The following is a 57,671-nucleotide window of genomic DNA, read 5'->3' on the forward strand; positions in this document are numbered from 1 at the left end:
AAGAGTTTTTAATTGTGCAGAAGTATTTTGATCTAACATTGCTAACGTCTCCAAAGGAGTAAATGTATATTTGATGGGATAAGAATAAGATAAATATAAAAATAGATAAAACAGTTTGTTTTTATAAAAACAATCGGTTTTATAAATAATTGGTTAATTTCATTTGAAATTTCAACTTAATAGATAAGGTTGATTCTCTGGATTTCAAGTGAAAGTTGCATTTACGAATTAAAAATTCGTTATGATGCGATTATTTAGCGCGGAGACGAGAATATGGAATTGCAACGCGGGATTTATCAGCATTATAAAGGACCACTTTATCAAGTATTTTCAGTCGCTACACATAGTGAAACGGCAGAAAAATTGGTGGTATACCAATGCTTGTACGGTGAGTATTCGATGTGGGTTCGTCCATTAAGCATGTTTTTAGAAACAGTTGAATACAACGGGGACGTATTGCCACGCTTTAAGTTTATTCAGGCAGTTTAAGGTAGATGTGGCAGGGCTGAACAATGTAGCCCTGCATCATAAAATAACAATGCCATCAAGATTGATGGCATGAAAGCTAGAGAAATTCACTGAATGCTGAGCCGAGTAAAGTGCAAATCGTATTCTAAATATTTATGCACAAAAGCGGTTTTATCATTACATCGCATTAAATTGTCGTATACAAAAGCGGGGACAGGGTGGTAAAGATCACCTGAGCCATTATTATAAAAAATTGTTAAATAGCGTGATGATGCACTATATTTCCAGGACGTTACAGCAATCGGTGTTCCCATAAGCTACTCCCTTTGTTGATTTAATCTGAATCAATCTTTTTCATTACAGAACTTCTTCTGTCTCTTGAACTTAAGTTAAATTAAGAGATGCTAATAGCATAGATTTGTAACAAAAAATAATCAGTTTTCAAGCCAAGGTCATGAGCAATATGATGTGAATATGCTCACCATAGCGATTTGCGCGGTTAAAATAATAAATATTTGAAATTTATGATAATGAGGAGTGTATGGTCAAAAGTGCATTGTCTGTGATAAGAATTATATATCAGAACAAAGCATAAGCCGTGAAAGTTCCGCATACTGTTTGTAGGTTCACGTGTGGAGATGCAAAGTAGATTTACTCAGCACATTACAATTTAAAAAAAATATTGCGATTAAAAGATTCATCTAGAGGGTAAGCGTATGAAAAAAACGGTATGTAGTATGATGGTCATATCAGGCCTGCTATTAAGTTCTTGGGCAGATGCATGTACTCGTGTGGTATTTCAAGGGGAGCGGTAAAATGTAATGACGGTCCGCTACATGGATTGGAAAAGTGATGTGGGTACTAACCTTTGGATATTACCTTAAGGGGTGAAACGAAGTGGTAATGCAGGCAAGAACTCGACACAATGGACCTCAAAATATGGCAATGTGATTGCTACAGGCTATGATATTGCGACCACAGATGGTTTAAATGAAAAGGGTTTGAATGCCAATTTACTCTGGTTGGTAGAAGCTGAATACCCACAACTGGAGCAAACTAAAAAGCCAACACTGAGTATTTCACTTTGGGCGCAATACATGTTGGATAATTTTGCCACTGTGGCAGAAGCTGTTCAATTTTTACAAAAAGATCCCTTTGCTGTGATTTCTGATTAAGTCCCCGGCGAACAATGCTTAGCAACTTTGCATTTATCGTTATCGGATGCGACTGGGGATAGCGCGATTATTGAATATCTTGCTGGAAAGCAAGTGATTCATCATGATGCAAGTTATCAAGTGATGACCAACTCCCCAATATTTGATCAGCAATTGGCGTTAAACCAATATTGGAAGCAAATTGGTGGAACGACTTTTTTTACCGGGCACCAATCGCGCCGCTGATCGATTTGCACGTGCTTCGTTTTATATTCATGCCATTCCTAAAAATGCAGAGACTCAGTTTAGCTTAGCCAGTGTATTTAGTGTGATTCGCAATGTGCCTGTGCCTTTTGGTTTAAATACAGAAGAAGAACCAAATATTTCTTCTACGCGCTGGCGTACTGTGGCGGACCATAAAAACTTGAAATATTACTTTGAGTCTGCTGTGTCACCGAATGTATTTTGGGTGGACTAAAACAAATTAACTTCAAGCAGTCTCAAACACGTAAGTTGAATTTAGGCAAAGATCAGGCAATTGCATACGCAGGTGATGCTACGGCTAAATTTGTAGAGACAGCCCCTTTTAGCTTTTTAGGTGTAAATCCCTAAAATGGTTATGAATGTACCAGATTTAATCTTTTAGATTATCTTTCGTAAAATAAAAAAACCGCGCTAAAAGCGCGGTTTTTTAATCAGTTTAATCTAATTAGAAATTAGATTTTACCAACTAGGTCGATTGAAGGAGCAAGAGTTGCGTCGCCTTCTTTCCATTTAGCTGGGCAAACTTCGCCTGGGTGAGCGTGTACGTATTGAGCTGCTTTAACTTTACGAAGAAGTTCAGAAGCATCACGGCCAATACCACCAGCGTTGATTTCAACGATTTGGATTTTGCCTTCAGGATCAATAACGAAAGTACCACGGTCAGCAAGGCCGTCAGCTTCGATTAATACGTCAAAGTTTTTAGCAAGAGTCCAGTTCGCATCACCAACCATTACGTATTGGATTTTTTTGATTTCTTCTGAAGAATCGTGCCAAGCTTTGTGAGTGAAGTGAGTGTCAGTAGAAACTGAGTAGATTTCAACGCCTAATTTTTTGAATTCTTCGTAGTTGTCAGCAAGGTCACCAAGTTCAGTTGGGCAAACGAAAGTGAAGTCAGCTGGGTAGAAGAATACTACAGACCATTTGCCTTTAAGATCAGCTTCAGTTACTTCGATGAACTGACCGTTTTGGAATGCAGTAGTTTTGAATGGTTTAACTTCAGTATTAATTAAGCTCATCATTGTCTCCATGATTGAGGTTTGTATTTGATTTCCAATAGAGTATCGAACTTTAAGTCATTGCTGAAATAGTATTTTTACATTACAAATATCGGAAAAACCGAATTAGAAAAATATCCACAGACTTAAAGTCAGATGATTCTGTTCATTTAGCATGAAAAATATGATGTCTAAATGACAAAATGATCGACCCAAATACTCGCTTAAGAACATGATGCCAGTGAGTTGAAAATTCAAGGGTAGATTTTAAAAAAGTCATCTTTATTTTTTATTGGACTCAAATTTGGGCATGACATTTTGTTAAAGCAGGCACAAGCAAATTTTTAAATCGTATGCACTAAAAAGTAGAGCTGAGCGGTATAGAACGGTTTGAATTGTGATGTTTGACGCTAAAGTCTATTTGAATGTTTGAAACGGGACATCAGGAGATTGGGAATCTATTTGAAAACGAGTAGAATAGGGCGTTTTCAGATAGTTGTAGGGCGTTCACTTGGTTGCAAAAGGTTTAAATGTAGAAAATATGGTGATGGCACGTGATCTTCACCGTTTAAATCGATTGCGCAAAGGCAAAGACGCCAATGAAAAGCAATATCAAGAATTATTTGAGAAATCACATCTCAAAGTACTTGAGCGTGTGGAAAGCATTCCAAACATCAAGTTGAATCAAGATTTGCCTGTAACTCAATATGCAGACAAATTGATTGATGCAATTCAAAGCAATCAAGTGATTATTGTTGCTGGTGAAACAGGTTCGGGTAAAACCACACAGTTACCTCAAATTGCAATGCTTGCAGGCCGTGGTTTGACGGGGATGATTAGCCATACGCAACCACGCCGATTGGCTGCACGTAGTGTCTCACAACGTATTGCAGAAGAAGTTGGGCAAAAACTGGGTGAGGCAATTTCTTTTAAAGTTCGTTTTAATGAACAAGGTTCGCAAGATTCTCTTGTACGCTTAATGACGGATGGTATTTTATTGGCAGAGTTGGCCAATGACCGCTTTCTCACCAAATACGATACGATTATCATTGATGAAGCACATGAGCGTTCGCTCAATATTGACTTCATCATGGGTTATCTCAAGCAATTATTGCCACGTCGTAAAGACTTAAAAGTGATTATTACGTCTGCAACATTAGATGTGAACCGCTTTAGTCAGTATTTTAACAATGCGCCTATTTTTGAAGTCGAAGGCCGTAGTTTTCCTGTAGAACTGCGCTATCGCCCTATTTCAGAACTGAGTATTGTGGGCAGTGATGACGACGAATTTGATGATTTTGAAGAAAATCTGCCCCGTGCTGTGGTGTCAGCAGTAGAAGAATGTTTTCAGGATGCGCAAACGAAAGGCCATCCAGAGCATGCTGATATTTTGATTTTTGCCAGCACTGAACAAGAAATTCGTGAATTACAAGAAACGTTAATAAAACATGGCCCACGTCATACGGAGGTTTTACCACTGTATGCACGTTTGGCTTTAGCCGAGCAACAAAAAATCTTTAACCCTACTGGGGGTGGTCGACGCATTATTATTGCCACCAACGTTGCAGAAACAGCGTTAACTGTTCCGAATATTCGTTATGTGATTGACAGTGGTTTTGCTCGTATTTCACGTTATAACTATCGCTCACGCATTCAACGTCTACCAATTGAAGCGGTATCACAAGCAGCGGCCAATCAGCGTAAAGGTCGCTGTGGTCGTATTGCACCGGGTGTGTGTATTCGTTTGTATTCGGAAGAAGATTTTCAGAGCCGTCCAGAATTTACAGAACCTGAAATTAAACGTACAAATTTGGCTTCTGTAATTTTGCAAATGCAAAGTTTAGGCTTGGGTTCATTAGAAGATTTTGATTTTATTGAGCCGCCAGATCACCGTTTAGTCAATGATGGTCGTAAGCTTTTAATTGAGCTTGGCGCAATGGCAGATAAGTCTAATGCTCAGCAAGGCAATCATGCTCATGCCAAGGGTGACTCATTAACCAAAATTGGTCAGCAAATGGCAAAAATGCCGATAGACCCACGTTTGGCACGTATGATTTTAGGTGGTACTCATTTTGGTGTGTTAAATGAAGTGTTGGTGATTGTGGCTGCTTTAGCTGTGCAAGATCCACGTGAACGTCCTGCCGATAAGCAAATGCAAGCAGACCAAAAACATGCTTTGTTCCGCGAGGCCGATTCCGACTTTTTGTTTTATACCAAATTATGGGACACGCTAAACGATAACCGCGAAAGCATGAGTGAAAATAAACGACGCTCATTTGCCCGTACTCACTTTTTAAGTTGGTTGCGTTTACGTGAATGGAAAAAGACGCATGAGCAGTTGGTTGACTTAGCTAAAGGTTTAAAGCTGTCATTTAACGAAAAGAAAGCCAGCTATGAAAATTTACATCGTGCTTTATTAACGGGTTTGCTGTCGTTTATTGCCAACAAAACAGATGAACGAAATGTATTCATGGCGGTACGTCAGCAAAAAGCGCGTGTATTTCCAGCCTCTACCTTACATAAAACCAATACACCTTGGGTGATGGCTTTTGAAATGGTTGAAACCTCTCAGGTGTATTTGCGTACTTTGGCCAAAATTGAACCCGAGTGGATTTTGTTGGCTGCGCGTGATTTGTTAAAGCATCATTATTTTGAACCACACTGGTCGAAAAAAGCAGGTGTGGTAAATGCTTATGATCAAATTTCGTTATTTGGTTTGATTATTGAGCCGAAGCGACAAATTAATTATGAAAAAGTCGATCAACCTGCGGCACATGAAATCTTCCTGCGTGATGCATTAACCACAGGGAATTTAGGTGTAATCCCACCATTCTTAAAGCACAATTTACTTAAACTTGAAGAAGTAGAGCGTGTAGAAGATAAATTGCGTCGTCGTGATTTGGTGGTGGATGAAGAAACGATTTATCAATTTTATGCATCTAAAGTGTCAGCTGAAGTTGCAAGCCGACGTAGTTTTGAGGATTGGCGTGCTACTGTTGAACAACAGCAACCGCGTTATTTATTTATTGAAGATGATGCACTTTGGCTGAATGACCGCCCAACAACGCAACAATTCCCAGATTATTTGCGTAATGGTGAGCTGAGATTGGCGGCTACCTATCATTTTGACCCAAGTCATGATGAAGATGGTGCAACGGTTAAAATTCCACTACAGGCCTTGCCACAAGTAGACGAAGGAATTTGGTCTTGGGGAATTCCAGGTTGGCGTGAGGACCTGATCGAAGCGTTATTAAAGTCTTTACCTAAAGATAAACGCCGTGGCTTGGTACCCATCCCAGACACCGCGAAAAAGTTGATGGCAAGACTTGATGCTGTACATTTGAATCAGCATATTTTTAGCTTTTTGGCTTATCAACTGCGTGGGGATCAAATCACAGAAAAAGATTTTTCATTTGATCGTATTGAGCAATATTTACAACCACTGATTAAAGTCATTGATGAAAAAGGCCGAATGGTTGAACAAGGTCGTGATTTAAGTGAGTTAAAAGCACGTTGCCGCACAGAAACCCATAGCCCAGTCAAACAATTAAAAGGTGAATTCAAAAGCTTCCCAGAGTCTTTTGTATTTGAAGCTTCACAAAAAGTGACAGGGGTGGTGGTTAAGCAATATCAGGCCTTGGTTTCTGTAAAACCTTTTGCGAGCCTAGAGCAAAAAGATGAATCGGGTGTTGTGATACAAACCTTTAATGACCAAGCAGAAGCCGTGCGAAAGCATCGTGAAGGTGTGATTCGTTTGGTGTATATGCAATTGGGTGATGTAGTTCGTCAGTTAAAAAAACAGATTTCAAAACCTTTAGCTTTGGCATATTCGCCATTGGGTGATAAAGCAAAATTAGAGCAAATGTTAGTTTATGCCACACTACAAGTTGCAATAAATGAGCTTCCTGTCAATGAGCAGGAGTATCAAAACTTGGTTTTAAATGTAAAGAAATCTTTCTTAACTCATGGTCAGCAGGTCTTGGCCACATTAAGTGAAATTTTTATTCAATGGCAGGATATCCGTCGCAAACTGCTGGTTTTAGATGATTCTATCTTTGGAAAAAATATTGATGATATTGAAGATCAGCTAGATTTGATGAATTTATCAGATTTTGTTTATGTGAAACCAACCGATGTTTGGCAAGAATTTCCGCGTTATTTAAAGGCCTTGGTGTTGCGTTTAGATCGCTTAGCAAATAATCTGCAAAGGGACAATTCTGCCATTGATCAAGTTGACCCATGGATGGAAAAATTATTTAAGTTTAAAAACGATGCTCGACTAAAAGAATTGTATTTCATGGTCGAGGAATTACGCATTTCTTTATTTTCACAACCAATGAAAACAAAGATGCCAATTTCTCCAACCCGGTTGCAAAAACTATGGGAAAAACTTGGAATCAGTTAAGATAGTGGCAATTTCAAAAAGGAGTTTTACATGGGCATCCGCATTACAGGTACGGGTTTATATCATCCAGAAGACATTATTACCAATGAAGAGCTGGTAGAAGGTCTCAATGCTTATGTGGAACAGTATAACCAAGACAATGCTGAAAAAATTGCAGCAGGTGAGCTAGAGGCTCGTCGTGGTTCGAGCGCAGAATTTATTGAAAAAGCGTCAGGCGTAAAGCGTCGTTATGTTGCAGAGAAAACAGGTATTTTAGATCCAAAGCGTTTACGTCCATTGTTGCGTGAACGTTCAAATGATGAATTATCTATTCAAGCAGAATGGGGCGTGACTGCTGCTAAACAAGCGATGGAAAATGCAGGTGTTACTGCAGAAGACATCGATGTGGTGATTTTATCTTGCTCTAATTTGCAACGTGCATATCCAGCAGTAGCGATTGAAATTCAAACTGCGCTGGGTATTCAAGGCTATGCATACGACATGAATGTGGCTTGCTCAGCAGCGACTTTCGGTATTAAGCAAGCTTATGATGCGATTAAAGCTGGTGCTCGTCGCGTATTGTTGGTTAACGTTGAAATTACGTCGGGTCATACAGATTTCCGTTCGCGTGATTGTCACTTTATCTTTGGTGATGTTGCAACTGCATCAATTATTGAAGAAACAACAAGCAAAACTGGTTTTGAAGTGCTCGACATTAATTTGTTTACCCAGTTCTCAAACAATATTCGCAATAACTTTGGTTTCTTAAATCCAAGTGAAACGACGGATACTGATGATAAGCGTTTCCGCCAAGACGGACGTAAAGTGTTTAAAGAAGTTTGTCCTTTAGTTGCGAAAATGATTTCAAAGCAATTAGAGAAAAATGAAATTGAACCCGCAAATGTGAAGCGTTTTTGGTTACATCAAGCCAATGCCAGTATGAATGAATTAATTCTGAAATTGGTGGTAGGTAAAGAAAATGCAAAAGCAGATTTAGTACCAATTATTTTGGATGAGTTTGCAAATACGTCATCAGCAGGTGTCATTATTGCTTTACACCGTACTGCAGACCAAGTGGATGACGGTGAATATGGCGTATTGTGTTCGTTTGGTGCGGGTTATTCAGTAGGTTCAATCCTCGTACAAAAACACGTTGCATAAATCCTGATTTTAGGTCTTTATAGACTGAACAGTAAATATGTAAAAGGTACATAGGTGCAGGTACAACATGATGCAAAATGGATTGGGCGAATTAGTTCGATCTCCAAGCAATATTTTCAGCCAACTTTTTTAGGCGCAGAATATATTGATGCATCTATACCTGCAATGTATGTGGGTAATCATACGATGTATGGTGTGCTTGATGCACCGATGATTATCGACTACCTGTACAATGAACATAAAGTGGCTGTGGTTAGTATTGCTGACCATAGCCATTTTTATTTGCCTGTTTGGCGTGAGATTGTCAAAAAGTTTGGTGCGGTGGACGGTGTACAAGAATACGTCCGTAGCGTGATGCAACAAGGCTATTCCATCTTAGTTTTCCCAGGTGGTGGGCGTGAGGTGCTGAAACGTAAAGGCGAAGCTTATCAGCTGATTTGGAAAGAGCGTTACGGCTTTCTAAAACTGGCGCAAGAGTTTAGTTATGATATTGTACCTTTTGCTGCCTTAGGTGGTGATGAAGCTTATGAAATTGGTGTAGATGCTTCAACAGTAGTGAATACTAAATTTTTTCAAACCTTGCTCAAAGTCCCAAGATTAGCGAAATTGTTAAGGCATGGAGAGGTCATTCCATCTTTACCTAAAAGTTTAATTCCAAAGCGATTACCATTTTATTTTCAATTTATGCCCCGTCAAAGTCTGATGCAGATTCAAGATGTGGAGGAGTTGAAAGCATTTCGTGAGCACATACAGCAACAGATTTATCAGGGAATATCTGATTTAAAACAATATCGTGAGCAACAACACGATCTTTTTGCGCATTAAATTATACTGTAAAAACGCTTGAGTTTGACTATGCTGTATAAAGGTAGCGTAGCGCTAAAGTGTATTTCACATAAGCCATAAATTCGCTCAGGCTATAGAAAAGACTGGAGCAAAGAGCGAATATTTCCTATATTGAAGAAATAAATAAAATGTATGAATCAATAAGGAGTGGGGGATGGATCAAAAAGACGTTACCACTTCTTTGGTGGCGATTGCGAAACAGTTACTACGTATTTCACAGGGTTTAAATCGCCTGTATATTGATCAAATTGAATTGGCCGGAAACATTACTTCGCAAAACATGTTCAAAATTGAACCTGCAAAGCAACGTATTGTTTTGGCGAATCAATTGTTTTCCATTCATTTTCATACGCCAGAACGTTATACAAGTTTGAGCTGTCTAAGCTCACCAACTTTATTTGACATGCATTTTGTTGCTGGGCAACCACATGCCGAAGCGTTGGAGGAGTTCTTTTTACATGAAATTTACTTTTTAACGGGTGATCGTAAGCCACAGCATTCGCTTTTGCTCAGAAGCAAGGCGCAAAAACTTAAACAGTTACTACTTGAATATATTTATCAGTGCTGTGGGGTTGAACAGCGGGCAGAAGCTTTTTTACAGCAAATTACGCAAGTACAAGCTGAAATCACTGATCATTTAATGATAAAAGCCAAGTATTACAAAACGCCCATTTTGCAAAATTTTCGCCGTAAAGGTGTCGCTATTCCAAAAGCAGTGATCGAACAATTTAAAACGATGTTTTGCTTTGATCTATTAATGGAGACAGAATTCTTGCCTGTGCAGAATTTGATGGGAAGCTTTTATGAGTTTGGCTATACCGCGACGCAGTTTTTAGATGCACCTTTGTATCGAATTATGTCTTTAAACTTTGTAGAACGCTTTAATTTAAATGATTTACAGGAACATCGAGCGGATATTGAACTGCTATATCGGCATGCGCTTGAGCAACCTAAAATGTTGGTTTTTTTACGCCTGATGCACCGTGAAGTATGGCAACAGCCAGATATTTTATCTAAGCAACATTTTGTACAGGCTAATACATGAATTTGGCAAAAAAAAAAGCGGCGAAGCTACCACTCTTCGATGGTATGCGCACTGTCAATTGGTTGTACCGTCAATCAAGTGAAGTGATCGATTGGGTTAGTGAAAATATCCAGCATAGCAGTGTACGTGTAGCCATGACGGCCATAAGCTTTATTGATTGTAGTCAGCAACATCCTCAAATTATTTTAGCGACGTTGCAGTACTTTCAATATGCTGCCGCTCGCATGTTTATTAGTCGGTGTTATGAGTTTGCAAATCAGGAACAGTGGTTTGAGCATCCAAACAATACCCATGCCGTTTTACAAGGGACGCAACAGGCGATGGATGATCATCGTATTGCAATAAGCCATTCTATTTTGTATTTAGATGAGTGGATGGCTTTGGTTCGTTGTATTGCACGTGAAGACCAAACACTTGAAAAACGAGTTTATGCCTCACTCAGTCGAGTGATGCAGGCGTATTTACAGCATTTGGCCAAGATTACCCAGCCTTTGGCAACCGAGTTGATTGCGTTTATACGCCCAGAAACTCAGCAAAATAGAAATTTTCACAGTACCTTAAGACGTCACCGTATTCAATTGGATGATTTTCGTCAGCGTTTCTATTTAGTTCATGAGCAATCCCGGGAGTCGTTATTTGATGCTTATGTCCGTGATTACCTCACAGCATATTTTGCAGAAAATAAAGTCATTGCCAAGAATGTGACATGGTTTGGCTTATATCAGCAGGCGATTGTTTGGCATGATGAAATTCAAAAAGAAGAAATTATGACCAAGCTCAAAAAAGACTGCTTAAAAGCATCATGGAGTGCGTGGAGTCATTCGCCGCAAATACAGTTTGAACAATGGTTGATTGAAGAGTTGACATCTATAGACCGCATTATTCAAGAGTCTAAAGTATTTCGGCATTGTTTGGCCGCCAGTTATGCACATCGGATTATAGAAGGTGAATATGTGGCTTTTCATGTGATGCCACTCGATTCAACGCTCGCACCGATGACTTTAGGTTGCGTATTACAAAATGAAGTCTTGATTTTTGATCAGTTGGAACATGCTCATAATAAAAAAGCTCAAGTAACAGCAACAATGATTGCCTGTCGTTTTATTGAGTTTCTGAATCTACGAAATCAACAATCCATTTGATTCAAGCAAAGTACGATTCAATACGCGACAGACTCTGGCGGATGAAGCTTAACTTTTGAGGTAAAAGTCGGTAGGCTATAGCGGTTCTTTAATGGTATAGGTCTTATGAATCAGGAAACCGCACTCAAGTTATTAAAAGCTGGTGAAAACGTATTTTTAACAGGCTCGGCAGGTGCGGGTAAAACATATACCTTAAATCAATATATTAATTATCTAAAAGCGCGCAAGGTGACGGTTGCGATTACAGCATCTACAGGTATTGCAGCCACACACATGAATGGCATGACGATTCATACTTGGGCGGGCATAGGCATTAAAGATGCGATTTCTGAAGATGAACTCAAACGCTTAAAAGAACGTAAATATTTAAAAGAGCATTTAGAAAATGCCCAAGTATTGATTATTGATGAAATCTCGATGCTACATGCCAAGCAACTCAACTTGGTGAATAAAGTCCTGAAGTTTTTTAAAGAAAGTGATGAAGCCTTTGGTGGGATTCAAGTCATTGCGGCTGGTGACTTTTTCCAGTTGCCACCTGTAGGCCGTAATGAAGAACGCAATCGCGATAAGTTTTGCTTTATGTCTGAGGCTTGGGTCGAAGCCAAATTTCGCGTGTGTTATTTGACTGAGCAACACCGTCAAGGCAATGACTATTTAAATGATATTTTAAATGCAATTCGTGCGCAAACGATTGGTCCTGCACACTTAGAAGCATTAAAACAAACACGCACACAAGATATTGGCGATACCTTTACACGTTTATATACCCACAATATGGATGTGGACAGTATTAACTTCAAACATTTAAATGAAATTGAGCAGGAAGCAAAGCAGTTTGATGCGCAGTGTGATGGCAATGAAAAGCTCATCGAAACGCTAAAATCATCTGTACGTGCGCCAGAAACACTCAATTTAAAGAAAAATGCCAAAGTCATGTTTGTAAAAAACAATTTTGATGTGGGCTATATCAATGGCAGTTTGGGTGAAGTAATTGGCTTTGAAGAAGACGATGAATACGGTGTATTGCCTAAAGTTAAACTTACAGATGGTACGACTTTAATTGTGGAGCCTGAAACATGGTCAGTTGACAATGACGAAGGCAAAACCATTGCCAGTTTTCAGCAAATTCCGCTGCGTTTGGCATGGGCAATTACCATTCATAAATCACAAGGTATGACTTTAGAAGCTGCTGAGATTAATCTCAGTCATACTTTTGAAAAAGGCCAAGGCTATGTTGCCTTGTCGCGTTTAAAAACCTTACAAGGCTTAAGATTATTAGGTTTTAATGAGCAAGCACTTGAGTTAGATAGTTTGGCTATTAAAGCAGATCGACGTTTTCAAGAGCTTTCTGCAGAAGCAGAAAATCAATTTGCTGATATTGATTTAACCCCGCAACATAAAGCATTTATTCGTCACTGTGGTGGCACATTAAATGAATATGAAATTGAGCGTAATGAAAAGAAAATCGCCAAAAATGGTGCGAAACAAAGTTATGGTTCAGCTACTTTGGATGAAACACGAGCATTGTTTGAAGATGGCTATGACATAGCAGATATTGCACAAGAGCGTGGTTTAACTCCAGCGACAATTATTAATCACTTGGCTCGCTTGCAAAAAGAACAGGCGCTCGATATTTCTGTTGCTCATCCGGGTGAAGAAGCAGTGGAACAAGTCCGTAAAATTTATAAACGCTTAATGAAGCGTAAAGATGCCGAACATTTTAATGATGACGGTAGCATTAAATTACGTCCGATTGTGGAACAGACCAGCCCGCGTATGGGTTATGACCAAGTGCGTTTGGCCTTGTTATTTGTTGAATAGTTAATCTAAATATAGATTGAATTAATATTTTGATTCATAAATAAAGCCATTTATTTCCTCCGCTTTGGGTTGAAATAAGTGGCTTTTAAATTTGAACGTTAAAGTACAGAGACAATGAAATTGGAAATACACAATATGCAAAGTTTATTTGTATACGGCACTTTACGCCTCGGTGAGCCGAATGCACATGTGATGGAGCGAATTGGTGGCACATGGTTTAAAGGCTATATATTGGGGAACTTAGAAAATAGCGGTTGGGGTGCGGCTTTAGGTAGTCCTGGAATTCGTTTGAAAGATGATGGAAATCCTGTTCAGGGCTATGTATTTATATCTGAGCATTTAGAGGATCACTGGGAATATTTGGATGAGTTTGAAGGCGTGGAATATCATCGCCAAGCTGTGACCGTATATTTGGAAGATGGAAAAGTGATGCAAAGTCAGGTGTATGCTTTGATCTAATTGAATAAGTTTGAATGATACAAAATGAGAGTAATTAATAAATTATTTACTAAAATCTAATTTTTTTTGGCTTAAATTATCGTAAATAGATATTAATTTATATTTTTCGACGATATTAATTAAATCTTATATTTGTTATGTTACTGCCTTATTCAAGTAAAAGATTTTATTAAATGTCAGCAAAAGTACAATGGTTTGCAAAGGATTTACTCATCATTGGTGCTGGTTTTGCCGCTGCGATGCATATTGGTAAATTACCCGCTGCTATCCCTATTTTACAGGCTGAGCTAGGCTTAAGTTTGGTGCAGTCGGGTTTACTATTGTCCTGTATACAATGTGCAGGGATGTGCTTTGCGCTGCTGATTGGTAGTTATGTATCAAAGTTAGGTTTAAAGCGTTGTGTGTTGTTGGGGCTCAGTTTACTCACTTTAGCCAGTATCTGTGCCGGACTCACGCAGTCGGTACTGTCTTTATTTAGCATGCGAATTATAGAAGGTTTTGGCTTTTTACTGGTTACCTTGAGTGGGCCAGCGCTTATTCGCGAGTTGGCACCTATACAGAGTTTACCGGCCAAAATGGGCTTATGGGCGGCTTATATGGGCGGAGGAGTAGGCATTGCTTTAATTACTGCACCTATGTTGATTCAAAGTTGGTCATGGTCTGTGGTTTGGTTTAGTTATGCATTCATTACATTGAGCTTTTTAATTGGTATTGCATGGTTTATTCCAAATACAACGCCTTCTTCACAAGCTGTACCGCTAAAATCTTTAATTAAACTTACATTGCAGCATCAGCCAGCATGGTTACTCGCGTTGATATTTGGAACTTATGCAGGGCAATGGTTTGCTTTGGTGGGCTTTTTACCGACGATTTATGAGCAAAATCATATTGCACCTACTTTGGCTGGATTGCTTACGGCAAGTGTATCTATCGCAAATGCCGTAGGTACTTTTATCTGTGGGTTACTGTTACAACGAGGCTTGCAGGCGAAGCTGCTGGTCATTTTGGGATTTGTTGTATTAATTGCTTGTGCACTACTTTTTTATACAGCAAAAGACAGTTTGCCTTTTATGCTGCAATACGTACTGGTTTTTGGCTTTTCATTATTTGGTGGCTTGGTAGCGGGAAGTATCTTTGCACAAGCCCTACATTTTTCCCCAAGTCCTATGGCTATTAGCACTACTGTGGGGATGATTTTACAATGTTCTGCACTGTCTCAATTTTTATTACCGCCAAGTATCGCATTATTGGTGTCTAGCACTGGAACTTGGTTGTGGGTCGGTGTGCTCATGAGTGTTCTGTCTATTCTGGGTATTGTGCTTACACAGCGCTTATTTGCAATTCAGCCCAAAACTTCTGCTTAAGTTTTTGGGGGGAGCTTTGGTTGGGAGGCATTCAAAGCCAACACATTAACTCTGTTGGCTTTTGCTATAACTAAGATGTGTGAAAGTACATACAACTTTTAATTATAGAAGAATAACTTTTTTGCCATTTGATCTTTTTAGGGCGAAGCTGATCAAGCTGTGTTATTGGCCAAGCCCAATAATGAGTGACAAAATACCTGCAGCAATTAATGGTCCTACAGGTACACCTCTTAATAAAGCAACCCCAGCAACTGTACCAATCAGTAATCCAGCAACAATATTAGGTTGATTACTCATCAGTTGTACACCACGACCACCTAACCAAGCCACAAATACACCAATAGCGATGGCAAATAAGGATTTCCAATTGAAAAAGGATTTCAAAATTTCATCGCCAGGTATTTTGCCACTGGCGATTGGTGTGAGTACACCAATGGTCAGGATGATGATGCCAATATTTAAACCATGCTGTTGCAGCAAAGGAAAGTATTCACTTAAAGGCGTAATACGAAACACAATGAGCACAGCTGCTGCAATGGTTACAGCAGTGTTATGACTAAAGACACCACACGCCAATAAAACAATTAGGACAATAAGGTTTAAATCAAGGTTGGAAAGGGTCATCACGGGAGATATAAGATTTGCATTGACAAGTAGAGTATAAAGCATATTTATACTGATCGTGGCTCAGGTCGATTTTCCGCTGCATTGTTTTGAGTTGGGTTTCAGATCATGATCCTTTAGAATATCAGGCGATTTATTTGAGATGTGCTTTTATGTTGTTGGAAAAAATGTTGCAGTCACAGGGCTTTGGTTCACGTAAATATTGCCAACAGTTAATTAAAAGCGGTGCTGTTCAAATTCATGGTGAGTTGATTGATAATCTCAAATATAAAGTAAATTTGGATCAGTTAGCGTTTCAAGTTTATGGTCAAAACTATGTTTATCGAGAAAAAGTTTATATCGCCCTACATAAGCCTAAAGGCTATGAATGTTCACATCAGGCGACCCATCATTTTAGTGTGTTTGAGTTTTTTGATGATGCGCTAATGAATCGAGGTTTACAGTGTGTGGGTCGTTTAGATCAAGACACAACAGGCTTGTTATTGTTAACGGACGACGGTCAGTTTTTGCAGGCTTTAACGCATCCTAAAAAGCATGTGCCAAAAGTTTATGAAATGTATACGGCCGATGATGTAACAGACGCGCAGCTACAACAGCTTGAGCTGGGTGTAGAGCTACGCAATGAAAGCGGTATATTTGCTGCTACAGAAGCTATACGCTTAGCAGAGAAGCAACTACGTTTTACTGTGCATCAAGGTGTGTATCATCAAGTGAAACGCATGGTTGCGGCTGTAGGGAATAAGGTAGAGCAATTACATCGGGCGCAGATTGGACAATTGGGCTTGGAACAGTTAAATCACTTAGCAGAAGGTGAGTGGGTTTATTTAACTGAGGCGCAAATTGAATTAGCAAAGCAACGCGCTGAATAGCTTTTTAAAGTTAAATTGACTGATATGTTGTGCATGCGTGGATTGGAACTACGCATGCGATTGATAGATGCTGTTGTTGCATGATTTTGTTTAAATACAAAGATCGCTGAATTTACAAAGATAACTATTTGGGGCTTATTTTAAAAAACAATGGTAGGTTTGAAATTCTTCATCTTTTACAAAACCCATAGACTCATATAATGCATGCGATTGAAAATTATTCTTTTGTGTTTCTAAGCTAATACGCTGCGCATTTTCATGGCGTGCAAATAAGATTGCAGTATCAATCAGTTGTTTGGCAGAGCCTTGACGCCTAAAGGCAGGTCGGACATAAACATCATCTAAGAGATAATAACGAGAACAAGCAACAGAAGAAAAACCTAAATACAGTAAGACAAAGCCCGTAAATAGATCATCTTTAATATGAATGAAGATCACACTTTCTTGATTAGCAAAGCGTTGTTTTAAAAACTGAAAAGAAAGGTCTAAATTGGAAGAAGCACCATAAAACTGGCGATATTCATCAAATAATATTGCAAGTTGCTTTAAATCTGATTCTACAGCGCGTCTTACAATCATGCTTTACTCCATGCTTAAAATTAGAGGGTTGCATGAAGCATAACGAATAATTAAAAAACTGTGATTTTTAAATTGTTTAAAAATACGACAGTGTTAAGTTTTGTCACCTTCGCCCAAAATGGCATTGAGTTCCTCAAAGATATCTAAATGCTCATCATCTAAATCTATATCGCTTGAAGTCATCATATTGTCTGCATCTGTTGCTGCCACAGATGATTTCACATCTTGTTGCTTCAGTTTGCGTAAACGAATTAATTGTTCAAGATTGATGTTTTGATTTTCAATCGAAAAGGGGATAGATTTTGTAAGTACAACTTGCTTGAAAAACAGACGCACAGCTTGAGCTGGTGTAATCCCCAGTTGTTTAAATACCGCAAATGCTTGCTTCTTTTCTTGGGAATCCAAGCGGATTTGGTAGACTTCAGTTTTTCTCATAATTTTAGAAAGCTTTTAAATACTTAACTTTTCGCATTTATTTTAATCTATTACACGCCAAATTCAATCCTTCAACTCATAAAAATATGAATTATTTGTAATGACATTAAGATGACAGTGTGAGGTCAAATGTGGAGCTTAAAGAGATCTGCTGTTTAGATAAAGGGTCGATAAACTTAATATGCTTGGCAAGTAATTGTAGTGGTGCGCTAAAGTCATGATCAGCTTTGTGCTTGACTTGCGGATAAAATGGGTCATTTTGAATCGGAATACCCAAGTGGCTAAGGTGTAAACGGAGTTGATGTTGTTTACCAGTATGCGGTTTGAGTAGGTATTTTGCCCACTGCTGATTATGCTCTAAGAGTTGAATTTCTGTTTCACTATTGGCTACGCCTTCTATTTGACGCATGGTATAAAATGGCTCACCTTTTTCCATTCTTAAACGAAGCGTAAGTGGCAGTTTTAAAGTGGGTAGATAGGGTGCAATCGCATGATAGGTTTTTTGCACTTTACGATCGGCAAATAACTGCTGATAGATACCGCGACTTTCAATGCACTTTGAAAATAAAACAATCCCTGCAGTTTCACGGTCAAGACGATGAATTGGCGTGAGATGCTCAATGCTAGTTTGTTTCTTTAAGCGAACCAAAAGCGTTTCTTGTACATATTGTCCTGTGGGACTAATAGTGAGAAAGTGGGGTTTGTCTACGGCAATAAAGTGTTCATTTTCAAAAATAATATGGTGTTTAAAAGGCACATGAATTTCATGTGTTAAAAACCGATAGTAAAACACGTGGCTATTTGGCTGAAAGGGACTATTTGCATTGAGTTTTTGCCCTTGCGCATCAAAGATCAGCCCATCTTGAAAACGTTGTAACCATTCTTGCGCCTCAATATGTGGAAATTCAAGGCACAAGTATTGGTAAATGCTCTGTGGTTGTGGCTGTAAAGCTTTTAAAAACACTTTACTGGCACTTACGCCATTAATCATAGGTGGTATGAAATTAGAAAGAAGCATGGGCATATTCAATAGGAGATGATGAGAGCGTTAAGCCGTGAAAAAATACACAAACTGATAGGCGAAAATAGGCTTTTAAAGCCATGCAATGCTATCATAATCAATCTTTATATTGGTGTCGTGAGTATTATGCAGTATTCATTTAATTTGGTTTTAAACAATGAAGAAGATACACAGAACTTAGCACAAGTTTTGGCACAGCATTTTAACTCAGGTGTTATACATTTAATTGGTGACCTCGGTGCAGGAAAAACAACCTTAACACGTTATTTTATGCAAGCTTTGGGACATCAAGGTGCGGTAAAAAGCCCAACTTATACCTTGGTTGAACCCTATAATATCCAAGGGCAAGATATTTTTCATTTTGACTTGTATCGTTTAAATGATCCTTATGAATTAGAACTGATGGGTATTCGCGATTATCTCGAAACCCCAAATGCGTTATTTTTGTTTGAATGGCCATCGAAAGGTGGTGATGAAATTCCTGCGCCAGAATTGTTGATTAATATTGAAAAGTCTGAAGATGAGCTAACGCGCTATGCGACTTTAAGCTTTGCTTCAGACAGTTTAAAAACAGCTTTAGAGAACCGTTTTTCATGAGTGAATTGAGTGTACGCCGTATTCGCACACTTGAGCCTGCATTAGCTAACCAAATTGCAGCAGGTGAAGTGATTGAACGCCCTTCATCTGTGGTCAAAGAATTACTGGAAAATGCCATTGATGCAGGAACCACAGAACTGATTGTTCGGGTTGAGCAGGGTGGCAGTACACTCATTGAAATTATAGACAACGGCCGTGGCATTCACCCTGAAGATTTACCTTTAGCTGTGATGCGTCATGCAACCAGTAAAATTCAGTCAGCTGAAGATTTGCAGGCAATTGTCAGTCTTGGCTTTCGTGGAGAAGCCTTAGCTTCGATTGCAGCTGTATCTCGCTTAACCTTAACCAGTAGTCAGACGGATGAAGGGGTCGGTTATCAGGTAGAGGTAAATGGTACGGCATTTGATCACCAACAAATTCAAGCAGTAGCAGCGCCACGGGGCACACACATTCGGGTACAAGATTTATTTTTTAATGTTCCTGCACGACGTAAATTTTTAAAGAAACCCGGTACTGAATTTGGTCATATTGAAGAAATCGTGCGTCGTCTAGCACTGACCCATTTTGATATTCGTTTTGTACTTGAACATAACAACAGCATTAAGCTGAATTTACCGATAGCTGATAGTGGTGAACTACGGTTTCAGCGAGTTCAACAGCTCTTAGGGCGTCAGTTTACTGAAAATGCATATTGGATGGATGCGGACAGCATCAGTATGCGTTTGAGTGGTTGGTTAGGCCATCCATCTGATGCGCGAGCGCAGGCAGATTTACAATATGTCTATGTGAATGGCCGTATTGTGAAAGATAAGACAATTTCTCATGCTTTGCGTATGGCTTATGAGGGAATTTTGCATGGGCATCAACATGCGGCCTATTTGCTCTTTTTAGAAGTTGACCCTGAAAATATTGATGTCAATGTTCATCCAACCAAACATGAAATTCGTTTTTTAAACCAACGCGAAGTGCATGAGTTTGTGCGACATTCTGCAAAAAAAACCTTGGCTCAATTTCAAACGGCTTCAGCAGAATTATCCTCTGCAATGAAGCAAGATATTGAACAGTCAATTGTACAGCATGCGCCTCAACCACGTTATCAAGAGCAGTTTGACTTGCATAAGCAGGCCACTACGCAAGCTCAGACTTTGACGCCGACAATGCCGCAACATGATGGAAACTTTCAGTTTGATCGGACTGTACCAGAAATGCGCCGTGATGGTACACAAGCGACAGCGACTGCTTATCAGTACAATGCACAATTAGGTGGCTCTGTACGGCTAAATAACGCTTTGCAAAGTTATTTGGCACCACTTCGAGCAACTGAAGATACATCAAGTGCTACAGCGCAAGAGATGAGTTTAGAGGCACATATTGCGTCTAAAGTAGATGAGCATCCATTGGGTATTGCGATTGCACAGCTACATGGTATTTATATTTTGGCGCAAAATACTGAAGGTTTGATTATTGTTGATATGCATGCTGCGCATGAGCGTATTGTGTTGCAACAAATGAAAGCTGCTTGGGATAAGCCTGAATTTTGGATGTCACAGCAGCTATTAATTCCTAAAGTTGTTCATATTAGTCGCATGCAAGCGATGCGAGTTGATGATCTAAGAGATCAATTGGCTCGTTTTGGCTTGGAAATCGACCAATATGGTGATGAGCAAGTGATTGTACGTGGTGTGCCTGCGATTTTACATAAAGCAAATCTGGAAGCCTTAGTACCTGAATTGCTAAATGATTTAGATCCGACTGATCAAGCGCAAGGTTTATTGCAACGTCGCGATGAAATTTTAGCGGGTATGGCTTGTCATGGGGCAGTACGCGCACATCGAATACTCAGCCTTTCTGAAATGAATGCTTTGCTTCGCCAAATGGAGCAAACCGAATTTGCCAGCCAATGTAATCATGGCCGTCCTACATGGCGTGCCTTTCCATTGGCTCAACTTGATAAACTTTTTGCTCGAGGAGAGTAGTTTTACATGTCAAATCAATTGCCGGTCATCAATTTAATGGGACCAACTGCAAGCGGGAAAACTGCTTTGGCATGCGAATTATACGAGCAAGGTGATTTTGAGTTGATTTCCGTCGATTCTGCGCTGGTTTACCAAGATATGGATATTGGTACGGCAAAGCCGACAAAAGATGAATTGGCTCAATTCCCGCATCATTTGATTGATATTATTTCACCACTTGAAGTGTATTCAGCGGCAAGCTTTGTTGAAGATGCATCTGCACTGATTGATGATATGCACACACGTGGAAAAACCCCAATATTAGTGGGTGGAACCATGTTGTATTTCAAAGCATTGCTTGAAGGCTTATCGAGTAATTTACCAAGTGCAGATTATGCAGTTCGTGCAGAAATTGAAGCGATGGGTGAGCGAGATGGCTGGGATGCTGTATATGCGCATTTGTGTCAGGTTGACCCATTGGCAGGTCAGAGATTTAAGGTGAGTGATAAGCAACGCATTATTCGCGCACTCGAAGTATTTAAGCTGACAGGTAAACCAATTACACAGCTTCAAGCTGAACAACCGAAGAACTTACCATATCGATACACTTTTCATAATTACGCTTTGCTACCTGATCGTATAGAGTTGCATAAAAGAATAGAAAAACGTCTCGAGATTATGTGGGATATCGGATTTTTAAATGAGGTTGAAGAACTCATGAAAAAATACGATTTAAACGAGGATTTACCTTCGATGCGCTCAGTCGGGTATCGACAAGCCATGGAATTTTTAAAAAATAGTGATAAAAGTATCGTAAATCGTAAAGAAATGGAGGATAGAGCTCTATTTGCAACACGACAACTTGCAAAACGTCAATACACATGGTTAAGATCTTTGCAAGAAACGCATAAATTTACAACATATTTAACGATTAAGCAGGCTCAAGAAGACTTGCGAAACTGTTACGGATAAAGCAAAATTTGGGTACTACCTTTTTTATAATTTTTAATTGAAAAATCAAAGGTAGTTTTTGCGCTGATTTTTAAATTTTTTGGAGTTATAACATGTCTAAAGGTCAAACTTTACAAGATCCGTTCTTGAATTCTCTCCGTAAGGAACGTATTCCTGTTTCTATTTTCCTTGTGAACGGTATTAAGTTACAAGGTCATATTGAATCTTTTGACCAATATGTAGTTTTATTAAAAAATACTGTAAGCCAAATGGTTTACAAACATGCGATTTCTACAGTAGTTCCTGCACGTAATCCACGTCCTGCTGGTGCTCCTGCTGGTGCTCAAGGCGCGGCTGGCTTTGGCGGTCAACAAGGTGGCTTCGGTGGCGGTCAACAAGGCGGCTTCGGTGGCGGTCAACAAGGTGGCTTCGGTGGTCAAGGTAGCTTCGGTGGTCAAGGTGGCTTCGGTGGTCAAGGTGGCTTCGGCGGTCAAGGTGGCTTCGGCGGTCAAGGTGGCTTCGGTGGTCAAGGTGGCTTCGGTGGTCAAGGTGGCTTCGGTGGTCAATCTGCTGGCTTTGATGGCGAATCAAAATTTGAAGATTCTCAAGAAGACGAAAATAATCGTTAATTGATACTTCATAAAAAAGCCTCTCAATTGAGAGGATTTTTTATGACTTAATTTTAAAAATTAAGAAAAAAACCAGCATCGAGTGCTGGTTTTTTTTGCTCTAATATTAAGAGCGATTATTTTTACGATCTAAAGAAGGATCTTTGATGTCTACAAAAGCATTGTTACGCGTTTCACGTAACCAGCTGTCTAATTCAGCATCAAATTGACGTTCTCCAAGAATCTGGCGGGCCATGCGTTCTTGGTATTCTTTCGTCATGTCTTGTTGGCGAGTGTCTGTCACTTGCAGAATATGCCAACCAAATTGAGTTTGGAAAGGTTCAGTAATTTGGCCTTTTGGCGTAGATTGCATTTTTGCATCAAATTCTGGAACCATCATACCAGGCGTTACCCAGCCCAAGCTACCGCCATCACGTGCAGAACCAGGGTCATTGGAGAAAGTTCCTGCCAAAACTGCAAAGTCTTCCCCATTTTTTAAACGTGTATAAATACTATCAATTTGCTGTTTAGCATCTTCAGGGCTAACCACTTCAGAAGGTTGGATCAGAATGTGGCGAGTTTGAAATTGTGAAACAATCGCTTTTTGGTCTGCGCCTTTGCGTTCAATAAGCTTTAAGACATGAGTACCATCACGTACAGGAATCAGTTCTGTGGTTTGGCCTTCTTGGAGTGTACTCACACGTGCAGCTAATTCAGCAGGGATGTCTGATAAGCTACGGAAACCCATATCTGCGCCTTCAACTTTAACACCATTGGTACTAAATTTTTGATTAATGGCTTTAACATCATTGGAGTTATTGAGTTCGGCTTTCACTAGATTTGCTGTTTTTTCTACAGCGGCTTGGTCTGTTCCAGAAATACGAACATGTAACACATGCGCTTGACTGCCAATGGCAGCTTGGCCTTGCGGTGAGTTTAAGAAGTTTTTTACGTCCGAATCAGAAATGTGAATACGTGAAGTCACAATTTGTTGGCGTAAGCGATTAATCGCTAAATCTTCTGCAATACGATTGCGTAGACCTGCATAAGTATTCGGTGATAGGGCATCTAATTTTTGTTGGAAAGCTTCAAGACTAGTAGAACCTGAATCTTTAGCAACCTTTAATACAGCTTCATTAAGGCTTTTTTCATCTGGTTTAATGTTATAGCGCTTTACCTGTTCTAATTGTGCTTGGCGCGCAATCAGCTGTTCAAGTGCTTGTTGTTGTAAATATTGTTCTGGTGGAACAGTTTTTTTCTGTGCCTGTAATTGGTGTGTGAGTTCTGAAATGCTTTGCTCTAAGTCACTGCGTAAAATCACACCATTATCGACAACAGCAACAACTTCATCTTTAGGTTGGCCAGCAGCAAAAACAGGTACTGCAGCACTCAAACAAAGTGCGAGCGTTGTTGCTTTAAAAATGCGTTTTAATTGTGTTGTCTTCATTAACGTTCAGTCCAATTTTGATTGATATTGTTAAAACCTAAAATACGGTTTTCAAGCAATGATGAAAGTTTGTTATTAAAGCCACCTAAGCCTTTTAAGGTGAACTCAGCCATAATGGCACGTTTTGGGTTAACACCGTCATCTTTCACGTTATCTAAGTCGTTGTAGTATGAACGACCATAGACAGAAACACCCCAACAGCATGATTCATAGTTCACGCCAAGCAGATATTCACGGGCAACACTGTTGTCTAAGTCATATTGTGCATGACCAATAATACGCCAGTTATTGTGTACAGGTTGAATAAATGACGCTACTACTTGATCGTAGTGATCTTGGCGGTTTGGAATAGCACGACGGTTAAAATAGCCTAGGTTGTATAGGCTACCCTTATCACTTGTGTAATAGGCTTGAATATCACGTTCGGCATTATCACCGTTTGCCATCCATGCACTATTGGCATTGATGGTAAAGCGCTCTGATAATTGGCTAGTTAAGCTAACAACAGGGCCAGTGTGTCGTTCACGATCAAAATCATCGCTGGTGTTGTTGAGTGTGACACGACGATCTTCAAAGTAGAAGCTTTGACCAACACTTGCTTTTAAGCGTTCTAAGCCAACATCATCAAACAAGCTATAACTTAAGCCTAATGATGTGAAGTTGTTGTCTTCTAAGCGGTCATGACCATAGAAGCGGTATGGGCTAAATAATTGGTCATAGCTTACAGAGGCTGTAGCAGAGTCAAAGTTTGGGTGTGAGTCCTGATTGCGATATGGTGAATATGCGTAGAACACACGCGGTGTCAAAGTCTGTAAGAACTTACCTTGCTTTTCAAAGATTAAGCCAGCATCTAAAGTAAATTGTGGTACGGTAATAGATTTGGTTTCATTTGAAGAGTTGGTTTGTACAGCGTTGTTACCATTGCTTTGTAAGTAGTCAATCGTGTTCTTATCAAAGAAGGTGTTGACGTTACGTACAGTTGCTTCAGGAATCACAAATGCAAAAGGGGTGCGATAGTTGTAACGAACAGAGAAGTCGTTATAAATACGCGTACCGCTTGGCTCAAACGAATTTAAATTATTGTTATAAATGCTGTAGTCATTAATGTCTTTTTTGAAGTAAGCCGTGTCGTGGTTAAACTCATATTGTAAACCGAGTGGATTACCCGTTTTATAGTTAACCAAGAATTGCGGTAAACGCGCGTAAGGGCGATCTTCGTCTTTTACGGTTTTATCTAATGTTTGGAAGTCTTCGACTTTAAGCTGAGCCTTTAAACCAGGAATACCGTGTTTGTAGTTCAGTTCCCAAGCACGACGTAAGTTTAGGTCGGTTCTAGAGTTTGGGTTGTTATTTAAATCTGCAAAATAGTCTTTATCAGAGGCGTAGTTATAATCGAGGTTCGTACTAAATTGGTCGTTAATTTGCCAATTGTGTTCAGCGTGTAAGAATTTTCGATCTTTATCGTTGTAGCCACTATCTGATGGTAATGCACCCCCAGAAATTAAGCCTTGTCCAAAGTTTTGGGTAAGGTAACGGAATTCAGCTTCAAGCATTGCACCGCGGTCTGCCAAGAAACGAGGTGTAATAGTGGCATCGTAATTGGGTGCTAAATTTAAATAAACAGGTACACCAAGCTCTAAACCACCATCATTGGTAAAACCAAAGCTTGGAGTCAAAATACCCGTGGTACGACGCTCATCAATTGGGAAGTTGAAATATGGAACGGCCATCACTGGCACGTCTTTTACATAAAGTTTAGTGCCTTTGGTTTCACCACGACCCGTTTCTTGATTCAGCTTAATATGGTCTGCTTGAATTTTCCAAGTGGGCTTTTCATCTGGTGGACATGTGGTGTAGGTTGCGTTATCCAATTCCAGTGTAGATGTTGATGTACGTGAAATTTTATCTGCACGACCGTGAGCATGTTGCTGCTCAGCAATATAAAGGCTGTTATTTAAATCGCCTTGTTGGGTTTTGAGGTTGTAATCGACATTGTCACTTTGTGACAGTAGCCCAGATTGGGCCATTTGCACATTGCCTGAAGCATTTGCATAGGTTTTAGTTTTATCAATTTTGATTTGATCAGCACGAATTTGACGGCCTTCTTGATCAATAACGACATTGCCTTCAAGAGTTGAGTCGCCGTTTGGATCAAAATGACCATAATCTGCAGTAATTGTAGACGTTGCAGTTTCAGGAGAAGCTGCTTTTGTGTCTGAAGCAATTGGAGTTACCCAAGCACCTTGGCAATAAGCTGAACTCAGTTGATGGCCTTGGCGTTGCTGCGCTTCAGGCGCAGATTTATCTATATAGTATTGTTCAAAAAACTTTTGGCCAGGGTAGGTTTCAGTAATGCTTTTTTTAAGCTCTGCATTAGTGACAGTCGAAGCAGTCTGGTCAGCGGCATAGCCCGTGATGGAACTACCGCAAAGTAGAGTTAAGATCGCAGTCGCTAAAGGATTAAATTTAAACTGATGCTTCATTTGTCTCATTAACCAAGTATGCTTAATTGCAATTAATTATTGTCGCATCATAGAGAAAAAGTTGATAAGTGGCTACACTTAGCACTTTAAAAACTCAGCCTGTTTTAGAAATAATCGCAAATGAATACACAACGTGAACAATTGATACAATCATGGATGACATCTGTACTCGGTTCAGATCAATTTGAAACTCATTTTTTAGCAGGCGATGCTAGCTTTCGTCGTTATGCACGAATCAAATTGAATAATAAAACATTTATGCTCATGGATGCACCTCCAGAAAAAGAAGATTGTGTGCCTTTTGTGACGATTGATGAATTTTTCGATGCACATGGTGTACGTGTACCACATATTGTGGCGAAAGACTTTGATTTAGGTCTTTTATTGTTGGAAGATTTTGGTGATGTATTGCTGTCTACAAAATTAAATGATGAAACAGTAGATGCGCATTATGCACAAAGTTTCAAACAGTTAATTCAATTACAATCGATTGCGGGTCAAGGTCATTTCCCTGAGTATGCTTACGAAAAACTCATTTCAGAAATGGAATTACTTACAGATTGGCTACTTCCTTCACTTAAGATCCAACCAACTGAAGCTGAAAGTGCTTTAATTAAGCGAACTTTTGCTATTTTAGCCAATGCTGCTTTAGCACAGCCTCAAGTTATTGTGCATCGTGATTTTCATAGTCGTAATCTGATGTTATTGGAAGGTGAGTCAGAGCAAGGTGTCATTGATTTTCAAGATGCCGTAATTGGTGCAGATACTTACGATCTGATTTCGATTACACGAGATGCTTATGTGCAATGGAATCCTGAGCGTGTCTATACGTGGTTTAAAGTATTTTATGATCTACTTCCTGTGTCTGCAAAAGAAGGTCGTGACTTTGAGCAATTTAAAAAAGACGCAGATTTAATGGCAATTCAGCGCCATATTAAAATTTTGGGTATTTTTGTTCGCTTGTTTGAGCGTGATGGTAAGTCTGGTTATTTAAAAGATTTACCGCGTGTGATGTGGTATTTGCTCGAAGAAAGTAAGCCGTATGCAGAATTACAACCATTTATGCAGTTTATTCAGGCTAAAGTGTTGCCAAAATTTGAAGAGAAATATGGCAAATACGAGGTTGAAGCATAATGAAAGCCATGATTTTAGCTGCTGGGTTGGGCAACCGCATGCGACCTTTAACGCTATATAAACCGAAACCATTGTTGGAAGTGGGGGGTAAGCCTTTAATTGTTTGGCATATCGAGAAACTTAAATCTATTGGTGTGACTGAAATTGTAATTAACTCGGCATGGTTGGCGGATGTATTGATAGGCGCTCTCGGCGATGGTTCACAATTTGGTGTCGATATACGTTGGACACGTGAATTGGAAGGTTTAGAAACAGCGGGCGGTATTATTAATGCCTTAGCACTTCTAGGGACAGAGCCATTTATTTTGGTCAATGGCGATGTGTGGACGACATTTGATTTTGCATCACTCTTAGATGTGCAACTAAATGATGATTTAGCACATTTAGTGTTTGTAGAAAATCCTGAGCAACATCCAAAGGGTGATTTTACATTGGATGCTGGCCGTGCTTACACCTTTGAGCAGGCACATGCGGGAGAGGCACTCACTTATAGTGGAGTTGCTGTGATTGATCCTAAGATGTTCGATGGCCTAGAGGCGGGTAAACGTCCATTGGCGCCACTCTTAAAACAGGCCATGCACGACGGAAAAATTGCTGCAGAAAAAATGCAGGCGGTTTGGGTAGATGTAGGCACTCCTGAGCGTTTAAGTGCACTAAATCTCCAGATTCGTGAAGGGATGTACGTTTAAGTGCATATTCGCTAGACACATCCTGCTGTGACAGGCAGGATAAATCGTTATACTTCCATCTAAATTTTCGAGACGTAAATTGGTTATGCATACTTTTTTTCAAGAACTCAAGCAAGGTAGTCAGGCTTTAGGTTTAAGCTTAAGCGATGAAGCTTTAAATTTATTACTCAAATACCAAGATGCTTTGGTGTTATGGAATAAAGCATATAACTTGACTGCGATTCGTGATCCAAAAGAAATGTTGGTTAAGCATTTACTAGATAGCCTTAGTATTTTAAAAGATTTACCTGCAGGTCGTCTTTTAGATATTGGTACAGGTGGGGGTATGCCGGGTATGATTATTGCCTTGTGTCAGCCTGAACGCCAATGTGTATTACTTGACTCAAATGGCAAGAAAATTCGCTTCTTAAAGCAATTTATTGCAGATTTAAAATTGAGTAATGTAGTCGCAGTACAAACACGTGTCGAAAATGAAGACAGCATTCAAGAGCTTGGTAAATTTGATGTCATTACCAGCCGTGCTTTTGCCTCATTAACAGATTTTATTCATGCGTCACTTCCATTTATGCATGACAACAGCATTATTGCTTCTATGAAAGGGCTGATTCCAAGCGAAGAAGTCGAAGCTTTTAAAGATCAATTTAGCTGTAAAATTATTGAGTTAAAAGTTCCACGTTTGGATGAACAGCGTCACTTGTTGCTGTTAAAACGTATTTAATTTTTTCAAAGGATTTGGGGTTACCATGGCACAGATTATTGCGATTGCGAACCAGAAAGGTGGTGTCGGTAAAACTACAACCGCAGTAAATTTGGCTGCATCATTGGCCGTACTTAAAAAACGCGTATTACTTGTGGATATGGATTCACAAGGCAATGCGACGATGGGTTCTGGCATTCAAAAAAATGATCTGCTGTATTCGGTAACTGATGTATTGCTGGGCGAAATGCCGATTGAAACAGCAATTAGTAAAGCTGAAGTTGGTTATAAGGTATTGGGTGCAAACCGTGATTTAGCAGGTGTTGAGCTTGCAATTGCGGAGCAGCCTGGCCGTGAATTTATCTTACGTGAAGCCTTAAAAGAGGTTGAAGATAAATTTGATTATATTATTGTCGATTGCGCGCCAAGTTTAAGCTTGATTACGGTGAATGCTTTGGCTGCAGTGGATGGCGTGATTATTCCAATGCAATGTGAATACTACGCTTTGGAAGGTTTGGCTGATTTAACGCAAACGATTGATCGTATTCAGCAAGCATTAAACCCAGACTTACAAATTGTAGGTGTTTTACGCACCATGTATGATGCGCGAAATGCTTTGACACGTGATGTTTCAGCAGAACTAGAACAATATTTTGGCAAGAAGCTATATGAGACGGTTATTCCACGTAATATTCGTTTAGCAGAAGCACCTGCGCATGGTTTGCCAGTCATTTATTTTGAGAAAAGCTCGAAGGGTGCAGTGGCATATTTAAACCTTGCTGCTGAAATGTTAAAGAAAAGCAAAGTAAAAAAAGGAATTAAAGCATGACAGTAAAAAAACGCGGATTAGCGAAAGGTCGTGGTCTAGACGCGTTGCTTGGTTCCATTCAAAAAGAAAAGTTGCAACTCGAAGCACAATCTTTGGACCATGGTCAGCTCAAACAAATTGATGTTCATTTACTCAAACGTGGCGAATATCAGCCACGTCGTTATATTAATGAGCAAGACTTACAAGAATTAGCGGCATCAATCGAAAAACACGGTGTGATGCAGCCAATTGTGATTCGTCCAATTGAAGATGAAAAGTACCTGTATGAAATTATTGCAGGTGAGCGTCGTTGGCGTGCCGCACAGTTGGCCGGTTTAACGGAAGTGCCTGCAATTGTTCGCGATTTAACGGACCAAGTTGCAATTGCTTTGGCTTTAATTGAAAACATTCAACGTCAAGACTTAAATCCAATTGATCAGGCGATGGCATTACAACGATTCCATGATGAGTTTGGTTTAAGCCATCAAGAAATTGCCGATACAGTGGGTAAAGCACGTACGACAGTAAGTAATTTACTACGCTTATTAACTTTAGCTGAGCCTGTAAAAGACTTTATGCAACAAAGCCTTTTAGACATGGGTCATGCACGTGCAATTTTGACGCTAAAAGCCAAAGATCAGCTTAAAGTGGCTGAACATGTGATTGAAAAGAGCTTGTCTGTGCGTCAAACCGAACAATTGGTGCGAGACATGAATGCGCCAAAACAAGTCAAAGAAAAACAAGCAGCATCTTCAGATATTCAGCAATTAACACAACGTTTATCTGATCGTTTTGGTGCCGATGTTAAAATCGACCATAACAAACAAGGCAAAGGCAAGTTGGTGATTAATTATCATTCACTCGAAGAGTTGGATGGTATTTTAAATATTTGCTTCGCAGATTAATTTTGTATTTCGATTTATTGGGGAAAATCAAATGTGGGAATTAGTCAAAGCAGGTGGGTGGCTGATGCTACCCTTGGTACTTTGTTCGATTTTTACCGTAGCTATTACGATTGAGCGATTTATTCGCTTGAAAAAATCGACAGTATTACCCACTGCATTGTTAATGAAAAAAAATCAAAGTGCAGATCAAGTTGTAAAGGTTATGCGCCAAAGCCAAGCGCTACAAGACAGTACGCTTGGCCGTATTTTTTTAGCTGGCTATGAAAGCAAAGACCAAGCACAGCAATATGCCAGTGCTCAAATGGAAGCTGTGGCTTCTCAAGAAATTGGTTTTTTAGAAAAAAATGTAAATTTCTTGGGTACACTAAGTGCAGTAGCGCCATTACTAGGTTTGTTGGGTACAGTGCTGGGTATTATTGAATCATTTTTAATGATTGATGTAGGTACGAATAGTGATCCAGTACTGATGATGCCGGGTATTTCAAAGGCTTTGATTACGACAGCGGCGGGTATGCTAATTGCAATTCCAGCATTATTCGCACATCGTTATTTTCAGCGTTTGGTGCAAGAATTTACAGCCGAACTTGAACAACAATCGACCTTATTTCATGCTGCATTATTTTATAAAGCAACACCTGTAGCTGAACGACAAGATCAAGACATGCCAAAAGCAAGCTGAGGTCTAAAATGAAGTTCAGACGCCGTCAAGTTGAAGATATTCATATCAACCTAACACCAATGATTGACTGTTTATTGTTTATCTTGGTGTTTTTGCTGTTGTCGACGTCATTTAACCAAATGAGTCGAATGAATTTAACCCTGCCAGATGCGCAGGGTGTGCCACCTAAGCACTATGATCAAAAAATTGAAGTGACGGTAGACGCTACTGGACACTATGCTGTGAATGGGCAGTCCTTAGAGGGGAAGGATACTGTAGATTTAAATACGGCAATTAAACAGATTTCTCATGATCGCCGTGATTTAATGTTTATTATTGCTGCGGATGCCAAAGCTGTACACCAAGATGTCATTCGTGTCATGGATGTCGCTGGTCAGTTAGGTTTCGTGAACGTTAATATTAGTACCAAAGTACCAACTCGAGGTTATTAGTGAAGCAAGATGTTAAGGTCTATCTGCGCCTGTTAAGCTATTTAAAGCAATTTTGGGGCGTAGCATTATTGGTTGTACTTGGTTTTGCGATCAATGCTGCAACAGAAGTTTCTGTGGCAAAATTGCTAGAGAAAATCATTAATGCGATTCAGAATAAAGACCAAAGCTTTACAACACTGTTTCCACTGCTAGTTGTGGTGCTGATGTTCTTCCGCGGTTTGGGTTTATTTATGGGTGGGTATTTCACGGCAGTGATTTCCCGTAATTTAATCTTTAATATCCGCCAAGAAGTATTTGCTAAGCTTATGCGATTGCCATCGCAGTATTATTTAGATAATTCGAGTGGCCATATTACTGCCAAAATTATGTATAACGTCGAGCAATTAACCGCTGCATCGACCGAATCATTAAAAACGTTATTACAACAAGGTTTAATTACACTGGCCTTAATGGGCTATTTAATTTATACCAATTGGCGTTTGACCTTAATTATTTTGGTATTTGGCCCTTTGATTGGCTTGTTGATTCGTAAGGCATCGAAACGGATGCGTAAACTATCGAATCAAGTACAAGATACGATGGGTGATGTAAACCATGTGGTGCAAGAAACTGTAAACGGCAATATGGTGGTCAAAGGTTTTGCTGGGCAAAGTTATGAACAACAACGTTTTCATGAAAGCTCAATGGAAAACTTACGCCGTGGCTTGAAAATGGTAGTGGTACAACAGCTGAATAGTCCAGTCGTACAGTTGATCATGTCTATTTCTTTGGCCATTATTATGTTTATTGCCCTAAGACCTGAGATTTTGCGTGAAACGTCTGCGGGTGAGTTTGTTGCCTACATTACTGCAGCGGGCATGTTGGCGAAGCCAATTCGTTCTTTAACGGATATTAACGAAAAAATTCAACGTGGTATGGCTGCTGCATATTCAGTATTTGAATTATTGGATCTACCAGAAGAAGAAAATAAAGGTACATTAACACCAGCCTTAACAGGTGAAATTGAATTTAATAATGTGAACTTGACCTACTCAGATGGTTATCATGCAATTCATGACTTTAACTTAAAAGTGAATGCGGGTGAAACGGTCGCTTTAGTTGGGCGGTCTGGTGCAGGTAAGACCTCATTGGTTAACTTACTTCTGCGATATCAAGAGATTAGTTCGGGTCAGTTAAAGCTCGATCAAATGGATATTCATGATATTGAGCTGAATGCATTGCGGTCACAAATTTCAATGGTGAATCAGCAAGTGGTGCTTTTCAATCGTACGGTACGTGAAAATATTGCTTATGGTCAGTTGGGATTTGCTAGTGATGAGGAAGTGATTGCAGCTGCTAAAGCGGCGTATGCACACGACTTTATCATGAACTTACCACAAGGTTATGATACGCCATTAGGCGCGCAAGGCTTAAACTTGTCTGGTGGTCAGCGTCAACGTATTGCTATTGCTCGTGCAATATTAAAAAATGCGCCAATATTGATTTTGGATGAAGCAACCAGTGCTTTAGATAATGAATCGGAGTACTTTATTCAGCAAGCCTTTGATACTGCAATGAAAGATCGTACTACAATTGTGATTGCTCACCGATTGTCGACGATTGAAAATGCGGATCGTATTGTGGTGATGGATAAAGGCCTGATTGTAGAGCAAGGCACGCATGCAGAGTTGCTTGCAAAACAAGGTGCATATTTCCAATTACATCAGCGTAATTTTGAGGAGCACTAAGCATGTCGGTCGCACAGTTAATACAAGATGCTTGGCATAAACAAGCAAAGTGGCTAATTGTGTTCCGACCGTTGTCGTGGCTTTATCGTGGCGGATTTTTACTGAATAAGAAAATGTATGCCACGGGTCTTAAAAAAAGTTATACCGCGCCAGTGCCTGTTATGGTGATTGGTAATATTACCGTGGGTGGAAGCGGTAAGACGCCATTGCTAATTCACTTGGTTAATTACTTACAAAGCTTAGGCCTAAGTGTAGGTGTCATTAGTCGTGGTTATGGCGGTAAAGGCCCATTTCCAGCCTATGTCGATCTGAATGCAGAAGCCGAGCAAGTGGGTGATGAACCTGCTTTGATTGTTCAGTCTACGGGTGTGCCGATGGCCGTGGGTGCCAATCGTCAAAAAAGCATTGAGCTATTGCTGAGCAAGCATCCTCTAGATTTAATTATTTGCGATGATGGTTTGCAACATTTGGCACTCAATCGACAGTTAGAATGGATTGTGCTGGATAATAACCGTGGTTTGGGAAATGAAAAAATTTTACCTGAAGGCTATTTGCGCGAACCTAAAAGTCGCTTAAATACGGGTACGGTGATTGAGCATGCATCTCATGCCATTAGTCCACTCAATATGCACTTAGAGGCGTCAGAGCCTTATCTGCTTAATAGCACGACTGAGCAAGTGTTTAATCCACATCAAGCATTTTATGCTGTGGTTGGCATTGGTTTTCCACAACGTTTTTATACAACTTTGGAAAATATGGGCATTCACCAGTTCCAATGCCATGAATTTCCAGATCATTATGAATACGAACTTGCAGATTTACAGTTTGAAGATAATTATCCAATTATCACCACTGAAAAAGATGCAGTTAAAATTTTACCCTTACTCAAACAACACCCAAATATACAACGTGAGATTTGGGTTGTTCCTGTAGATGCTGTACTTTCAGCAGATTGCTATCGCACCTTGCATCAGCAATTGAGTCAATTGGGCATTACTCTTCCTGAAGGCAGTATTTTATGAAACATATCGTCATCCCAGCGCGTTTTTCGAGTTCTCGTTTACCAGGTAAGCCGTTGTTGGAAATTCATGGTCGTCCTATGATTTTACGCGTTGTAGATCAGGCTAAAAAAGTAGAAGGCTTTGATGACTTATGTGTAGCAACAGATGATGAGCGTATTGCAGCAGTATGTCGTGCAGAAGGTATTGATGTTGTGTTGACCTCGGCAGATCATCCTTCAGGTACAGATCGTTTGAGCGAAGTTGCGCGTTTAAAAGGTTGGGATGAAAACGATATTATTGTCAATGTGCAAGGCGATGAACCATTGCTTCCAGCGCTATTGGTTAAACAAGTCGCTCAATTATTAGAGCAACAGCCTGCCTGCTCAATGTCTACACTGTGTGAGCCTATTCATCATTTAGATGAATTTAAGCGTGATAGTATTGTGAAGGTGGTTATGTCAAAACATCACCAAGCATTATATTTTAGCCGTGCAACCATTCCTTATGATCGAGATGGTGCGAAGCTTGCAGAGCAAAAATTACATGATCAAGCTTATCGTCATCTAGGACTATATGCATATCGCGTTAAACTTTTACAAGAGTACGTGAGCTGGGATATGGGCGTGTTAGAAAAGCTGGAAAGCTTAGAACAATTACGTGTTCTTGAAAATGGACATCGTATTGCGATAGCTGTAGCAGAAGCGAATTTGCCACCGGGTGTCGATACTCAAGAAGATTTGGATCGCTTAAACCAAATGGATGTAGCACATTTTGAATAAGGATAATTATCCATGCAAAATGATGTAAAAGCACCTGTATACCCTTGGCAGGAAAATGTCTGGCACACCTTAACCAGTCGTTTTCCACAAATTGGGCACGGTTTACTGTTTTATGGCAAAAATGGCTGTGGAAAAGAAACATTTGCACAGTCATTTGTTGCTTGGGTGCTTTGTCAAAATCGTGATAGCCATCGCTATGCATGTGGTGAGTGTGGTAGTTGTCAGTGGCTAAAGTCTGATACACATCCAAATTATGTGCACATTAGTACAGATGAAGACAATAAAAAGCAAAACGCCAAGATTAAAATTGAAAAAATTCGAGATCTTTTACCTTTTGTGCAACAAACGGTGGACGGTTGGCGTGTCATTGTTATTGAACCAGCAGAAGCATTAAATACTGCTTCTTCTAATGCTTTACTCAAGACCTTAGAAGAGCCTGGTGAGCGTATTGTTATTATTCTGTTGGCAGATCATTACTTAAAATTGCCAGCAACGATTCGTAGTCGTTTACAGCACTTTGCGCTTGATCGAATAAGCCCATCGCAGTCGGAGCAGTTTTTACAAGAAAAGATTGCTACGGATAGATTTAGTCATGAATTATTGATGAATTTGTCTGATCAAATGCCATTGCGCGCTGTGAATTTGGCTGAGGCAGAATGGCTAACATTAAGACAAGACTTCGTTGATGATTGGCAAAAACTGATCAAACAGAAAAATATGCCGATGGCAATTGCGACCAAATGGAACAAAGCACTAAGTTTTAGTGATTTTAGTCAAATGTTTGAATACTTGTTGTCCGATATAATTTGTGTCAAGCTAAATCAATCAATTAAAAATATTGATTTGAATTATAGTGATTTACCAGCGCAGTATTCTTTAGAAGCGTTGTTTGGTATTTATGCTGATTTTCAGCAATCTAAGCGGTTTATTGAGCAAAATGTACAAACCAATCTTGTGCTCGATCAGCTGTGCATCAAATTAATGAATATATAAAAAGGGGAAAAGGATGCAGCCACGTATGGGCGGAATTATTCAGGCGAATATCCCAGATGTAGATACACTTTTTGCATGTTATATGCCTTATGTTTCTGGTGGTGGTTTATTTGTGCCGTCAAATCAGCCAGTTAAAATGGGTGAGGAAGTTTTTATTTTGGCGACATTGCCTGAGCAAACACAAAAAGTACCCTTAACAGGTAAGGTGATCTGGATTTCCCATAAACAAAATGGGGTGAAACCTCAAGGTTTTGGGATTCAATTGAGCGGTGAAAAAGGCGTTTACTTCCGTTCTGAAACAGAACGATTACTTACAGGGCTTAAAACTGAAGGGCGTAGAAGTTACACTATGTAGAATTTGAATTTTAGCGAATAGGTTTCATTGTGTTTGTAGATACTCATTGCCATTTGATTATGTTGGATTTAAGCCCTTATGGTGGGGATTTGGATTTGGCATTGGCGCAAGCCCGCGAAGCGGGTGTTTCAAAATTTATGAGTATATCAGTTGATTTGGACGATCACATTGAGCTGGCTAAAATTGCAGCCCGACATGCAGATGTGGGTTATACCGTAGGTGTGCATCCATGCGAAGATGCTCAAACCATGGCGCGTGCGACGACAGAGTATTTAATTGAACTTGCACAACCCGAAAAAGTTTGGGCTTTGGGTGAAACTGGTCTTGACTATTATCACAGTACGGACTTCGTTACAGAGCAAAAAGAATGTTTTGCTCGCCATATTCATGCTTCGCAAGCAGTGAACAAGCCTGTGGTTGTGCATACTCGTGCAGCTAAACACGATACTGTGGATATCATTCGTGCTGAAAAATCGACACATGGTATTTTGCATTGCTTCACAGAAGACTGGGAAACTGCAAAAGCAGTATTGGATTGCGGTTATTATGTATCGTTTTCAGGCATCGTTTCATTTAAAAATGCGCAAGATCTGCGTGATGTCGCTAAGCAAGTTCCACTCAATCGCGTGTTGATTGAAACAGACAGTCCTTATTTGGCGCCTATGCCCTATAGAGGAAAGTCTAATGAACCAAAGTATGTGCCTTATGTAGCCAAAGCATTAAGTGAAGTATATGATAAACCCGTTGAAGAGATTGCGCGTATAACGATGCAAAATTTTGAGAATCTCCTCAAGCAAAAGTAAAAAATTGAATGATATAGCGTATAAGAGAGTTAATAGGGTGAAGATGGATCGTCAAGCTCAATTCAGAGCAAGAGAAGCGTTAATTTTTCAAGTTGCAGAGCAATTGCTGCTTGAAAATGGTGAAGCAGGGATGACGCTAGATGCATTGGCGGCAGAGCTGGATTTAGCAAAAGGCACTCTATATAAACACTTTCAAAGTAAAGATGAATTATATATGTTGCTCATTATTCGTAATGAGCGCATGTTGCTTGAAATGATCAAGGATGCAGATAAACAATTCCCTGAGCATTTAGCTTTCTTTATGCTACATCATTTACATCATCCTGAAAGAACTGTGCTGTTTCATCAAATTGAAGAGCGTTTATCTACAACTGGTGTGGGTATCCAGCATTTGTTTAATGAGCTTTATCAAGTTCGTAAGCAACGTCTACGCTTAATTATTCGAATGACAGAAAGCTATTTAGCATTAATTGAAAGTAAAATGGTTGTACGTGATTATTTGGCTTCAATTTGGTCGCTTACGCATGGTGCTGCTGCAATTTTGAACTCAAGTTTCTATCAGCGTTATCTAGGTTCAAGAGATACGTTAAGGGTTGCTTACATTGATCAAGCTTTAGCACTGCCTAAGCTGACGCATGCTGTTCCACAATTTGCGTAAAGGCATGCTATGAACTCACCAAGACGATCATCCATCAAGGGTTTTACTTTAGTTGAGGTGATGGTCGTCATTGTGGTGATGGGTATCTTAGCCTCCATTATTTTAATGAATATTGGTGGTACAGATCAGCGTAAAGCCATGCAAGCTAGAGAAGTCTTTCTCATGGATATGCAGAAGATGTTAAGAGTTGCCAATGATCAATCGCGGATATTGGCTTTAAACCCGCAATCTGCAACAGATGTGGCTAATTTTCAGTATAATGTTGTCGAATATTTACCTACTCAGCAAACGAGTGGGTCTTACAATCAAAATAATCAATGGAAAACCTATTCGGAGTTTGAGCCGCGCATTTTGCCGGATCATGTGTCATTAAGTATTCAAGCTTTAGATCATGCCTATCGTAATGCAAATAATTCTGAATTATTAAAGCATAGCGCACCTAAGTTAATTTGGTTGGGTAATGGCGAGGCTAAACCAGTAAGAGTGCAATTTTATTTAAATGACCAACCGATTGGTTCAGAAATAGAAATAGACCATTTAGGTAAAATAGTTGATGAAAGCTAAAGGGTTTACTTTGTTGGAAGTAATGGTGGCGCTGGCAATATTTTCAGTCGCTGCGATTGCTTTGACTAATGTTGCACGACAATACACGCAAGCCACATCAAATGCTGTTTTAAGAACCAAAGCACAATTCACTGCGCTGAATGAAATTGCCATGATGGAAATCAATCAAGAGTGGATGAGTGGTACATCGTCTAAACAAGTGACGCAGCAGGGTGAAACGTGGCAAATTGATAAAAGCGCTCAATCCACCATTAGCCCAAATGTACAACGTGTTGATGTGCATGTGAGCTTAGTAAATGCAGAAACTGAGCAAGTAGAATCAGGTGTGACCAACTTACTTTTCTTTAATCATCGGATTAAAAGCTCATGAAACTAAAAAAAGCATGGGGTTTTACCTTGGTGGAGTTGTTGGTTGCAATCGCAATTTTTGCGGTATTGTCTGCGCTGGGTTGGAAAGTGTTTGATTATATTGCAAAAGTCAAAACTCAAAATGCAATGCATGAAAGCAAATTGGGACAATTACAAGAAAGTTACAAACAAATATTAAGAGATACAATGCAAGCTGTGCCATTGACTGCAAATATTGCTGGACAGGTGCAGGCAGCGTTAACTTTGCAAAATAACAAATTGGCGTTTAGTAAAACAGGGGTAACCGACCCACTTAATCAAGGTGTGGCTGCGGATGAGCGGGTAGAATATGTTTATCGTCAAGATGAGCAGAAATTATACCGTTTAAAATATCCAAATATTAATCAATCTGGGCGTGATCAGCCAGACAGTAGTGTTTTGCTCAATGGCGTAGAGCAATATCAAATTACAGTATTAAACCCCAATGAGCTCACCACTTGGCCAGATTCAGTGGGCAACTTAAGTAGTGATGCGGAAAAGCAACGCTTACCGCGCGGGCTTAAGTTGAACTTAACAGTAAATGGTGTAAGTTATGAGTGGATTTTTAGTTTACTCAATACGGACTTTTTAGAAGAGAAAAAAACTGTTAGCACGCCAGATGGTAACCAAGGAGTGTCATCTTAATGCACATTAAGGTTGGAACTCAAAAAGGTGTTGCCTTGTTGACCATTTTGGTGATGGTGGCCTTGGCGACAATTTTAGCAGCAGGAATTGCCAAGCAACAGGCCAATACAGCAGAAAGCACGTCTTATTTGATGCGTCAAAATCAGTCTTTATTGTATGCAAAAAGTGCAGAAGCATTTTTTGCCGAACTTTTAAAAGACGATGCTGAAAATGCAGGACAAGTCGATCACTTACAAGAAAACTGGGCTAAACCTATGCCTGCTTTTCCAGTTGAAGATGGTTCAGTGGCTGGTGTTTTAGAAGATGAATCAGGTAAGTTTAATCTCAATAGCTTGGTGAATAACGAAGGTCAGGTCAATGAAAATGCCAAAGCTTGGTTTGAACGGATTTTGGTGCAAGTGGGTCTCCCTGCTCAATTGAGTGAAGCGGTTATTGACTGGCAAGATTCGGATGATCAACCTCTAGGTTCAATGGGTGCAGAAGCGAGTTATTATCAAGGCATGGCAAATGCGTCATTGCCACCCAATGCTAAATTTCATGACGTGGCAGAATTAAAACAAATTCGGGGTTTTGAGGCAGGCAAAGATCAATTAATTGCACCTTATGTAACAGCCATTCCAAGTCACGATAGTAAAGTGAATATAAATACTGCGTCGGCATTTTTATTGGCAAGTTTGGATGAAAAGCTTGATGTGAATGCGGTAAAGCAGGCTGTCGAGCAACAGCAAGCCAATTTAAAACATTTTGAAAGTGTTTCGGATTTATGGGCTTTAGCACCATTTTCAGAGGTATCAGAAGAAAAACAATCTGCAGTGAATACCTTGCTTGGTGTTCAGTCTGAATGTTTTAAAGCCAAAATTCAGGTTGAACTAGGTGGGAGAAAACGCCAGTTTAGCTCGCAAATGATCAGAAAAGATAAAGATGTCTATGTGGCTTATCGGAGCATGGCGCCATTTTAGTCAAAAAATCTTTGTGTGGCTGATGCATTTTGTCAATCATAGTGAACAGTAAAATTAATGCTCAAACATTTACTTTTGCTTTATAATTATAGGTCATCTAGAGATTTTTAATTGCATTACGGCACATGATAATTCGTAAGTTATTTAAGTTTGAAAATGCGCATATTGTGCGTAATTGCACATCAGATCGTTGTAAACGTTCCATTCATGGGCATAGTTATAAAGTAGAGTTGCTTTTGAAAGCATCGAAACTTGATCATGGGCAAATGGTCTACGATTTTGGTTTGCTCAAAGGTGTGATCAAAGACTTGTATGATAGTTTTGATCATGCGATTTGCTATTGGAATCAAGACAGTCAAGAATATATTCAAGCATGTGAAACATTTAGTGCGCGTTGGGTATCATTACCAGTATCACCGTCAGCTGAACAGTTTTCGCGTATTTTCTTTTATTTGGCACAACAAGTTTTAGCATCGACAGAAACACAAAATGGTGAAGGTGATGTTGAAGTTTACTCTGTCATTGTGCATGAAACAGATACTGGCTATGCACAAAGCTTTTTAGAAGATATTCAAAATGAACAAATGGGTGTTTTGGATTTAGAGCAAATTGTATTTTCTGAGCAAATTCAAGCAGAATGGTCAAATCCACAGATGTTCGAACAACTGAAAAAAGGTCTGAAATTTCAAAACCCTCAGGTAGAGTTACAAGTTAAACTCTAATGCAGCACAGTAATGATATAAAGTAAAAAGGATTGGGTAGCAAGTATGTCTTTTACAGAAGAGCAACAAGCGAAACTAAACAAAGTTCAGCTTGATGCGGGCTGGAAATATGGACTGAGTGAGTTTTTGCTTAGCCCAAAAATGGATGAGCTAAAAGACTTTCTTGTGCAAGAAATTAAAGCAGATAAAGTGGTTTATCCGCCAAATGCATTGATCTTTAATGCGCTAAATACGACACCTTTGGCAAATGTCAAAGTGGTTATTTTAGGGCAAGATCCATATCACGGTCCAAATCAAGCACATGGTTTAAGTTTTTCTGTGCAAAAAGGCGTACCTTTACCGCCGTCTTTGCGCAATATTTACCATGAGTTGCAAAGTGACTTAGGAATTACAGTACCTAAGCACGGGGACCTGACACGTTGGGCAGAACAAGGTGTGTTATTGCTGAATAGTGTGTTAACTGTAGAAGCTGGTCAACCAACATCACATCAAAAACGTGGCTGGGAGGATTTCACAGATCATGTAATTGATGTATTGAATGAACAGCGTGAACATGTTGTCTTTATTCTTTGGGGAGCGTATGCACAACGAAAAGGACAACGTATCGATCAAAATAAACATTTGGTGTTAAAAGCCGCGCATCCATCACCATTGGCTGCAAACCGCGGTGGTTTTTTTGGTTGTAAAGTGTTCTCAAAATCTAATAATTATCTTAAACAACATGGCATTGAGCCTATTGATTGGCAGCTGGACGCATGACATATTCTCCCGTTTCAAAAAACTACCATCCGGATTTAATTGTAGAAGAAGCGAAAAACGGTTGGCGCATTGTTCGCCTGAACCGTCCGAAATCTTTACATGCATTAGATGAATCCATTGTGACTGCTTTGCTTGAAGTTTTTGAAGACTTCCATGGTGATAGTAGTGTGAAAGCGATTTGGTTTGATTCAACCACACCAAAAGCGTTTTGTGCAGGTGGCGATGTACGCAAACTACGTCAATTGGTCATTAATGATGAAGTAGCAACTGCGAATAAGTTTTTTGAACAAGAATATGCTTTAGATTTGTTATTGCATAACTATGCTAAACCCGTTTTGGTATGGGGTGAAGGTTATGTCATGGGTGGGGGCTTGGGCTTGTTCATGGCGGCACCTTTCCGCTTGGTGACACCATATTCTCGTTTGGCGATGCCTGAAATCAATATCGGTTTATATCCAGATGTGGGGGCAACTCGCTTCTTAGCAGACCGTGGTGCTATAGGCCTATTTACAGGTTTAACTGGTTCAATTATGACTGCTGCAGGTGCGTATGGTATTGGTTGGGCAACACATATCTGTGATGCACAACGTGATAATGTACTTGATAAAGTCATTAATATTGATTGGGGCCATTATCCAGCTGGCGATTTCCGTGCAATTGATGACACTTTGAATAGCATGCACCGTCCAGTCGGCCCAGGTCCACTTCAAAACTCGCTTGATGTGATTCAGAGTGTATGTCGTGGTGTGAATTTTGAGCATGACTATGAAGCTATTGTTGGTTTGAGTGATGCGCGAAGTGACTGGTTGCGTCAAGCCAGCGAAAACTTGCAAAAAGGTTCACCAACAACAGCAGCATTGAGCTGGTTGCTATGGCAATGGGGTAAGCAAATTCATTCGTGGAATGAAGTGTTTGAACTTGAAACTGAAATTTCAAACTGGAAGATTAATCACCCAGACTTTGTTGAGGGTGTGCGTGCACGCTTGGTAGATAAAGACCTTTCTCCTGAGTGGAAGCAAGGTGCAGATATGTCATTAAAGGGGATTTTGGCAGATCAACCTCCAGTGACATCAAATGAAAGCTGGAATGCTTTATTAAAACACTATGGTGTTATTTAATTTCGCATGACTGAGTTTGAACTTTATAGTGATGAATATTGGATGCAGTTGGCGATTGATCAGGCTGCATCTGCTGCAAAACAAGGTGAGATTCCAGTCGGTGCGATTATTGTGAGCCAAAACCAAGTGATTGGTTTTGGCTTTAATGCACCTATTGGTTTAAACGATCCGACAGCACATGCTGAAATACAAGCAATTCGCCAAGCGTGTGAACAGATTAAAAATTACCGTTTACCAGATGACGCGACGCTATACGTCACACTTGAGCCTTGTACGATGTGTGTGGGTGCTTTAGTTCATGCCCGTGTGCAACGTGTGGTGTATGGTGCGACAGAGCCGAAAGCAGGTTCATTGGTTAGTGCGCGTAAACTCTTTGAAACGGGTTACTACAATCATGTCTTTGCATTTGAGCAGAGTGTTTTGCATAGCGAATGTTCAGAGCAACTCAGCCTGTTTTTTAAAATGCGTCGTGAGCAGAAAAGACAGCAAAAATTACAAGAAAAGGCCTTAAATGATCAAGGCTAAAGCGTATGATATTTGCTATTTCTATTTCATAAAACAGCACAATAACTTTTAGGATCTACTATGAACTCTATTACCATACAAAAAGAATTTAATGCGCCAGTAGAACAGGTATTTGAACTATTGTCTAAACATGCAACTTATAACGTGGCTTTTGCGCCAGTGCAGGTTGTGCGTGTGAAAGATTCAGCAGATCCTGAGCGTCCGGATGGAGTTGGGTCTGTGCGTCGTATGGGGTTTGGCCCAGTTAAGCCACTCCAAGAGCAAATTACACTGCTTGAGCCGAATTCACGTATTGAATATAAAATTATTAAAAACCCATTGGTGAAGCATCATTTGGGCGTGATTCAATTTCAGCGCGTTGATGGTGAGAAAACTTTAGTGACTTATACGATTGAATTACAAGCACGTGCACCTTTTGTCAGTAAATTAATCCTTGCACAGCTTAAATCAGCGATTAAACTTGGTTTTTCTAAACTCGCAAAAACTGTATAGGGAATGGCGGAAAAGGCAATGACAGTAAATATTATTACGATTGATGGGCCAAGTGGTTCGGGTAAAGGCACATTAGCGGCAAAACTGGCGTCGCATTACCAATATCATTTATTGGATTCAGGTGCGCTGTATCGATTGCTGGGGCTGTCATTGTTTAATAAAGGCTTGCTTGAAAAGTTAGATACAGAACTTGAAGCCTGTACCCAAATTGCAACAAATTTAGACATACAGTTTGTTACAACTCAAACTGGCATGACGGTATTACTAGAATCAGTTGATGTAACACAACAGATTCGTACTGAACGCGTGGGAGAGTATGCTTCAAAAGTTGCAGCAATTCCTGCACTTAGAGCTGCTTTATTGGCACGTCAACATGCATTTGCTCAAGCGCCTGGTTTGGTTGCTGATGGTCGTGATATGGCCACTTCAATTTTTCCAGAGGCGCAAGCCAAGATATATTTGACGGCATCGGCTGAATCTCGTGCACAGCGTCGTGTAAAGCAGTTGCAGGGGATGGGGCTGGATGCTAAAATAAACGACATTTTAGTTAATATCGAAGCTCGCGATAAACGAGATATGGAGCGCACAGTCGCGCCACTCAAGCCTGCTTCGGATGCGTATATTATCGATAGCTCTAATTTAAGCATTGATGATGTATTCAAGTTGATGACAAATTATGTCGATCAACAATTAACAAATTAAAGAATTTTTCAGCAGAAGCATAGCTTGATCAGTTCAATATGGACTATGTAGACGCTTAATTAAACCGGCCTTGTCTGATCCAAGACCGCTGACTTATCGGAAATATCATGACCGAATCTTTTGCAGCCCTCTTTGAAGAAAGCGAATTAAACCTCAACGTTGAAAAGGGTGCTGTCATCCAAGGCGTTGTAGTAAGCATCGACTCTGACTGGGTAACAGTTGACACTGGCCTTAAATCTGAAGGCGTTGTTGACCGTGCTGAGTTCTTAAATGAACAACGCGAACTTGAAGTTCAAGTTGGCGACACTGTTGATGTTGTTGTTGAAGCGCTTGACAACGGTATGGGTCAAACAGTTCTTTCACGCGAAAAAGCTAAACGCGCTGAAACTTGGACTAAACTTGAAAAAATCTTTGAAGACGGCGAAATCGTTACTGGTGTTATTTCTGGTAAGGTTAAAGGCGGTTTCACTGTTGACATCGGTCCAGTTCGTGCGTTCCTTCCTGGTTCTTTAGTTGACACTCGTCCTATCCGTGATACTACTCACTTGGAAGGCAAAGAGTTAGAATTCAAAGTAATCAAACTTGACGCTAAACGTAACAACGTTGTTGTTTCTCGTCGTGCTGTTATGGAAGCTGAATCTTCAGCTGACCGTGAAGCTCTTCTTGCTCAGCTTGAAGAAGGTCAAACAGTTACTGGTACTATCAAGAACCTTACTGACTACGGCGCATTCGTTGACCTTGGCGGTATCGACGGTCTTCTTCACATCACTGATATGGCTTGGAAACGCATCAAGCACCCTTCAGAAGTTGTTGAAGTTGGTCAAGAAGTTACTGTTAAAGTACTTAAATTCGACCGCGAACGTAACCGCGTATCTTTAGGCCTTAAACAATTAGGCGAAGATCCATGGTTAGCGATCATGAGCCGTTACCCTAAAGGTTCAATCGTTAAAGCACGCGTAACTAACCTTACTGACTACGGCTGTTTCGCAGAAATCGCTGAAGGCGTTGAAGGTCTAGTACACGTTTCTGAAATGGACCACACTAACAAAAACATCCACCCATCTAAAGTTGTTCAGATTGGTGACGAAGTTGACGTTATGGTTCTTGAAGTTGACGAAGAACGTCGTCGTATTTCTCTTGGTATCAAACAAACTCGTGCTAACCCATGGGAAGAGTTTGCTAAAAACCACGACAAAGGCGAAAAAGTATCTGGTACTATCAAGTCAATCACTGACTTCGGTATCTTCATCGGTTTACCAGGCGGTATCGATGGTCTAGTTCACTTGTCTGACATTTCTTGGAACGAACAAGGCGAAGAAGCTATCCGTCGTTACAAGAAAGGTGACACAGTTGAAGCGGTTATCCTTTCAGTAGACGCTGAAGGCAACCGTATCAGCCTTGGCATCAAACAAATGAACAGCGATCCATTCAACGATTTCTTAGCTGCTAACGAACGCGGTGCGCTTGTTAAAGGTACTGTAACTGCTGTTGACGCTCGTGGCGCAACTGTTAAGTTAGCTGACGAAGTTGAAGCGACTCTTAAAGCATCTGAAATCAACCGTGACCGCGTTGAAGATGCAACTAAGTTCCTTGAAGTTGGTCAAGAAGTTGAAGCTAAAATCATCAACGTAGATCGTAAATCTCGTTCTATCAACTTGTCTATCAAAGCGAAAGACGAAGCTGAAGAAAAAGAAGCAGTTGCTAACTTGAAAACAGCTGCTAACGGTCAAGACAATGGTCCTAAGACTATTGGTGATTTGATCAAAGCTCAAATGGGCAACTAAGTAAGTGCTTGAATTGTATAGTTGATGTAAATTAACTCATACTTTTTATACAATTACTGTAAACGGTAGCGTAGTAATCAATTATTGCGCTACCGTTTTGTATTTAAACAGGTTATTATCAGCCTATAGATTCCCAAGTAGCTTGATAATTAAAGAGGTCGCAGATGACTACGGAAGCACTTAATAAGTCTGACTTAATAGAGCGTATTTCTCTTAAAAACCCGCACTTAGCAGAACCGCTGGTTGAAGAGGCCGTTAAAATTATGATTGATCAGATGATTGAAGCTTTATCAACTGACAATCGTATTGAAATTCGTGGCTTTGGCAGTTTTGCATTGCATCATCGTGAACCACGTGTAGGTCGTAACCCAAAAACGGGTAGATCGGTTGAGGTTGCAGCAAAAGCTGTTCCGCACTTCAAACCTGGTAAGGCTTTACGTGATGCGGTAAACGAATCCGCAAACAAATAATTCTATCCGGGGGTGTTTATGCGTTATGTCTTGGCTATTTTATTAATTCTGCTGTTCGGATATTCTTTATTCCTGGTACTACAGAATAGTACAGAACTAAGTGTAGATCTTCTGTTTACACAAGTTCCAGCAATGCGTTTAGGTCTACTCTTATTGTTGACTTTAGCATTGGGTATTGTTCTTGGATTATTACTTGGAGTTCAAATCTTCCGGGTATTCCAAAACAGTTGGGAAATTAAACGCCTACGTAAAGACATAGATCGCCTACGTAAAGAACAGATTCAAACGGCACAATTGGCTGCGGCGGAAGCTGCATCAGTGACACGGCATGAAAAAACTGTGATGGATATTCATCCAGATGATCGACCGTCAAGCCCGTTATAATCTCGCTGGTTGAGTTAAAACAGTTGTTTAGCCAATCGGATTAAAGAAACAGACTTAATAAAATTTTTAGAGCGCTCTAAGTATCCATTAGGGCGCTTTTTTTATGTTGATAAATGCAGTGCTTGATAAAAATATCAAGCCAGCACGAGATAAAGTTGGATAATCTAAGTTTTAAGCTTGGTTGCAGAATTAGATTGCCTCTATAATGTGCTTTCTTTTGTCTTAATCAAAAAAAGGGTAGTCTCTTGAGTATCATTGTTGCCTTAGATGCTAAAAGCCAATATGACGCATTAACAATTGCTGAACAATTAGATCCAGCGCTGTGTCGAGTAAAAGTTGGTAAAGAGTTATTTACCCACGAGGGTCCAAGTGTTGTTAAAGCTTTGCATGATAAAGGCTTTGAAGTATTTCTAGATTTAAAATTTCACGATATTCCAAATACCACTGCGCAGGCTGTTTGTGCGGCAGCAGATATGGGTGTATGGATGGTAAACGTTCATGCATCTGGTGGCCGTAAGATGATGGAGACCTGCGTAGAGCGCTTAAAAGCGGGTAATTACAATACACAATTAATTGCTGTGACTGTATTAACCTCTATGGGGCGTGAGGACCTTGCCGATTTAGGGTTGGATGTTGAACCATTTGAGCATGTTAAACGCTTGGCTAAATTGACCAAAGACAGTGGTTTAGATGGTGTTGTATGTTCGGCTCAAGAAGCGAAAATGCTACGTGAAAGTCTAGGGAAAGATTTTGCTTTAGTAACCCCAGGTATCCGTCCTGAAGGCTCAAATGCAGATGATCAAAAGCGTATTGTGACACCAAAGCAAGCAATGCTAGATGGTTCTACGCATTTGGTGATTGGTCGCCCGATTACAAAATCTGAAAATCCACGTCAAACATTAAAAGATATTTTAGCAACACTATAATTTTTGCATTCGATAATTACCTCACTTGGTAATTATGTTATTTGATCTAGAATGCTAAAAGGCCTTTCATAAGAAGGGCTTTTTTTATACATTGGTCTTTTCATTCTTAAAATAGTGAATTGGCGATATGACAATCCCTAAAAATAAGCCCGCATTAGACGGGTTGCAAAATATTGAAGTTCAGGACAATGAGCAATTAGAGCAAGAACAGAAGCAATCTGATTCTGCTGATTGGACTTCAAGTATTGATGTTATTGAAATCGCAAAGGGAGCAGTGGATATTGTTGGTGATTTGATTAGTGGTATTGATTTGAACATCTAATTGATTTGTTCATTAGCTCGTTTACTGTAATGTTTGGATAAGCCCTATTGGAAAATAAGGGCTTATCATTTAAATTGCTAAGTCAATTAAAGCGCAGCCAGTACGCTAACAGCAATGGGTGCTAAAACAGAAAGTACAAAACCACTGACCATTGCATGTGGAATAAAATCATTACCGCAAGCTTGTTTCACCATGGGTAAGGTCACATCCATGGCGGTTGCCCCAGCAGATGAAATAGCAGAGCGTGGATAGCGCCATCCAATCAAATACATAAAGAGAATCGCAAATATTTCTCTAAATAAATCATTGATCAGTGCAATGCTTCCAAGTTGCGCATTTCTTAATTCAGTAATCACAATGCCAGACATTGAATAAAAACCATAACCTTGTGAAAGCATAATGAGGTCTTTAAGATGTAGCTCGGTCAGGAAGTATGAAATAGCCACCGCACCAATAACTGAGCCAATAATGCAGGCTAATGGCACAAGCAGTATTTTCCAATTAAGCCAAGAGCGATCGAGTGGTGAATAGGCTAAATCTAAGCCAATTAAAAACATAAAGACGAGCAGTAAATGCCACGTACTTATGTGCAGAGGAATATTTATATAATTAAACAGTTCTGCAACTGCATAACCTAGTGCAAGTGCAAAAAAAGCATAGCTAATATTGAGTAATGAACTTAATAAAAGTTCAGTAGATACTTTACCTTGGGTAGGTTGATAGCCAATTAGTTTAAATAGTATATAGCAACAAACAAATGCACCAAGCGATGTTGCAAAGGCAATACTCACGGCACTGCTAATAATAAGCTGTGGATTATTAATCTGATGTAAGGTTTGTGAAAATTCTATCGCAATAGCAATGAGTAAAATATAGGTAAAATAGGGAAGAATTTTAAAGCCAATTTTTTCAATATTTTGTGGTAAGCGACGTGCCAGAACAAAGCCAAGAAATAGGCAGAACAGCAGTTGGAAAATCAACCAAAGAGATTGCATAACAAAAACAGCAGGTGATGGGACACCTGCTTAGTATGACAGCTTAAGATTTAAGCTGCTTGATTTTGTTGTTGTAATAATAGGTAGTCCGCAGGATTGAGAGTTTTGGTTTGAAGCCAATACTTCCATGTATAGGTTGGCCACAACGCAAAATTTTTGCCGCCATCTTGTTGATACCAGCTCACGCAGCCAGATTGCCAAACGGTACCTTTAAGTTGCTCTTGAACATCATCATTAAATTTGTCTTGAATATGATCTTTAATCACAATGGCTTGGTTTTGGGTTTTAGACACTAAATTGATCATTTGTAAAATATAATTGACCTGAGCTTCAATCATAAAAATAACCGAATTATGACCCAGTACCGTGTTCGGGCCGAGTAACTGAAATAAATTTGGAAAGCCTTTGGTGCACACACCTAAGTAACTTTCAGCACCATCTTTCCAAGCTTCACTGAGAGCTAAGCCATTTTGGCCAATGCACTGAAATGATTTCATATAAACGCGTGGGTCGGTAATAAAGCCTGTTCCATAAATTAAACAGTCAATAGGGCGTTTTTGGCCATCTTTGGTAATAATGCTGTCTTCGGTAATTTCCTGAATAGCGGTTGTTATGAGTTCTACATTTTGTCGATTAAATGTAGGGAAATATTTATTAGAAATTAAAATACGCTTACAGCCCATCACAAAATTCGGCGTTAATTGCCTAGCAGTTGTTTTGTCTTTAACTTGATAACGAATAAAAGCTTCAGCAAGTTTTTGGCCATATTTCATTATTTTAGGTTTAACAATTGGCATCACGCGGGACTCATTACTCCAATATAAGCGTGCGCGATGTAGTTTTCTAAACCACTCGTATTTGTTAAATAGAGTTTGATCAAGTTGGTTGTATTCGCGTTCGTCACGTGGAATGACCCAAGCAGCGGTACGTTGGAATACATAGAGTTGTTTGGTTTGTGGGGCAATTTCAGGAATATATTGTATTGCGCTACCACCTGTACCAATAGAGGCAACATTTTTTCCATGTAAGTCGTATTGGTGATCCCATTGAGAAGAATGGAAGACTTTACCCTTAAATTTTTCTATGCCTGAGATATGTGGGATTTGTGGTACATGTAAAGGGCCTGAGGCAAAAATCAAATATTGCGCCGTCAATTGGCGTTCTTTGTTTAAAGTTAATTGCCACTCACAGCGTTCTTCATTGTACTGTGCACCGAGTACCTCGCAGTCTAGTTCAGTGTACTTCTTGAGTTGAAACTCTTGAATTAAACTTTGAATGTAGGCAAAAATCTCTGGGGCTTCGGCGTAGCGCTTAGACCAATCCTTTTTAGGAGCAAATGAAAGCGAGTACATGTGTGATTGCACATCACAAGCAGCACCAGGATATTGGTTTTCACGCCAAGTCCCACCAAAATCTGTGGCTTTTTCTAAAATTACAAAGTCGTTGATATTGTTTTGTAAAAGTCGAATAGCCATAGCTATACCACCAAAGCCTCCGCCAATGATAGCGACTTTCGTGCGGTTATTTTGCGTATTTTGGATATCGCTCGATTGCATATTGTTTTGCTCTTTTTTTGCTTATGGTATTAGAGTACCGCATTCGTTCCAATAGAAGAAATGATTGTCATGACAGGAAAATTGATCAAAACGGCAATTTGCAAAGCTTAAAAATTATAGTAAAACAAACATGAATTAAATCTTTCTCTGTTTATTATTGGGTGTCTATGAAGCGATCTGTTCTCAGCCTTATGTACTTAATTCAAGGCATGCGTAAGGCAGGCATAGATGTGGATCAGAAACTTCAAACCATTGGCTTGCGTATTGATGCACTCGATGCAACTTCGGTGATTCACCCAAGCCTTGAGTGGGATGTGTTAAAGGTGATTGGGCATGATGTGCCGCCAGAGCAAGGAATGTTCATTGGTCAGCATTATGCTTTAGCAGGTTATGGCCCCTTGTTAATGCTATTGGTGACTAGTCCGAATATTCGAACTGTACTTGAGCAGGGCATGCGCTTTCAGCAATTAACACATTTAACGGGTCAATTGGGCTTAGATTTTCGTGAGCACCAAGCAGCTTTATGTTATCGGCCACAAAATATCAATAGTCCTTTAGGTTTGTTGTTGGCACAATCTGAAATATCAGGAACTTACAAATTTATTCGTGATTTGTACAAAATGATGGGTCTGGCTTCGCCACAAATTCAAATTGAATTACCCTTTGACTTGCCTAGTGAGGCACAGCAATTACAGGTTTATCATGATTATTATGGTCAGCAGGTTAGCTTTGGTGCGCCATTTGCGTCTTTTTGGTTTGAGCAGTCAGTGTTGGATGTCAAAATTCCTTCTGCTGATGCAATGACCTTTAATTTATATGAAGCCAAGTGCATTGCTGAACTCAACCGACTCAATGCGGATGAAACAGTACCTTCACTGATACAACGAGTGCAGGATTATTTAGAGCTTCAAACAGGTGTAATGCCAAGCATGGCTGAAACAGCACAAGCACTAAATTTACCAGAGCGAACGTTAAGACATCAGTTGCAACAACTCGGGAGTAGTTATAAACAAATCCGTGAAGATATTATTAAAGATAAAGCCTTACGCTTAATTGAATACAATGAATATTCAATAGAAATGATTGCGGAACTTTTGGGATACTCAGAACCAGCGGCGTTTAATCATGCATTTAAACGGTGGTTTGGTCAAAGCCCAAGGCAATATTTAAAATAGCCTAAGCATGTATATCCCAAAGTGTTATATATTCAAGTTTAATCTTCGCTATAATTTAAAATAGCCCAAAATAGTATTTAGAGTTATGTCAGACATTCAAGCACAGCACAGTACAGCATTTACCCCAATTTCACCGGCAGAGCGATATGCTGAAGTTTTGGCATCAGGCCAATTCCTACCGGATGAAGCACAGGCGCAAGCTGTGCATGAATTAGATCGCGTATGGCAAGAACTGATTCAACGCTTTAAAGCATCTAAAAAGGCATTTCGTCGTTTCCGTCGCCAAACTGCACCACAAGGTGTATATATGTGGGGTGGTGTCGGACGTGGTAAAACATGGCTCATGGACCAATTTTATGAGTCGATTCCATTTCGCCGTAAAACACGAATGCATTTTCACCACTTTATGCAGCACGTACATCGTGAACTCAATAAGCTTTCAGGGCAACGTAACCCGCTCGACTTAGTGGCAGACCAAATTTATAAAGAGGCCGTTGTCATTTGTTTTGACGAGTTTTTTGTTTCAAACGTGACAGATGCCATGATCTTAAGCGATTTGTTCCAAAAACTCTTTGCACGTGGTATTACACTGGTTGCAACATCAAATATTGCGCCAGATGGTTTATATAAAAATGGTATTCACCGTGACCGTTTTATTCCAACCATTGAACTGGTTAAAAAGAATTGTGTGATTTTAAATGTGGATGCAGGTGTGGATTATCGCCTGCGCGTATTAAAGCAAGCACAATTGTTTAAAACCCCACTTACGCATGAAAATAAACTTTGGATGGCAAAGCGTTTTAGTGCTTTGACGCAAGGTCAGACTCAGTCACAAGAGCCGATTATTATTAATAAGCGAATTGTGGAAACTATTGGTCATACAGAAGATGTGCTTTGGTGTGAATATTCAGAACTGTGCTTAAAACCTCGTAGTCCAGCTGACTTTATTGAAATCGCCAATGTCTATAACACCGTATTGGTCAGTAATGTGCCACACATGACGGACTATTTATCGGAAGGTACACGTCGTTTTATTTACTTGGTCGACGAGTTTTACGACCGTGGTGTTAAATTATTATTAACCTCTGAAGACTCGATTATTGATATCTATCAAGGTGAGAAACTGGCATTTGAAATCGAGCGTACACGTTCGCGTTTATTAGAAATGCAGTCAGATGATTATCTAAACGCAGCACATCGCCAAATTAGTGCACCAGCAGGTATGGAATTATAGTGAGCAGTTTAGTGAAAAGTCAGTACTTAAAATGGTGAACTTGAAATAGATATAGGGTGTATTTTTACAGCAAAATAGCTGGAATATGTTCATTATTTGTGTAAAAGCCACGGATCGAACAAAGATGAAGAAGCGCCATTTATGGCGCTTTTTTTATTCAAAAGTGACTGTGTGTTTTATCGACATTTCGGCTTTTTCATGGCTTAATCAGCATTGAATATGACTAAATTAGTGCTATTTGTATATTTTTAAATCAAAAGTCTGCACTTAAGTCTAATTTCGGCATAACAAAAACTTTATACACTGTAAAAGAGCATTCAAGCTGATGATGTTGCATTGCCGATCAGATGTTTAAGCAAGAAAATGAGGGTATTTACTTGCTAAAAAATGATCACTATTTAGTAATGTGATAGTGCTATTCAGCTAAGTATAAATGGGTATACTGGAATCTCTTGTTATAAAAAGTAGCAATATCAGGAAAGACAATGACTGCACGTATTCAAAAAGGCAAGTTAGCGATTGCTAAAGAACTTTACGATTTCATCGAAAATGAAGCGCTTCCAGGTTCTGGTTTAGACAGCGATACATATTGGAAAAACTTCGAACAAGTCGTTGTCGATCTTAGCCCAAAGAACAAAGCACTACTGGCTAAGCGTGACGACCTTCAAGCTAAAATTGATGAATGGCACCGCAACAACAAATTTGAACTTGGAGCTTACAAAGCTTTCTTAACTGAAATTGGCTACTTATTACCAGAAGTAGAAGATTTCAACATCAGCACAGAAAATGTAGACGAAGAAATCGCATTATTGGCTGGTGCGCAATTGGTTGTACCTGTACGTAATGCTCGTTACTGCTTGAACGCAGCGAACGCTCGCTGGGGTTCTTTATACGACGCACTTTACGGCTTCGACGTGATCTCTGAAGATGGCGGCGCAGAAAAAGGCAAGGGCTATAACCCTGTACGTGGCGAAAAAGTAATTGCATTTGCTAAGAATTTCTTAAATGAAACTTTCCCACTTGCAACTGGCTCACATGCAGATGTAACAAAATACGCAGTTGAAGCTAAAAAATTAGTTGTAACCTTAAAAGATGGTTCTACAACGACTTTAGCAAAAGAAGCACAATTCGTTGGTTTTAATGGTGACGAAGCGGCGCCAACTGAAATCGTTTTGCTTAACAATGGTCTACATGTGATCGTTGAAGTTGATGCGACAAGCCCAATTGGTCAAGCAGACCCTGCTGGCGTAAAAGACCTTGTTCTTGAAGCTGCTGTAACAACGATTCAAGACTTGGAAGACTCTATCGCAGCAGTAGATGCTGAAGAGAAAGTTGAAGGCTACCGTAACTGGTTAGGCTTAATGAAAGGCACACTTTCAGAGTCTATTGAGAAGAACGGTAAAACGATTACACGTACACTTAATAAAGACCGTACGCATAAAAACTTAATTGGCGGTGAAACTAAACTTCATGGCCGTTCATTAATGCTTCTTCGTAACGTTGGTCATTTAATGACAAACCCTGCGATCCTTGTAGATGGCGCTGAAATCTACGAAGGCATTATGGATGCGTTAATTACACCGTTATTGACGTTTGCAGATATTAAAGGCGAAAACGAAAACAAGAACTCTCGTAAAGGTTCTATGTACATCGTGAAGCCAAAAATGCATGGTCCAGAAGAAGTTGCATTTGCAGTTGAACTATTTGAACGTTCAGAGCAAGCGCTAGGCCTTCCAGCGAAGACTTTAAAAATCGGTATTATGGATGAAGAACGTCGTACATCTGTAAACTTGAAGAACTGTATCGCGCAAGCAAAAGATCGTACGATCTTCATTAACACAGGCTTCATGGACCGTACTGGCGATGAAATCCATACATTTATGGAAGCAGGCCCATTCGTTCGTAAAGGCGAAGTGAAGTCGCAAATTTGGTTCCCAGCTTACGAAAACCGTAACGTAATGATCGGTCTTCAAGCAGGTCTACGCGGTAAAGCGCAAATTGGTAAAGGCATGTGGCCAAAACCAGATATGCTGCTTGATATGTACAAAACTAAGATTGAGCATCCAGAAGCTGGCGCAAGCTGTGCATGGGTTCCGTCACCATCTGGCGCTGTAATTCACGCGATCCATTACCACCAATGCAATGTTTCAAACCGTCAGCAAGAGCTTCTCAAAACTGAAGCGCTTTCTTTAGATGACTTGTTAACGCCGCCTTTAGCGACAGATACAAACTGGTCTGAAGAAGACAAGATCAAAGAACTTGAAAACAATCTTCAAGGTATCTTGGGTTATGTAGTGCGTTGGGTAGACCTCGGTGTAGGTTGTTCTAAAGTTCCAGACATCAACAACGTTGGTTTAATGGAAGACCGTGCAACTTTACGTATTTCTTCTCAACACGTAGCGAACTGGTTACGTCACGGTATCGTAACGAAAGCGCAAGTTGAAGAAGTTATGCAACGTATGGCGAAAATCGTAGACGAACAGAATGCGAATGATCCTGCATACACTGCAATGGCACCAGGTTTTGACGGTTTTGCTTACCAAGCTGCTTATGACTTGGTATTCAAAGGCGCAGAGCAACCATCAGGTTATACAGAACCACTACTTCATGCTTACCGCTTGAAGTTAAAAGGTTATACAGGTGACTAATCGTCAGACTGTTTGACTAAAAAAGCCTCTTCGGAGGCTTTTTTCATGTATAAATAGAAATAAATAGAGGAACTTATTTTATATGTATTTTTGGAATGTAAAACAGCTCATACACGATTTAAAAACTCATCAGGTTAAGCAAAGTCAATTTAAAAACTATTATATCGCGAGCAGTATTTTAATATTAGTTTCATTCTTTTTTGTGGCCATTACGCCTGAGCAACCTGTACGATTAAATTTAGCAACCTTTGTGGTGAATCTGGGGCTATTGATTAGTTGGACCAATGCGATATTTAAGGCCAATGGTGGGGAACAAGGGCAACAATTTTTAAATCGCTTTTTTGCATTATATTTGCCGATTGTGCTCAAAACTTTAGTCATTTTTGTAGTTGCTGTGATTTTGATTGAATTGATTTGGACAAATTATTCTGAAGAATGGAGTGAGTCAGAATTAGAAAAAATTAATGAATACAAAGATGTGGCAATTGATCCTATTTTTTCGTGCGTCGTGTATTGGCGGATCTATCGTGCTATGTTGAAAATTCAAGAACCTTTAGAAAATTAATAAAAAATGATGCATACACATCGCAATGTAAAGAAATAGTAGCTTGATGGATTTTAGTCAGAATGCACAAGCTTATGTGAATCTATTATTATATTAATAAGTTTTTTTAGTCTAGAAACTATGTGTGCTAATTTTAAACCGCTGACGTTGGAGCAATTACACAGATTGCACTTACCTGAAATTCCATTTGAGTATGTGGCGGAAGTATATCCAAATTACGATTTACCACTCTTATTTAATGCTCAACAAGGTTTAGAGTGGCGTAAAGTGGGTTTTGGTATGGTACCTAAATGGGCAGAAGATAAATCAATTGCATTAAAAACCTATAATGCACGTAATGAAACTTTGCTACAAAAAGCCAGTTTTATCAATGCAATTTCTAAATGCAAGTTTGGTGTTATACCCGTT

Annotated in this window: 58 protein-coding genes and 1 pseudogene (1 of these 59 running past the window's edge); 49 read left to right on the forward strand and 10 right to left on the reverse strand. The window is 39.7% G+C overall.

The genetic code is table 11. The annotated features are described in order from the left end of the window. Positions 1-273 precede the first annotated feature (273 nt). On the forward strand, positions 274-489 hold the full coding sequence (locus HYG93_RS04685) for a DUF1653 domain-containing protein (RefSeq protein WP_106985835.1): 216 nt from the start codon (positions 274-276) through the stop codon (positions 487-489). Between the two features lie 86 nt (positions 490-575). Here HYG93_RS04685 and HYG93_RS04690 read toward each other — a convergent pair whose 3' ends face one another. Continuing rightward, on the reverse strand, positions 576-782 hold the full coding sequence (locus HYG93_RS04690) for a KTSC domain-containing protein (RefSeq protein WP_106985834.1): 207 nt from the start codon (positions 780-782) through the stop codon (positions 576-578). A gap of 402 nt (positions 783-1,184) precedes the next feature. On the opposite strand from HYG93_RS04690, the pseudogene HYG93_RS19630 reads away from it, so the two are divergent. Then, a pseudogene (locus tag HYG93_RS19630) lies at positions 1,185-2,234 on the forward strand (linear amide C-N hydrolase). A 104-nt stretch (positions 2,235-2,338) separates the two neighbouring features. On the opposite strand, the gene ahpC reads toward HYG93_RS19630, so the two are convergent. After that, a complete protein-coding gene (gene ahpC, locus HYG93_RS04710; protein WP_067767636.1) occupies positions 2,339-2,902 on the reverse strand; it encodes an alkyl hydroperoxide reductase subunit C in 564 nt (187 codons plus the stop codon). Positions 2,903-3,422: 520 nt separating this feature from the next. On the opposite strand from ahpC, the gene hrpA reads away from it, so the two are divergent. The 8 genes from hrpA to HYG93_RS04745 all read left to right on the forward strand — a co-directional run bounded on the left by hrpA (position 3,423) and on the right by HYG93_RS04745 (position 15,103). Continuing rightward, on the forward strand, positions 3,423-7,286 hold the full coding sequence (hrpA, locus tag HYG93_RS04715) for an ATP-dependent RNA helicase HrpA (RefSeq protein WP_178962036.1): 3,864 nt from the start codon (positions 3,423-3,425) through the stop codon (positions 7,284-7,286). A gap of 30 nt (positions 7,287-7,316) precedes the next feature. Further along, positions 7,317-8,426, forward strand: coding sequence for a beta-ketoacyl-ACP synthase III (locus HYG93_RS04720; RefSeq protein WP_106985833.1), 1,110 nt, complete (start codon positions 7,317-7,319; stop codon positions 8,424-8,426). 54 nt (positions 8,427-8,480) lie between these two features. After that, positions 8,481-9,251: a 1-acyl-sn-glycerol-3-phosphate acyltransferase gene (locus tag HYG93_RS04725; RefSeq protein WP_178961922.1), complete on the forward strand. Its 771-nt coding sequence runs from the start codon at positions 8,481-8,483 to the stop codon at positions 9,249-9,251. A gap of 175 nt (positions 9,252-9,426) precedes the next feature. After that, positions 9,427-10,317 (forward strand): hypothetical protein, encoded by an 891-nt coding sequence (locus HYG93_RS19320; RefSeq protein WP_256733388.1) that lies wholly within the window; start codon positions 9,427-9,429, stop codon positions 10,315-10,317. Continuing rightward, complete coding sequence (locus tag HYG93_RS19325) at positions 10,314-11,459, forward strand: hypothetical protein (RefSeq protein ID WP_256733389.1); 1,146 nt, start codon at positions 10,314-10,316, stop codon at positions 11,457-11,459. The genes HYG93_RS19320 and HYG93_RS19325 overlap by 4 nt, the downstream gene beginning before the upstream one ends. Positions 11,460-11,564: 105 nt before the next feature. Continuing rightward, complete coding sequence (locus HYG93_RS04735) at positions 11,565-13,280, forward strand: AAA family ATPase (RefSeq protein WP_106985830.1); 1,716 nt, start codon at positions 11,565-11,567, stop codon at positions 13,278-13,280. Between the two features lie 135 nt (positions 13,281-13,415). Continuing rightward, entirely contained in the window at positions 13,416-13,739 is a 324-nt protein-coding gene (locus HYG93_RS04740; protein ID WP_106985829.1) for a gamma-glutamylcyclotransferase family protein, read from the forward strand. 173 nt (positions 13,740-13,912) lie between these two features. Next, a complete protein-coding gene (locus tag HYG93_RS04745; protein WP_106985828.1) occupies positions 13,913-15,103 on the forward strand; it encodes a CynX/NimT family MFS transporter in 1,191 nt (396 codons plus the stop codon). A 162-nt stretch (positions 15,104-15,265) separates the two neighbouring features. Here the strand turns inward: HYG93_RS04745 and HYG93_RS04750 are convergent, their stop codons facing one another. Then, complete coding sequence (locus tag HYG93_RS04750; protein ID WP_106985827.1) at positions 15,266-15,727, reverse strand: DUF441 domain-containing protein; 462 nt, start codon at positions 15,725-15,727, stop codon at positions 15,266-15,268. 152 nt (positions 15,728-15,879) lie between these two features. On the opposite strand from HYG93_RS04750, the gene HYG93_RS04755 reads away from it, so the two are divergent. Beyond that, positions 15,880-16,596 carry a pseudouridine synthase gene (locus HYG93_RS04755; RefSeq protein WP_106985826.1) on the forward strand — a complete coding sequence of 239 codons (717 nt, stop codon included), beginning with the start codon at positions 15,880-15,882 and terminating at the stop codon, positions 16,594-16,596. 135 nt (positions 16,597-16,731) lie between these two features. On the opposite strand, the gene HYG93_RS04760 is transcribed toward HYG93_RS04755, so the two are convergent. From HYG93_RS04760 to HYG93_RS04770, 3 genes are all read right to left on the reverse strand, one after another. Then, positions 16,732-17,175 (reverse strand): N-acetyltransferase, encoded by a 444-nt coding sequence (locus tag HYG93_RS04760; RefSeq protein WP_106985825.1) that lies wholly within the window; start codon positions 17,173-17,175, stop codon positions 16,732-16,734. 93 nt (positions 17,176-17,268) lie between these two features. Next, entirely contained in the window at positions 17,269-17,610 is a 342-nt protein-coding gene (locus tag HYG93_RS04765) for a type II toxin-antitoxin system RelB/DinJ family antitoxin (protein WP_106985824.1), read from the reverse strand. A 106-nt stretch (positions 17,611-17,716) separates the two neighbouring features. Further along, positions 17,717-18,628 carry a pseudouridine synthase gene (locus tag HYG93_RS04770; protein ID WP_227865891.1) on the reverse strand — a complete coding sequence of 304 codons (912 nt, stop codon included), beginning with the start codon at positions 18,626-18,628 and terminating at the stop codon, positions 17,717-17,719. A 129-nt stretch (positions 18,629-18,757) separates the two neighbouring features. Between HYG93_RS04770 and tsaE the strand changes: the two genes are divergently transcribed. The 4 genes from tsaE (at position 18,758) to hfq (ending at position 22,763) form a co-directional block, all read left to right on the forward strand. Further along, a complete protein-coding gene (tsaE, locus tag HYG93_RS04775; RefSeq protein ID WP_106985822.1) occupies positions 18,758-19,228 on the forward strand; it encodes a tRNA (adenosine(37)-N6)-threonylcarbamoyltransferase complex ATPase subunit type 1 TsaE in 471 nt (156 codons plus the stop codon). Next, the gene (gene mutL / locus HYG93_RS04780) at positions 19,225-21,204 is read left to right on the forward strand and encodes a DNA mismatch repair endonuclease MutL (RefSeq protein ID WP_106985821.1); all 1,980 of its coding nucleotides are present in this window, start codon (positions 19,225-19,227) and stop codon (positions 21,202-21,204) included. The genes tsaE and mutL overlap by 4 nt, the downstream gene beginning before the upstream one ends. A gap of 6 nt (positions 21,205-21,210) precedes the next feature. Beyond that, positions 21,211-22,155, forward strand: a complete 945-nt coding sequence (gene miaA / locus HYG93_RS04785; protein WP_106985820.1) for a tRNA (adenosine(37)-N6)-dimethylallyltransferase MiaA — start codon at positions 21,211-21,213, stop codon at positions 22,153-22,155. Between the two features lie 92 nt (positions 22,156-22,247). Continuing rightward, positions 22,248-22,763: an RNA chaperone Hfq gene (hfq, locus tag HYG93_RS04790; protein ID WP_106985819.1), complete on the forward strand. Its 516-nt coding sequence runs from the start codon at positions 22,248-22,250 to the stop codon at positions 22,761-22,763. A gap of 106 nt (positions 22,764-22,869) precedes the next feature. Here hfq and HYG93_RS04795 read toward each other — a convergent pair whose 3' ends face one another. Both HYG93_RS04795 and HYG93_RS04800 read right to left on the reverse strand, forming a co-directional pair. Beyond that, on the reverse strand, positions 22,870-24,189 hold the full coding sequence (locus tag HYG93_RS04795) for a peptidylprolyl isomerase (RefSeq protein ID WP_106985818.1): 1,320 nt from the start codon (positions 24,187-24,189) through the stop codon (positions 22,870-22,872). Further along, positions 24,189-26,672, reverse strand: a complete 2,484-nt coding sequence (locus HYG93_RS04800; protein ID WP_106985837.1) for an LPS-assembly protein LptD — start codon at positions 26,670-26,672, stop codon at positions 24,189-24,191. Before HYG93_RS04800 ends, HYG93_RS04795 begins: the two co-directional genes overlap by 1 nt. A 120-nt stretch (positions 26,673-26,792) precedes the next feature. On the opposite strand from HYG93_RS04800, the gene HYG93_RS04805 reads away from it, so the two are divergent. From HYG93_RS04805 to HYG93_RS04945, 29 genes are all read left to right on the forward strand, one after another. Beyond that, a complete protein-coding gene (locus HYG93_RS04805) occupies positions 26,793-27,806 on the forward strand; it encodes an aminoglycoside phosphotransferase family protein (RefSeq protein ID WP_106985817.1) in 1,014 nt (337 codons plus the stop codon). After that, the gene (gene murU, locus HYG93_RS04810) at positions 27,806-28,495 is read left to right on the forward strand and encodes an N-acetylmuramate alpha-1-phosphate uridylyltransferase MurU (RefSeq protein ID WP_106985816.1); all 690 of its coding nucleotides are present in this window, start codon (positions 27,806-27,808) and stop codon (positions 28,493-28,495) included. Before HYG93_RS04805 ends, murU begins: the two co-directional genes overlap by 1 nt. An 85-nt stretch (positions 28,496-28,580) precedes the next feature. Further along, positions 28,581-29,213 (forward strand): 16S rRNA (guanine(527)-N(7))-methyltransferase RsmG, encoded by a 633-nt coding sequence (rsmG, locus tag HYG93_RS04815; protein ID WP_106985815.1) that lies wholly within the window; start codon positions 28,581-28,583, stop codon positions 29,211-29,213. Between the two features lie 25 nt (positions 29,214-29,238). Beyond that, positions 29,239-30,021, forward strand: a complete 783-nt coding sequence (locus HYG93_RS04820; protein WP_106985814.1) for a ParA family protein — start codon at positions 29,239-29,241, stop codon at positions 30,019-30,021. Further along, the gene (locus tag HYG93_RS04825) at positions 30,018-30,905 is read left to right on the forward strand and encodes a ParB/RepB/Spo0J family partition protein (RefSeq protein WP_106985813.1); all 888 of its coding nucleotides are present in this window, start codon (positions 30,018-30,020) and stop codon (positions 30,903-30,905) included. The genes HYG93_RS04820 and HYG93_RS04825 overlap by 4 nt, the downstream gene beginning before the upstream one ends. Before the next feature lie 31 nt (positions 30,906-30,936). Further along, the gene (locus tag HYG93_RS04830) at positions 30,937-31,584 is read left to right on the forward strand and encodes a MotA/TolQ/ExbB proton channel family protein (RefSeq protein WP_106985812.1); all 648 of its coding nucleotides are present in this window, start codon (positions 30,937-30,939) and stop codon (positions 31,582-31,584) included. Between the two features lie 8 nt (positions 31,585-31,592). After that, on the forward strand, positions 31,593-32,015 hold the full coding sequence (locus HYG93_RS04835; RefSeq protein ID WP_178961924.1) for a biopolymer transporter ExbD: 423 nt from the start codon (positions 31,593-31,595) through the stop codon (positions 32,013-32,015). Further along, positions 32,015-33,742 (forward strand): lipid A export permease/ATP-binding protein MsbA, encoded by a 1,728-nt coding sequence (gene msbA, locus HYG93_RS04840; RefSeq protein ID WP_106985810.1) that lies wholly within the window; start codon positions 32,015-32,017, stop codon positions 33,740-33,742. The genes HYG93_RS04835 and msbA overlap by 1 nt, the downstream gene beginning before the upstream one ends. 2 nt (positions 33,743-33,744) lie before the next feature. Next, positions 33,745-34,764: a tetraacyldisaccharide 4'-kinase gene (gene lpxK / locus HYG93_RS04845; RefSeq protein WP_106985809.1), complete on the forward strand. Its 1,020-nt coding sequence runs from the start codon at positions 33,745-33,747 to the stop codon at positions 34,762-34,764. After that, positions 34,761-35,522, forward strand: coding sequence for a 3-deoxy-manno-octulosonate cytidylyltransferase (gene kdsB, locus HYG93_RS04850; RefSeq protein WP_106985808.1), 762 nt, complete (start codon positions 34,761-34,763; stop codon positions 35,520-35,522). Before lpxK ends, kdsB begins: the two co-directional genes overlap by 4 nt. A 12-nt stretch (positions 35,523-35,534) precedes the next feature. Further along, the gene (locus HYG93_RS04855; protein WP_106985807.1) at positions 35,535-36,515 is read left to right on the forward strand and encodes a DNA polymerase III subunit delta'; all 981 of its coding nucleotides are present in this window, start codon (positions 35,535-35,537) and stop codon (positions 36,513-36,515) included. Positions 36,516-36,528: 13 nt separating this feature from the next. Beyond that, positions 36,529-36,870, forward strand: coding sequence for a PilZ domain-containing protein (locus tag HYG93_RS04860; RefSeq protein ID WP_106985806.1), 342 nt, complete (start codon positions 36,529-36,531; stop codon positions 36,868-36,870). 29 nt (positions 36,871-36,899) lie between these two features. After that, a complete protein-coding gene (locus HYG93_RS04865; protein WP_106985805.1) occupies positions 36,900-37,673 on the forward strand; it encodes a TatD family hydrolase in 774 nt (257 codons plus the stop codon). 43 nt (positions 37,674-37,716) lie between these two features. Continuing rightward, a complete protein-coding gene (locus tag HYG93_RS04870) occupies positions 37,717-38,331 on the forward strand; it encodes a TetR/AcrR family transcriptional regulator (protein WP_178961926.1) in 615 nt (204 codons plus the stop codon). A gap of 9 nt (positions 38,332-38,340) precedes the next feature. Next, the gene (locus HYG93_RS04875; RefSeq protein WP_106985803.1) at positions 38,341-38,895 is read left to right on the forward strand and encodes a prepilin-type N-terminal cleavage/methylation domain-containing protein; all 555 of its coding nucleotides are present in this window, start codon (positions 38,341-38,343) and stop codon (positions 38,893-38,895) included. Beyond that, complete coding sequence (gene gspI, locus HYG93_RS04880; RefSeq protein ID WP_178961927.1) at positions 38,885-39,265, forward strand: type II secretion system minor pseudopilin GspI; 381 nt, start codon at positions 38,885-38,887, stop codon at positions 39,263-39,265. Before HYG93_RS04875 ends, gspI begins: the two co-directional genes overlap by 11 nt. Further along, on the forward strand, positions 39,262-39,927 hold the full coding sequence (locus HYG93_RS04885) for a type II secretion system protein GspJ (RefSeq protein WP_106985801.1): 666 nt from the start codon (positions 39,262-39,264) through the stop codon (positions 39,925-39,927). Before gspI ends, HYG93_RS04885 begins: the two co-directional genes overlap by 4 nt. Then, on the forward strand, positions 39,927-40,886 hold the full coding sequence (gene gspK / locus HYG93_RS04890; RefSeq protein ID WP_120366130.1) for a type II secretion system minor pseudopilin GspK: 960 nt from the start codon (positions 39,927-39,929) through the stop codon (positions 40,884-40,886). Before HYG93_RS04885 ends, gspK begins: the two co-directional genes overlap by 1 nt. 125 nt (positions 40,887-41,011) lie before the next feature. Next, entirely contained in the window at positions 41,012-41,608 is a 597-nt protein-coding gene (locus tag HYG93_RS04895; protein WP_106985799.1) for a 6-carboxytetrahydropterin synthase, read from the forward strand. Positions 41,609-41,653: 45 nt separating this feature from the next. Next, entirely contained in the window at positions 41,654-42,367 is a 714-nt protein-coding gene (gene ung / locus HYG93_RS04900; RefSeq protein WP_106985798.1) for a uracil-DNA glycosylase, read from the forward strand. Further along, a complete protein-coding gene (locus tag HYG93_RS04905; RefSeq protein ID WP_106985797.1) occupies positions 42,364-43,485 on the forward strand; it encodes an enoyl-CoA hydratase/isomerase family protein in 1,122 nt (373 codons plus the stop codon). Before ung ends, HYG93_RS04905 begins: the two co-directional genes overlap by 4 nt. Before the next feature lie 6 nt (positions 43,486-43,491). Next, complete coding sequence (tadA, locus tag HYG93_RS04910; protein ID WP_106985796.1) at positions 43,492-44,010, forward strand: tRNA adenosine(34) deaminase TadA; 519 nt, start codon at positions 43,492-43,494, stop codon at positions 44,008-44,010. A gap of 60 nt (positions 44,011-44,070) precedes the next feature. After that, on the forward strand, positions 44,071-44,502 hold the full coding sequence (locus HYG93_RS04915; protein ID WP_106985795.1) for an SRPBCC family protein: 432 nt from the start codon (positions 44,071-44,073) through the stop codon (positions 44,500-44,502). An 18-nt stretch (positions 44,503-44,520) separates the two neighbouring features. Continuing rightward, positions 44,521-45,204 (forward strand): (d)CMP kinase, encoded by a 684-nt coding sequence (gene cmk, locus HYG93_RS04920; RefSeq protein ID WP_117007573.1) that lies wholly within the window; start codon positions 44,521-44,523, stop codon positions 45,202-45,204. A gap of 107 nt (positions 45,205-45,311) precedes the next feature. Continuing rightward, positions 45,312-46,988, forward strand: a complete 1,677-nt coding sequence (gene rpsA, locus HYG93_RS04925) for a 30S ribosomal protein S1 (protein WP_106985794.1) — start codon at positions 45,312-45,314, stop codon at positions 46,986-46,988. A 164-nt stretch (positions 46,989-47,152) separates the two neighbouring features. Continuing rightward, on the forward strand, positions 47,153-47,458 hold the full coding sequence (locus HYG93_RS04930; RefSeq protein ID WP_106985793.1) for an integration host factor subunit beta: 306 nt from the start codon (positions 47,153-47,155) through the stop codon (positions 47,456-47,458). 18 nt (positions 47,459-47,476) lie between these two features. Further along, entirely contained in the window at positions 47,477-47,842 is a 366-nt protein-coding gene (locus HYG93_RS04935) for a lipopolysaccharide assembly protein LapA domain-containing protein (protein WP_106985792.1), read from the forward strand. 245 nt (positions 47,843-48,087) lie between these two features. Beyond that, positions 48,088-48,768, forward strand: coding sequence for an orotidine-5'-phosphate decarboxylase (pyrF, locus tag HYG93_RS04940; protein ID WP_106985791.1), 681 nt, complete (start codon positions 48,088-48,090; stop codon positions 48,766-48,768). A 127-nt stretch (positions 48,769-48,895) separates the two neighbouring features. Further along, positions 48,896-49,090, forward strand: a complete 195-nt coding sequence (locus tag HYG93_RS04945; protein WP_106985790.1) for a hypothetical protein — start codon at positions 48,896-48,898, stop codon at positions 49,088-49,090. A gap of 86 nt (positions 49,091-49,176) precedes the next feature. On the opposite strand, the gene HYG93_RS04950 is transcribed toward HYG93_RS04945, so the two are convergent. Next, the gene (locus tag HYG93_RS04950) at positions 49,177-50,085 is read right to left on the reverse strand and encodes a lysine exporter LysO family protein (RefSeq protein ID WP_106985789.1); all 909 of its coding nucleotides are present in this window, start codon (positions 50,083-50,085) and stop codon (positions 49,177-49,179) included. A 50-nt stretch (positions 50,086-50,135) separates the two neighbouring features. Next, positions 50,136-51,641 (reverse strand): NAD(P)/FAD-dependent oxidoreductase, encoded by a 1,506-nt coding sequence (locus HYG93_RS04955; protein ID WP_106985788.1) that lies wholly within the window; start codon positions 51,639-51,641, stop codon positions 50,136-50,138. A gap of 167 nt (positions 51,642-51,808) precedes the next feature. On the opposite strand from HYG93_RS04955, the gene HYG93_RS04960 reads away from it, so the two are divergent. The 5 genes from HYG93_RS04960 to HYG93_RS04980 form a co-directional block, all read left to right on the forward strand. After that, the gene (locus HYG93_RS04960; RefSeq protein WP_106985787.1) at positions 51,809-52,816 is read left to right on the forward strand and encodes an AraC family transcriptional regulator; all 1,008 of its coding nucleotides are present in this window, start codon (positions 51,809-51,811) and stop codon (positions 52,814-52,816) included. Between the two features lie 85 nt (positions 52,817-52,901). Further along, entirely contained in the window at positions 52,902-54,050 is a 1,149-nt protein-coding gene (zapE, locus tag HYG93_RS04965) for a cell division protein ZapE (protein WP_106985786.1), read from the forward strand. A gap of 485 nt (positions 54,051-54,535) precedes the next feature. After that, positions 54,536-56,698, forward strand: a complete 2,163-nt coding sequence (locus HYG93_RS04970; RefSeq protein ID WP_106985785.1) for a malate synthase G — start codon at positions 54,536-54,538, stop codon at positions 56,696-56,698. A gap of 82 nt (positions 56,699-56,780) precedes the next feature. Beyond that, complete coding sequence (locus HYG93_RS04975) at positions 56,781-57,263, forward strand: hypothetical protein (protein ID WP_120366310.1); 483 nt, start codon at positions 56,781-56,783, stop codon at positions 57,261-57,263. 120 nt (positions 57,264-57,383) lie between these two features. Beyond that, positions 57,384-57,671, forward strand: partial view of an SOS response-associated peptidase family protein gene (locus tag HYG93_RS04980; protein ID WP_117007578.1) — the beginning only. It continues 372 nt past the right edge of the window; only the first 288 of its 660 coding nucleotides appear in the window; its start codon is at positions 57,384-57,386; its stop codon lies beyond the right edge, outside the window.

The sequence above is a fragment of the Acinetobacter sp. SwsAc6 genome, assembly GCF_013391565.1.
Taxonomy (GTDB): Bacteria; Pseudomonadota; Gammaproteobacteria; order Pseudomonadales; family Moraxellaceae; genus Acinetobacter; species Acinetobacter cumulans.

Excerpts from the sequence above, each read along its gene's own strand:
- HYG93_RS19325 (WP_256733389.1), top strand. The coding sequence starts at position 10,314 with ATGAATTTGGCAAAAAAAAAAGCGGCGAAGCTACCACTCTTCGATGGT.
- HYG93_RS04950 (WP_106985789.1), bottom strand. The coding sequence starts at position 50,085 with ATGCAATCTCTTTGGTTGATTTTCCAACTGCTGTTCTGCCTATTTCTT.
- HYG93_RS04760 (WP_106985825.1), bottom strand. The coding sequence starts at position 17,175 with ATGATTGTAAGACGCGCTGTAGAATCAGATTTAAAGCAACTTGCAATA.
- HYG93_RS04750 (WP_106985827.1), bottom strand. The coding sequence starts at position 15,727 with ATGACCCTTTCCAACCTTGATTTAAACCTTATTGTCCTAATTGTTTTA.
- HYG93_RS04860 (WP_106985806.1), top strand. The coding sequence starts at position 36,529 with ATGCAGCCACGTATGGGCGGAATTATTCAGGCGAATATCCCAGATGTA.
- HYG93_RS04795 (WP_106985818.1), bottom strand. The coding sequence starts at position 24,189 with ATGAAGACAACACAATTAAAACGCATTTTTAAAGCAACAACGCTCGCA.
- HYG93_RS04915 (WP_106985795.1), top strand. The coding sequence starts at position 44,071 with ATGAACTCTATTACCATACAAAAAGAATTTAATGCGCCAGTAGAACAG.
- HYG93_RS04945 (WP_106985790.1), top strand. The coding sequence starts at position 48,896 with ATGACAATCCCTAAAAATAAGCCCGCATTAGACGGGTTGCAAAATATT.
- murU (WP_106985816.1), top strand. The coding sequence starts at position 27,806 with ATGAAAGCCATGATTTTAGCTGCTGGGTTGGGCAACCGCATGCGACCT.
- HYG93_RS04905 (WP_106985797.1), top strand. The coding sequence starts at position 42,364 with ATGACATATTCTCCCGTTTCAAAAAACTACCATCCGGATTTAATTGTA.
- ahpC (WP_067767636.1), bottom strand. The coding sequence starts at position 2,902 with ATGAGCTTAATTAATACTGAAGTTAAACCATTCAAAACTACTGCATTC.
- HYG93_RS04755 (WP_106985826.1), top strand. The coding sequence starts at position 15,880 with ATGTTGTTGGAAAAAATGTTGCAGTCACAGGGCTTTGGTTCACGTAAA.
- HYG93_RS04690 (WP_106985834.1), bottom strand. The coding sequence starts at position 782 with ATGGGAACACCGATTGCTGTAACGTCCTGGAAATATAGTGCATCATCA.
- HYG93_RS04835 (WP_178961924.1), top strand. The coding sequence starts at position 31,593 with ATGAAGTTCAGACGCCGTCAAGTTGAAGATATTCATATCAACCTAACA.
- HYG93_RS04970 (WP_106985785.1), top strand. The coding sequence starts at position 54,536 with ATGACTGCACGTATTCAAAAAGGCAAGTTAGCGATTGCTAAAGAACTT.
- cmk (WP_117007573.1), top strand. The coding sequence starts at position 44,521 with ATGACAGTAAATATTATTACGATTGATGGGCCAAGTGGTTCGGGTAAA.
- HYG93_RS04825 (WP_106985813.1), top strand. The coding sequence starts at position 30,018 with ATGACAGTAAAAAAACGCGGATTAGCGAAAGGTCGTGGTCTAGACGCG.
- rsmG (WP_106985815.1), top strand. The coding sequence starts at position 28,581 with ATGCATACTTTTTTTCAAGAACTCAAGCAAGGTAGTCAGGCTTTAGGT.
- HYG93_RS04800 (WP_106985837.1), bottom strand. The coding sequence starts at position 26,672 with ATGAAGCATCAGTTTAAATTTAATCCTTTAGCGACTGCGATCTTAACT.
- hfq (WP_106985819.1), top strand. The coding sequence starts at position 22,248 with ATGTCTAAAGGTCAAACTTTACAAGATCCGTTCTTGAATTCTCTCCGT.
- lpxK (WP_106985809.1), top strand. The coding sequence starts at position 33,745 with ATGTCGGTCGCACAGTTAATACAAGATGCTTGGCATAAACAAGCAAAG.
- HYG93_RS04765 (WP_106985824.1), bottom strand. The coding sequence starts at position 17,610 with ATGAGAAAAACTGAAGTCTACCAAATCCGCTTGGATTCCCAAGAAAAG.
- HYG93_RS04955 (WP_106985788.1), bottom strand. The coding sequence starts at position 51,641 with ATGCAATCGAGCGATATCCAAAATACGCAAAATAACCGCACGAAAGTC.
- HYG93_RS04820 (WP_106985814.1), top strand. The coding sequence starts at position 29,239 with ATGGCACAGATTATTGCGATTGCGAACCAGAAAGGTGGTGTCGGTAAA.
- HYG93_RS19320 (WP_256733388.1), top strand. The coding sequence starts at position 9,427 with ATGGATCAAAAAGACGTTACCACTTCTTTGGTGGCGATTGCGAAACAG.
- tsaE (WP_106985822.1), top strand. The coding sequence starts at position 18,758 with ATGCAGTATTCATTTAATTTGGTTTTAAACAATGAAGAAGATACACAG.
- rpsA (WP_106985794.1), top strand. The coding sequence starts at position 45,312 with ATGACCGAATCTTTTGCAGCCCTCTTTGAAGAAAGCGAATTAAACCTC.
- HYG93_RS04975 (WP_120366310.1), top strand. The coding sequence starts at position 56,781 with ATGTATTTTTGGAATGTAAAACAGCTCATACACGATTTAAAAACTCAT.
- HYG93_RS04960 (WP_106985787.1), top strand. The coding sequence starts at position 51,809 with ATGAAGCGATCTGTTCTCAGCCTTATGTACTTAATTCAAGGCATGCGT.
- HYG93_RS04830 (WP_106985812.1), top strand. The coding sequence starts at position 30,937 with ATGTGGGAATTAGTCAAAGCAGGTGGGTGGCTGATGCTACCCTTGGTA.
- HYG93_RS04745 (WP_106985828.1), top strand. The coding sequence starts at position 13,913 with ATGTCAGCAAAAGTACAATGGTTTGCAAAGGATTTACTCATCATTGGT.
- HYG93_RS04935 (WP_106985792.1), top strand. The coding sequence starts at position 47,477 with ATGCGTTATGTCTTGGCTATTTTATTAATTCTGCTGTTCGGATATTCT.
- miaA (WP_106985820.1), top strand. The coding sequence starts at position 21,211 with ATGTCAAATCAATTGCCGGTCATCAATTTAATGGGACCAACTGCAAGC.
- HYG93_RS04685 (WP_106985835.1), top strand. The coding sequence starts at position 274 with ATGGAATTGCAACGCGGGATTTATCAGCATTATAAAGGACCACTTTAT.
- mutL (WP_106985821.1), top strand. The coding sequence starts at position 19,225 with ATGAGTGAATTGAGTGTACGCCGTATTCGCACACTTGAGCCTGCATTA.
- hrpA (WP_178962036.1), top strand. The coding sequence starts at position 3,423 with ATGGTGATGGCACGTGATCTTCACCGTTTAAATCGATTGCGCAAAGGC.
- tadA (WP_106985796.1), top strand. The coding sequence starts at position 43,492 with ATGACTGAGTTTGAACTTTATAGTGATGAATATTGGATGCAGTTGGCG.
- HYG93_RS04735 (WP_106985830.1), top strand. The coding sequence starts at position 11,565 with ATGAATCAGGAAACCGCACTCAAGTTATTAAAAGCTGGTGAAAACGTA.
- HYG93_RS04930 (WP_106985793.1), top strand. The coding sequence starts at position 47,153 with ATGACTACGGAAGCACTTAATAAGTCTGACTTAATAGAGCGTATTTCT.
- HYG93_RS04740 (WP_106985829.1), top strand. The coding sequence starts at position 13,416 with ATGCAAAGTTTATTTGTATACGGCACTTTACGCCTCGGTGAGCCGAAT.
- HYG93_RS04885 (WP_106985801.1), top strand. The coding sequence starts at position 39,262 with ATGAAACTAAAAAAAGCATGGGGTTTTACCTTGGTGGAGTTGTTGGTT.
- HYG93_RS04875 (WP_106985803.1), top strand. The coding sequence starts at position 38,341 with ATGAACTCACCAAGACGATCATCCATCAAGGGTTTTACTTTAGTTGAG.
- ung (WP_106985798.1), top strand. The coding sequence starts at position 41,654 with ATGTCTTTTACAGAAGAGCAACAAGCGAAACTAAACAAAGTTCAGCTT.
- HYG93_RS04855 (WP_106985807.1), top strand. The coding sequence starts at position 35,535 with ATGCAAAATGATGTAAAAGCACCTGTATACCCTTGGCAGGAAAATGTC.
- HYG93_RS04805 (WP_106985817.1), top strand. The coding sequence starts at position 26,793 with ATGAATACACAACGTGAACAATTGATACAATCATGGATGACATCTGTA.
- gspI (WP_178961927.1), top strand. The coding sequence starts at position 38,885 with ATGAAAGCTAAAGGGTTTACTTTGTTGGAAGTAATGGTGGCGCTGGCA.
- HYG93_RS04870 (WP_178961926.1), top strand. The coding sequence starts at position 37,717 with ATGGATCGTCAAGCTCAATTCAGAGCAAGAGAAGCGTTAATTTTTCAA.
- HYG93_RS04720 (WP_106985833.1), top strand. The coding sequence starts at position 7,317 with ATGGGCATCCGCATTACAGGTACGGGTTTATATCATCCAGAAGACATT.
- HYG93_RS04895 (WP_106985799.1), top strand. The coding sequence starts at position 41,012 with ATGATAATTCGTAAGTTATTTAAGTTTGAAAATGCGCATATTGTGCGT.
- zapE (WP_106985786.1), top strand. The coding sequence starts at position 52,902 with ATGTCAGACATTCAAGCACAGCACAGTACAGCATTTACCCCAATTTCA.
- gspK (WP_120366130.1), top strand. The coding sequence starts at position 39,927 with ATGCACATTAAGGTTGGAACTCAAAAAGGTGTTGCCTTGTTGACCATT.
- kdsB (WP_106985808.1), top strand. The coding sequence starts at position 34,761 with ATGAAACATATCGTCATCCCAGCGCGTTTTTCGAGTTCTCGTTTACCA.
- HYG93_RS04770 (WP_227865891.1), bottom strand. The coding sequence starts at position 18,628 with ATGCTTCTTTCTAATTTCATACCACCTATGATTAATGGCGTAAGTGCC.